The sequence below is a fragment of the Mucilaginibacter sp. GW821-FHT07G05 genome (assembly GCF_059418565.1).
Map to the genome: position 1 here is coordinate 1 of NZ_JBWKQC010000004.1, position 57,671 is coordinate 57,671.

At 44.7% G+C, this 57,671-nt stretch carries 50 protein-coding genes, 2 tRNA genes and 2 rRNA genes (1 of these 54 running past the window's edge); 29 read left to right on the forward strand and 25 right to left on the reverse strand.

Annotated elements, in window-relative coordinates; all coding sequences use genetic code 11:
- From AC07NA_RS11235 to AC07NA_RS11250, 4 genes are all read right to left on the reverse strand, one after another.
- Positions 1 to 1,965, reverse strand: a 23S ribosomal RNA gene (locus AC07NA_RS11235); the annotation flags it as partial.
- A 273-nt stretch (positions 1,966 to 2,238) separates the two neighbouring features.
- A tRNA-Ala gene (locus tag AC07NA_RS11240) sits at positions 2,239 to 2,312 on the reverse strand.
- Positions 2,313 to 2,402: 90 nt separating this feature from the next.
- A tRNA-Ile gene (locus tag AC07NA_RS11245) sits at positions 2,403 to 2,477 on the reverse strand.
- Positions 2,478 to 2,777: 300 nt separating this feature from the next.
- Positions 2,778 to 4,299 (reverse strand): 16S ribosomal RNA (locus AC07NA_RS11250).
- Positions 4,300 to 5,101: 802 nt separating this feature from the next.
- Here AC07NA_RS11250 and AC07NA_RS11255 point away from each other — a divergent pair.
- The 5 genes from AC07NA_RS11255 to arsB all read left to right on the forward strand — a co-directional run bounded on the left by AC07NA_RS11255 (position 5,102) and on the right by arsB (position 9,221).
- On the forward strand, positions 5,102 to 6,478 hold the full coding sequence (locus AC07NA_RS11255; RefSeq protein WP_494897664.1) for a methyltransferase RsmF C-terminal domain-like protein: 1,377 nt from the start codon (positions 5,102 to 5,104) through the stop codon (positions 6,476 to 6,478).
- Positions 6,479 to 6,805: 327 nt separating this feature from the next.
- The gene (locus tag AC07NA_RS11260; RefSeq protein ID WP_494897665.1) at positions 6,806 to 7,135 is read left to right on the forward strand and encodes an ArsR/SmtB family transcription factor; all 330 of its coding nucleotides are present in this window, start codon (positions 6,806 to 6,808) and stop codon (positions 7,133 to 7,135) included.
- Between the two features lie 37 nt (positions 7,136 to 7,172).
- Positions 7,173 to 7,733, forward strand: coding sequence for a DUF6428 family protein (locus AC07NA_RS11265; RefSeq protein ID WP_494897666.1), 561 nt, complete (start codon positions 7,173 to 7,175; stop codon positions 7,731 to 7,733).
- An 11-nt stretch (positions 7,734 to 7,744) separates the two neighbouring features.
- Positions 7,745 to 8,176 carry an arsenate reductase ArsC gene (locus AC07NA_RS11270; protein ID WP_494897667.1) on the forward strand — a complete coding sequence of 144 codons (432 nt, stop codon included), beginning with the start codon at positions 7,745 to 7,747 and terminating at the stop codon, positions 8,174 to 8,176.
- Positions 8,166 to 9,221 (forward strand): ACR3 family arsenite efflux transporter, encoded by a 1,056-nt coding sequence (gene arsB, locus AC07NA_RS11275; protein ID WP_494897669.1) that lies wholly within the window; start codon positions 8,166 to 8,168, stop codon positions 9,219 to 9,221. The genes AC07NA_RS11270 and arsB overlap by 11 nt, the downstream gene beginning before the upstream one ends.
- 19 nt (positions 9,222 to 9,240) lie before the next feature.
- On the opposite strand, the gene AC07NA_RS11280 is transcribed toward arsB, so the two are convergent.
- Complete coding sequence (locus AC07NA_RS11280; protein ID WP_494897670.1) at positions 9,241 to 9,606, reverse strand: CoA-binding protein; 366 nt, start codon at positions 9,604 to 9,606, stop codon at positions 9,241 to 9,243.
- 172 nt (positions 9,607 to 9,778) lie between these two features.
- On the opposite strand from AC07NA_RS11280, the gene AC07NA_RS11285 reads away from it, so the two are divergent.
- The 3 genes from AC07NA_RS11285 to AC07NA_RS11295 are packed head-to-tail and all read left to right on the forward strand — an operon-like array spanning position 9,779 to position 10,987.
- Positions 9,779 to 10,333 (forward strand): RNA polymerase sigma factor, encoded by a 555-nt coding sequence (locus AC07NA_RS11285; protein WP_494897671.1) that lies wholly within the window; start codon positions 9,779 to 9,781, stop codon positions 10,331 to 10,333.
- 16 nt (positions 10,334 to 10,349) lie between these two features.
- Complete coding sequence (locus AC07NA_RS11290) at positions 10,350 to 10,745, forward strand: hypothetical protein (RefSeq protein WP_345213712.1); 396 nt, start codon at positions 10,350 to 10,352, stop codon at positions 10,743 to 10,745.
- Positions 10,746 to 10,768: 23 nt separating this feature from the next.
- Entirely contained in the window at positions 10,769 to 10,987 is a 219-nt protein-coding gene (locus AC07NA_RS11295) for a hypothetical protein (protein WP_494897672.1), read from the forward strand.
- Between the two features lie 169 nt (positions 10,988 to 11,156).
- Here the strand turns inward: AC07NA_RS11295 and AC07NA_RS11300 are convergent, their stop codons facing one another.
- On the reverse strand, positions 11,157 to 11,639 hold the full coding sequence (locus AC07NA_RS11300; protein WP_494897673.1) for a DinB family protein: 483 nt from the start codon (positions 11,637 to 11,639) through the stop codon (positions 11,157 to 11,159).
- Positions 11,640 to 11,739: 100 nt separating this feature from the next.
- Here AC07NA_RS11300 and AC07NA_RS11305 point away from each other — a divergent pair, with 100 nt between their 5' ends.
- From AC07NA_RS11305 to AC07NA_RS11320, 4 genes are read left to right on the forward strand one after another with little or no spacing between them, the layout of a single operon-like run.
- Positions 11,740 to 12,984, forward strand: coding sequence for a putative porin (locus AC07NA_RS11305; protein ID WP_345213771.1), 1,245 nt, complete (start codon positions 11,740 to 11,742; stop codon positions 12,982 to 12,984).
- A gap of 14 nt (positions 12,985 to 12,998) precedes the next feature.
- Positions 12,999 to 13,427: a QcrA and Rieske domain-containing protein gene (locus AC07NA_RS11310; protein ID WP_494897674.1), complete on the forward strand. Its 429-nt coding sequence runs from the start codon at positions 12,999 to 13,001 to the stop codon at positions 13,425 to 13,427.
- 5 nt (positions 13,428 to 13,432) lie between these two features.
- Entirely contained in the window at positions 13,433 to 14,506 is a 1,074-nt protein-coding gene (locus AC07NA_RS11315; protein WP_494897675.1) for an imelysin family protein, read from the forward strand.
- Between the two features lie 19 nt (positions 14,507 to 14,525).
- Positions 14,526 to 15,920 carry a di-heme oxidoreductase family protein gene (locus AC07NA_RS11320; protein ID WP_494897676.1) on the forward strand — a complete coding sequence of 465 codons (1,395 nt, stop codon included), beginning with the start codon at positions 14,526 to 14,528 and terminating at the stop codon, positions 15,918 to 15,920.
- Positions 15,921 to 16,500: 580 nt separating this feature from the next.
- Here the strand turns inward: AC07NA_RS11320 and AC07NA_RS11325 are convergent.
- A complete protein-coding gene (locus tag AC07NA_RS11325; RefSeq protein WP_494898157.1) occupies positions 16,501 to 18,048 on the reverse strand; it encodes an NAD(P)/FAD-dependent oxidoreductase in 1,548 nt (515 codons plus the stop codon).
- Positions 18,049 to 18,240: 192 nt separating this feature from the next.
- Here AC07NA_RS11325 and AC07NA_RS11330 point away from each other — a divergent pair, with 192 nt between their 5' ends.
- Positions 18,241 to 18,810, forward strand: a complete 570-nt coding sequence (locus AC07NA_RS11330) for an RNA polymerase sigma factor (protein WP_345213767.1) — start codon at positions 18,241 to 18,243, stop codon at positions 18,808 to 18,810.
- Positions 18,811 to 18,902: 92 nt separating this feature from the next.
- Here the strand turns inward: AC07NA_RS11330 and AC07NA_RS11335 are convergent, their stop codons facing one another.
- Positions 18,903 to 21,194 (reverse strand): GH92 family glycosyl hydrolase, encoded by a 2,292-nt coding sequence (locus tag AC07NA_RS11335; RefSeq protein ID WP_494897678.1) that lies wholly within the window; start codon positions 21,192 to 21,194, stop codon positions 18,903 to 18,905.
- 184 nt (positions 21,195 to 21,378) lie between these two features.
- Here AC07NA_RS11335 and AC07NA_RS11340 point away from each other — a divergent pair, with 184 nt between their 5' ends.
- The 6 genes from AC07NA_RS11340 to AC07NA_RS11365 all read left to right on the forward strand — a co-directional run bounded on the left by AC07NA_RS11340 (position 21,379) and on the right by AC07NA_RS11365 (position 24,852).
- Positions 21,379 to 21,957 (forward strand): LemA family protein, encoded by a 579-nt coding sequence (locus tag AC07NA_RS11340; RefSeq protein WP_494897679.1) that lies wholly within the window; start codon positions 21,379 to 21,381, stop codon positions 21,955 to 21,957.
- 103 nt (positions 21,958 to 22,060) lie between these two features.
- Entirely contained in the window at positions 22,061 to 22,495 is a 435-nt protein-coding gene (locus tag AC07NA_RS11345) for a TPM domain-containing protein (protein WP_494897680.1), read from the forward strand.
- A 13-nt stretch (positions 22,496 to 22,508) separates the two neighbouring features.
- Positions 22,509 to 23,306 carry a TPM domain-containing protein gene (locus AC07NA_RS11350; RefSeq protein ID WP_494897681.1) on the forward strand — a complete coding sequence of 266 codons (798 nt, stop codon included), beginning with the start codon at positions 22,509 to 22,511 and terminating at the stop codon, positions 23,304 to 23,306.
- A gap of 20 nt (positions 23,307 to 23,326) precedes the next feature.
- Positions 23,327 to 23,740, forward strand: coding sequence for a hypothetical protein (locus tag AC07NA_RS11355; protein ID WP_494897682.1), 414 nt, complete (start codon positions 23,327 to 23,329; stop codon positions 23,738 to 23,740).
- Positions 23,727 to 24,275 (forward strand): NUDIX hydrolase, encoded by a 549-nt coding sequence (locus tag AC07NA_RS11360; RefSeq protein ID WP_494897683.1) that lies wholly within the window; start codon positions 23,727 to 23,729, stop codon positions 24,273 to 24,275. Before AC07NA_RS11355 ends, AC07NA_RS11360 begins: the two co-directional genes overlap by 14 nt.
- A 49-nt stretch (positions 24,276 to 24,324) precedes the next feature.
- Positions 24,325 to 24,852, forward strand: a complete 528-nt coding sequence (locus AC07NA_RS11365) for a Uma2 family endonuclease (RefSeq protein ID WP_494897684.1) — start codon at positions 24,325 to 24,327, stop codon at positions 24,850 to 24,852.
- Here AC07NA_RS11365 and AC07NA_RS11370 read toward each other — a convergent pair whose 3' ends face one another.
- The 7 genes from AC07NA_RS11370 to AC07NA_RS11400 all read right to left on the reverse strand — a co-directional run bounded on the left by AC07NA_RS11370 (position 24,853) and on the right by AC07NA_RS11400 (position 36,704).
- Positions 24,853 to 25,311: a nuclear transport factor 2 family protein gene (locus AC07NA_RS11370; RefSeq protein ID WP_494897685.1), complete on the reverse strand. Its 459-nt coding sequence runs from the start codon at positions 25,309 to 25,311 to the stop codon at positions 24,853 to 24,855.
- Positions 25,312 to 25,313: 2 nt separating this feature from the next.
- Positions 25,314 to 27,707: a DUF6263 family protein gene (locus tag AC07NA_RS11375; RefSeq protein ID WP_494897687.1), complete on the reverse strand. Its 2,394-nt coding sequence runs from the start codon at positions 27,705 to 27,707 to the stop codon at positions 25,314 to 25,316.
- A gap of 52 nt (positions 27,708 to 27,759) precedes the next feature.
- Positions 27,760 to 30,072: a TlpA family protein disulfide reductase gene (locus AC07NA_RS11380; RefSeq protein WP_494897688.1), complete on the reverse strand. Its 2,313-nt coding sequence runs from the start codon at positions 30,070 to 30,072 to the stop codon at positions 27,760 to 27,762.
- 65 nt (positions 30,073 to 30,137) lie between these two features.
- Positions 30,138 to 32,513 carry a TlpA family protein disulfide reductase gene (locus AC07NA_RS11385; protein ID WP_494897689.1) on the reverse strand — a complete coding sequence of 792 codons (2,376 nt, stop codon included), beginning with the start codon at positions 32,511 to 32,513 and terminating at the stop codon, positions 30,138 to 30,140.
- 256 nt (positions 32,514 to 32,769) lie between these two features.
- Entirely contained in the window at positions 32,770 to 34,197 is a 1,428-nt protein-coding gene (gene dnaA, locus AC07NA_RS11390) for a chromosomal replication initiator protein DnaA (protein ID WP_345213756.1), read from the reverse strand.
- 419 nt (positions 34,198 to 34,616) lie between these two features.
- Positions 34,617 to 36,164 (reverse strand): acyl-CoA mutase large subunit family protein, encoded by a 1,548-nt coding sequence (locus AC07NA_RS11395; RefSeq protein WP_494897690.1) that lies wholly within the window; start codon positions 36,162 to 36,164, stop codon positions 34,617 to 34,619.
- Positions 36,165 to 36,173: 9 nt separating this feature from the next.
- The gene (locus AC07NA_RS11400; RefSeq protein ID WP_494897691.1) at positions 36,174 to 36,704 is read right to left on the reverse strand and encodes a DUF7935 family protein; all 531 of its coding nucleotides are present in this window, start codon (positions 36,702 to 36,704) and stop codon (positions 36,174 to 36,176) included.
- Between the two features lie 91 nt (positions 36,705 to 36,795).
- On the opposite strand from AC07NA_RS11400, the gene AC07NA_RS11405 reads away from it, so the two are divergent.
- Positions 36,796 to 37,143: a HesB/IscA family protein gene (locus AC07NA_RS11405; RefSeq protein WP_345213753.1), complete on the forward strand. Its 348-nt coding sequence runs from the start codon at positions 36,796 to 36,798 to the stop codon at positions 37,141 to 37,143.
- Between the two features lie 66 nt (positions 37,144 to 37,209).
- On the opposite strand, the gene AC07NA_RS11410 is transcribed toward AC07NA_RS11405, so the two are convergent.
- Both AC07NA_RS11410 and AC07NA_RS11415 read right to left on the reverse strand, forming a co-directional pair.
- A complete protein-coding gene (locus AC07NA_RS11410) occupies positions 37,210 to 37,488 on the reverse strand; it encodes a peroxiredoxin family protein (RefSeq protein WP_494897692.1) in 279 nt (92 codons plus the stop codon).
- Positions 37,481 to 37,708, reverse strand: coding sequence for a hypothetical protein (locus AC07NA_RS11415; protein WP_494897693.1), 228 nt, complete (start codon positions 37,706 to 37,708; stop codon positions 37,481 to 37,483). The genes AC07NA_RS11410 and AC07NA_RS11415 overlap by 8 nt, the downstream gene beginning before the upstream one ends.
- 128 nt (positions 37,709 to 37,836) lie before the next feature.
- On the opposite strand from AC07NA_RS11415, the gene AC07NA_RS11420 reads away from it, so the two are divergent.
- On the forward strand, positions 37,837 to 39,078 hold the full coding sequence (locus tag AC07NA_RS11420; protein ID WP_494897694.1) for an ABC transporter permease: 1,242 nt from the start codon (positions 37,837 to 37,839) through the stop codon (positions 39,076 to 39,078).
- Between the two features lie 197 nt (positions 39,079 to 39,275).
- Here AC07NA_RS11420 and AC07NA_RS11425 read toward each other — a convergent pair whose 3' ends face one another.
- The 3 genes from AC07NA_RS11425 to dtd are packed head-to-tail and all read right to left on the reverse strand — an operon-like array spanning position 39,276 to position 40,883.
- Complete coding sequence (locus AC07NA_RS11425) at positions 39,276 to 40,073, reverse strand: DUF4349 domain-containing protein (RefSeq protein WP_494897695.1); 798 nt, start codon at positions 40,071 to 40,073, stop codon at positions 39,276 to 39,278.
- A gap of 3 nt (positions 40,074 to 40,076) precedes the next feature.
- The gene (locus tag AC07NA_RS11430) at positions 40,077 to 40,406 is read right to left on the reverse strand and encodes a nucleotide pyrophosphohydrolase (protein WP_494897696.1); all 330 of its coding nucleotides are present in this window, start codon (positions 40,404 to 40,406) and stop codon (positions 40,077 to 40,079) included.
- Between the two features lie 18 nt (positions 40,407 to 40,424).
- Positions 40,425 to 40,883, reverse strand: coding sequence for a D-aminoacyl-tRNA deacylase (gene dtd / locus AC07NA_RS11435; protein ID WP_494897697.1), 459 nt, complete (start codon positions 40,881 to 40,883; stop codon positions 40,425 to 40,427).
- 133 nt (positions 40,884 to 41,016) lie between these two features.
- On the opposite strand from dtd, the gene AC07NA_RS11440 reads away from it, so the two are divergent.
- The gene (locus AC07NA_RS11440; protein WP_494897698.1) at positions 41,017 to 42,039 is read left to right on the forward strand and encodes a hypothetical protein; all 1,023 of its coding nucleotides are present in this window, start codon (positions 41,017 to 41,019) and stop codon (positions 42,037 to 42,039) included.
- On the forward strand, positions 42,002 to 44,434 hold the full coding sequence (locus AC07NA_RS11445; RefSeq protein WP_494897699.1) for a hypothetical protein: 2,433 nt from the start codon (positions 42,002 to 42,004) through the stop codon (positions 44,432 to 44,434). The genes AC07NA_RS11440 and AC07NA_RS11445 overlap by 38 nt, the downstream gene beginning before the upstream one ends.
- Positions 44,435 to 44,477: 43 nt before the next feature.
- Here AC07NA_RS11445 and rsgA read toward each other — a convergent pair whose 3' ends face one another.
- Positions 44,478 to 45,398, reverse strand: a complete 921-nt coding sequence (gene rsgA, locus AC07NA_RS11450) for a ribosome small subunit-dependent GTPase A (protein WP_494897701.1) — start codon at positions 45,396 to 45,398, stop codon at positions 44,478 to 44,480.
- Between the two features lie 270 nt (positions 45,399 to 45,668).
- Between rsgA and thrA the strand changes: the two genes are divergently transcribed.
- The 3 genes from thrA (at position 45,669) to thrC (ending at position 50,878) form a co-directional block, all read left to right on the forward strand.
- Positions 45,669 to 48,119 (forward strand): bifunctional aspartate kinase/homoserine dehydrogenase I, encoded by a 2,451-nt coding sequence (gene thrA, locus AC07NA_RS11455; RefSeq protein WP_494897702.1) that lies wholly within the window; start codon positions 45,669 to 45,671, stop codon positions 48,117 to 48,119.
- Between the two features lie 133 nt (positions 48,120 to 48,252).
- Complete coding sequence (locus tag AC07NA_RS11460) at positions 48,253 to 49,251, forward strand: homoserine kinase (RefSeq protein ID WP_494897703.1); 999 nt, start codon at positions 48,253 to 48,255, stop codon at positions 49,249 to 49,251.
- A gap of 316 nt (positions 49,252 to 49,567) precedes the next feature.
- Positions 49,568 to 50,878, forward strand: coding sequence for a threonine synthase (gene thrC / locus AC07NA_RS11465; RefSeq protein WP_494897704.1), 1,311 nt, complete (start codon positions 49,568 to 49,570; stop codon positions 50,876 to 50,878).
- Positions 50,879 to 51,173: 295 nt separating this feature from the next.
- Here thrC and AC07NA_RS11470 read toward each other — a convergent pair whose 3' ends face one another.
- The 3 genes from AC07NA_RS11470 to AC07NA_RS11480 form a co-directional block, all read right to left on the reverse strand.
- A complete protein-coding gene (locus tag AC07NA_RS11470) occupies positions 51,174 to 51,905 on the reverse strand; it encodes a tyrosine-protein phosphatase (RefSeq protein WP_494897706.1) in 732 nt (243 codons plus the stop codon).
- An 84-nt stretch (positions 51,906 to 51,989) separates the two neighbouring features.
- Positions 51,990 to 53,012, reverse strand: a complete 1,023-nt coding sequence (galE, locus tag AC07NA_RS11475) for a UDP-glucose 4-epimerase GalE (protein ID WP_494897707.1) — start codon at positions 53,010 to 53,012, stop codon at positions 51,990 to 51,992.
- Between the two features lie 4 nt (positions 53,013 to 53,016).
- Complete coding sequence (locus AC07NA_RS11480) at positions 53,017 to 53,997, reverse strand: UDP-glucuronic acid decarboxylase family protein (RefSeq protein WP_494897708.1); 981 nt, start codon at positions 53,995 to 53,997, stop codon at positions 53,017 to 53,019.
- A 161-nt stretch (positions 53,998 to 54,158) separates the two neighbouring features.
- Here AC07NA_RS11480 and AC07NA_RS11485 point away from each other — a divergent pair, with 161 nt between their 5' ends.
- On the forward strand, positions 54,159 to 55,379 hold the full coding sequence (locus tag AC07NA_RS11485; RefSeq protein WP_494897709.1) for a 3-deoxy-D-manno-octulosonic acid transferase: 1,221 nt from the start codon (positions 54,159 to 54,161) through the stop codon (positions 55,377 to 55,379).
- Here AC07NA_RS11485 and AC07NA_RS11490 read toward each other — a convergent pair whose 3' ends face one another.
- Positions 55,380 to 55,883 carry a hypothetical protein gene (locus AC07NA_RS11490; RefSeq protein WP_494897710.1) on the reverse strand — a complete coding sequence of 168 codons (504 nt, stop codon included), beginning with the start codon at positions 55,881 to 55,883 and terminating at the stop codon, positions 55,380 to 55,382. It abuts the gene before it with no gap.
- A 127-nt stretch (positions 55,884 to 56,010) separates the two neighbouring features.
- Here AC07NA_RS11490 and AC07NA_RS11495 point away from each other — a divergent pair, with 127 nt between their 5' ends.
- Positions 56,011 to 56,631: a lysophospholipid acyltransferase family protein gene (locus tag AC07NA_RS11495; RefSeq protein WP_494897711.1), complete on the forward strand. Its 621-nt coding sequence runs from the start codon at positions 56,011 to 56,013 to the stop codon at positions 56,629 to 56,631.
- A gap of 1 nt (position 56,632) precedes the next feature.
- Positions 56,633 to 57,671 carry the 5' portion of a glycosyltransferase family 2 protein gene (locus tag AC07NA_RS11500; RefSeq protein WP_494897712.1) on the forward strand. It continues 50 nt past the right edge of the window, so only the first 1,039 of its 1,089 coding nucleotides appear in the window; it begins with the start codon at positions 56,633 to 56,635; its stop codon lies off the right edge, out of view.

Here is a 57,671-nt window from a genome sequence, read left to right on the forward strand (position 1 = left end):
GTCGGAACTTACCCGACAAGGAATTTCGCTACCTTAGGACCGTTATAGTTACGGCCGCCGTTTACCGGGGCTTCGATTCAATGCTTCGAATTGCTCCTAACATCCCCTCTTAACCTTCCGGCACCGGGCAGGTGTCAGGCCTTATACGTCATCTCTCGATTTTGCAAAGCCATGTGTTTTTGTTAAACAGTCGCCTGGGCCTTTTCACTGCGGCTGACATTGCTGCCAGCGCCCCTTCTCCCGAAGTTACAGGGCCATTTTGCCGAGTTCCTTAGCCATGATTCACTCGAGCACCTTAGGATCCTCTCCTCGACTACCTGTGTCGGTTTACGGTACGGGTTTTTATAACCTGAAGCTTAGCGGGTTTTCTTGGAAGTCTGATTACCTGAACTATCCCATCCCCCGAAGGTTCCGAGTACTATCTGCTTTCAGCAAGAGTCACGGACTTACCTGTGTCTCCTATACCTACGGCATTTAACGAACTATTCCGTCAGTTCGCGTCAGTTTCACTACTCCGTCACCGCATCGCAGTTATAAAAAGTACTGGAATATTAACCAGTTGTCCATCGGCTACGCCATTCGGCTTCACCTTAGGCCCCGACTAACCCTGATCCGATTAGCGTTGATCAGGAAACCTTAGTCTTTCGGTGGGCGGGTTTCTCTCCCGCCTTATCGTTACTTATGCCTACATTTGCTTTTCTACAATCTCCACAGTAGCTTACGCACCTGCTTCGCCGACAGTAGAATGCTCCCCTACCAGATCAATTTACATTGAAATCCATAGCTTCGGTATACTATTTAATGCCCGTTTATTATCCATGCCCGACCGCTCGACTAGTGAGCTGTTACGCACTCTTTAAATGAATGGCTGCTTCCAAGCCAACATCCTAGCTGTCTGTGCAGTCGGACCTCGTTAGTTCAACTTAATAGTAATTTGGGGACCTTAGCTGATGGTCTGGGTTCTTTCCCTCTCGGCCATGGACCTTAGCACCCATAGCCTCACTCCAGCGTATATTATTCAGCATTCGGAGTTTATCTGGATTTGGTAGGATTTGACTCCCCCGCACCCAATTAGTAGCTCTACCTCTGAATAACTCAACCGCCAGGCTGTTCCTAAAAACATTTCGGGGAGTACGAGCTATTTCCCAGTTTGATTAGCCTTTCACCCCTACCCACAGATCATCCGGAAACTTTTCAACGTTTATCGGTTCGGTCCTCCAGTACCTGTTACGGCACCTTCAACCTGTCCATGGGTAGATCACAAGGTTTCGCGTCTACCCCCTCTGACTGCACGCCCTATTCAGACTCGCTTTCGCTTCGGATCCGTGTCTTAAACACTTAACCTTGCCAGAGAGGAGTAACTCGTAGGCTCATTATGCAAAAGGCACGCCGTCACCCCATAAAGGGCTCCGACCGCTTGTAAGTACACGGTTTCAGGTTCTATTTCACTCCCCTGTTCGGGGTTCTTTTCACCTTTCCCTCACGGTACTGGTTCACTATCGGTCTCTCAGGAGTATTTAGCCTTACCGGATGGTGCCGGCAAATTCCCACAAGGCGTCTCCGACCTCGCGGTACTCAGGATACCACTATCCTATTATCAATTACCCGTACGCAGCTCTCATGCTCTATGGCCGGGTTTCCCACCCCGTTCCGGTTCTCTTTAATATTCATGTTGTGGTCCTATAACCCCGTATATGCCGTAACATATATGGTTTGGGCTTCTTCCCTTTCGCTCGCCACTACTCAGGAAATCACTGTTGTTTTCTCTTCCTCTGCTTACTTAGATGTTTCAGTTCAGCAGGTTAGCGCATTATTGCAACTATTCTTCAAATAGTTAGGTTTCCCCATTCGGAAATCTGCGGATTAATTCATATTTGCTAATACCCGCAGCTTATCGCAGCTTATCACGTCCTTCATCGCCTCTGAGAGCCTAGGCATCCCCCGTGTACCCTTTCTTACTTTCTTCTACTTATACGCCTTTTGCGCCGTATAGTATGCTTTTATTATGATTGTCCTTTACTTAGTATCAAGTAGCTAGTATCAAGTAGCAAGACCGAAGCCTTGTTTCTTTCTTCTTGTTTCCTGAATCTTTTCAAAAACAACCGTCTCTACTGTTGTCTTCTCTTTTTTCAATTACTTCTTCCAATATGTCAAAGAACGTTTTACCCTATCCTTATATATGCCTGCGCATATAACGGCTTTTCTTCATATCCTTACCTTTCGGTTTGGAGGGTATCGTGGAGAATAACGGATTCGAACCGTTGACCCCCTGCGTGCAAGGCAGGTGCTCTAGCCAGCTGAGCTAATCCCCCGTAAAGATTATTGTGTGATTTGATGAGTTAGTGAATTACTTAATCTATTCACTCAATCACTCATTCAATATATCACTCATTGCCTTATAGTAGTCCCGAGCAGATTTGAACTGCTGACCCCTACATTATCAGTGTAGTGCTCTAACCAAGCTGAGCTACAGGACTATTCTTTTGTTTGCAGTTACCAGTTTGTCAGTTATCAGTCTTAGCTTCGCTTTCGTGCTAACTGCTACTGCTTCCTGCCTACTGATGACCGCCAAATCGTCCCTGCTCTCCTTTTCAGTATTTTATATAAGTATTATATATATAGTATACCTTGTGGTTACAGACCCTGATGGCTTCATCTTCATGGGTGTTTCTTTCTTTTTGTTTTTATCTAAGGAAATAGAATCATGTGCGTAACAGTTGCTGTTACTATTAGTATTTTAAACCTCTTCTGTACTTTGGTATGGGATACTGCTCCAGAAAGGAGGTATTCCAGCCACACCTTCCGGTACGGCTACCTTGTTACGACTTAGCCCCAGTTACCGACTTTACCCTAGGACGCTCCTTGCGGTTACGCACTTCAGGCACTTCCAGCTTCCATGGCTTGACGGGCGGTGTGTACAAGGCCCGGGAACGTATTCACCGCGTCATTGCTGATACGCGATTACTAGCGAATCCAACTTCACGGGGTCGAGTTGCAGACCCCGATCCGAACTGTGAACAGCTTTGTGAGATTGGCATCCTGTTGCCAGGTAGCTGCCCTCTGTACTGTCCATTGTAGCACGTGTGTAGCCCCGGACGTAAGGGCCATGATGACTTGACGTCGTCCCCTCCTTCCTCTCTATTTGCATAGGCAGTCTGTTTAGAGTCCCCACCTTAACGTGCTGGCAACTAAACATAGGGGTTGCGCTCGTTGCGGGACTTAACCCAACACCTCACGGCACGAGCTGACGACAGCCATGCAGCACCTAGTTTCGTGTCCCGAAGGACTGAGACGTCTCTGTCTCATTCACTAACTTTCAAGCCCGGGTAAGGTTCCTCGCGTATCATCGAATTAAACCACATGCTCCTCCGCTTGTGCGGGCCCCCGTCAATTCCTTTGAGTTTCACCCTTGCGGGCGTACTCCCCAGGTGGAATACTTAACGCTTTCGCTTAGACGCTGACCGTATATCGCCAACATCGAGTATTCATCGTTTAGGGCGTGGACTACCAGGGTATCTAATCCTGTTTGATCCCCACGCTTTCGTGCCTCAGTGTCAATCAAACCATAGTAAGCTGCCTTCGCAATTGGTGTTCTGTGACATATCTATGCATTTCACCGCTACTTGTCACATTCCGCCTACCTCTAGTTCATTCAAGCCCATCAGTATCAAGGGCACTGCGATAGTTGAGCTACCGTCTTTCACCCCTGACTTAACAGGCCACCTACGCACCCTTTAAACCCAATAAATCCGGATAACGCTCGGATCCTCCGTATTACCGCGGCTGCTGGCACGGAGTTAGCCGATCCTTATTCTTACAGTACATTCAGCTACTTACACGTAAGTAGGTTTATTCCCGTACAAAAGCAGTTTACAACCCATAGGGCCGTCTTCCTGCACGCGGCATGGCTGGTTCAGGCTTCCGCCCATTGACCAATATTCCTTACTGCTGCCTCCCGTAGGAGTCTGGTCCGTGTCTCAGTACCAGTGTGGGGGGTCATCCTCTCAGATCCCCTAAACATCGTAGCCTTGGTAAGCCGTTACCTTACCAACTAGCTAATGTTCCGCATGCCCATCTTTACCCTATAAATATTTGATTATTAAATGATGCCACTCAATAATTTTATGCGGTCTTAATCTCTCTTTCGAGAGGCTATCCCCCTGGTAAAGGTAGGTTGCATACGTGTTACGCACCCGTGCGCCACTCTCATCAGGAGCAAGCTCCCGAATCCCGTCCGACTTGCATGTATTAGGCCTGCCGCTAGCGTTCATCCTGAGCCAGGATCAAACTCTCCATTGTATAATGTTTTGTTTGTCTCACTGACCCTATTAACTCTCTAATAGAATCTGTAATTAGTTGTAAGCAGTCAGTTGACCTTAGTCAGCTTTTACTCACTGTATCTTTTACAGTATCCCCAAAGTGTTACATGAAGTTATTGGTTTCTTTTTTCTCTTCGTATACATCACTAAAACATTCCTCTTCCGGTTCCTGTCTTAGCCCGTTACGCTACATGATTTTCTCTATTTCTCTTAAAGAACTTTATCGCCGCCCTGTCTCAGTTTGGCTTATCTTATCAGGCGTTGCGCCTTCTAAATCTCTTGTTTCATTTCAACCTTGAATTGCTCTCGGCCGTTTTGTTTTTGTTCCCTTTTCTCTTCGTTCCGGCTGCCTCACTTTCGCTTTGGATACCTTCCCTCGTTTTGGGACTGCAAAGGTAGAAAGCTTTTTCTTATTTCCAAACTTTATTTTTTATTATTTTTAAAGTTCGTTTTCTCTCTCCTTTTCTTCGTTTCCAGCCTAATCTCTCACTTTTCTCTCCCGCTGGAAGCGGCTGCAAAGGTGCGATTATTTTATTTACTCTGCAAGTATTATTTCAACTTTTTATCAGGTATTTTTTATTCGCACAATTTCAAAAAAACAACGCCCGATTTGATTTGGGCGGTCACAAATGTAACAAGAAAACCTATTACCGTAAAAACATTTTTTCAAATAATTAAAACAATGGCCTAACTCGTTGTAAATTAAGATCAAACACTATAGTCAATATGGCTAAAAACAGCCTTTTTATTCCGTATTGTTAAATTGTATCTTTGATGCAGATATGAAAAACGTCGAATTTCCTGCCCATTTCTTAGATTCTTTGAAAGGCGAACCCGGTTTTGAAGCGCAAAATTTTGTTGAGGCGCATCAAAATCCGCATGCTATTACCTCTATAAGGATCAATCCTTTTAAAAAATCGGCTTCAAAAACAGGCAAACAGGTGCCATGGTGTAAAGAAGGACTATATTTAGATACCCGCCCATCCTTTACTTTCGACCCGCTTTTTCATGCAGGGGCCTATTATGTACAGGAAGCATCGTCGATGTTTATTGATCATATTATTAAAAACATTAAACAAAACGACGAGCCCATACGCGTACTCGACCTTTGCGCGGCTCCAGGCGGCAAAAGCACATTGCTTAATTCCGCCTTAAATAGTACTGATCTGTTAGTGGCCAACGAAATTATTAAAACGCGTGTGCCTATCCTTACCGACAACCTTAACCGCTGGGGAACCGCCAATGTTATTGTTACCAATAACGACCCAAAGGATTTCAGTCGCCTGAAAGGTTTCTTTGATATTATATTGGTTGACGCGCCGTGCTCGGGTTCGGGCATGTTCCGTAAAGATCCGGCCGCTATGAACGAGTGGAGCGAAGCAAACGTTAACCTTTGCCATCAACGGCAGGAGCGCATACTTGCCGATATTTACCCGGCATTAAAAGAAGACGGATACCTTATATATAGTACATGCTCGTACTCGCACCAGGAAAACGAGGATATTTTGGATTGGCTATGCGATGAGTTTGAAATGGAGAGCATCCACATACCTATTAATAAGGAGTGGGGCATTGTAGAAAGCCGGTCTGTAAAGCAGCAGGCCTGGGGTTATCGTTTTTACCCGGGACAGGTAGAGGGTGAAGGTTTATTTGCGGCCTGCCTTAAAAAGACCAATAGCAGCGGCGAACTTCCGTTTTACAAAAACACCGCGCAGCAAAAGCTGGCCGTAAAAGAGATTGACCAAGTGAAGTCCTATATTAACGAGCCCGACGATTACTATTACTTTAAGGTGAACGATGATTGGCTGGCCATTGGCCGCGAACACAAGGAAAGCCTGAACACTTTACACCGGCACCTATATATAAAGAAGTCGGGCGTGAGGATAGGCAAGCTGGTAGGGAAGGACCTGATACCCGACCATGAGCTTGCCCTGAGTACCATTATTAATAAGGATGCGATATTGCAAACCGAATTGAATTACGAGCAGGCGATACAATACCTCCGCAGGGATAATATAGATATTAATATAAAGGAGAAAGGCTGGAGCCTGATGACTTTTGAAGGGTTGGCTTTGGGTTGGGCCAAATTGCTGCCTAACCGCATTAATAATTATTACCCTAAAGAGATCCGGATACTATCGAACGCCCCAATTGCTTAAGATGGCCGTTAACTTAAGTATTGATCGATAAAGTGTTTACTTGAGAGCGTAAATATTTATAGTGTTGTGTCGACTCACCCCGACTTCGCTTCGCTGGTCGACCCTCTCTCCGCAAGCGGAAAGAGAATTTTTGTTTTTTAGCCCTCTTTGCGCTTGCACAGAGAGGGCAAGTCCAACGAAGCGTAGACCGGGTGAGTTAACTATGCGCTTTGCTTTAACCCTTAAATTGACAATTGTTTGCGGCTCGGACTTACAGACCATTATTAAATAGTTGAATAAATATTTGGCAATTCGATATATTAATCGCAATATTGCGATATAAAGATCATGGGACTTACCAAAACAGAAATATTTACCGACGAGCAGAACCAGCTGGCACAACTGATGAAAGCATTGGCACACCCTGCCCGTATAGCGATACTTCAACGGATCCTCATTTCAAACACCTGTATCTGCGGCGACCTGGTGGGAGAGCTGGGTTTGGCGCAGGCTACCATTTCGCAACATTTAAAAGAATTAAAAACAGCAGGTATTATACAGGGTACTATTGAAGGGGTAAGCGTTTGCTATTGTATTAACCCCGTAACCTGGAAATTGCTCGAAAAACAATTAGGAACATTTTTAAGCTCGTACAAAGGTGAGGTAAGCTGTTGCTAACCTTTTTTTGAATACATCAATCGTAAAATTGCAATATATGGATACATTAACTTTAACTAACTGGCAAACCTTCAAAACAGCTCTTGAACAACACGCCGACCGAACTTTGCAGTTTCAGTACGGGGCGGATAAATGGGTGGACGCCTCTTATCATATTACTGAAATAAAACAGGCGCCGATAGTATCGGTTGATTGCGGTGGTGTAATGAATGCCTGGACGGAGATCATTATACAACTATGGGAGCCGCCTGTTAAGGATAGCGAACGTGCCATGCCTGTAAGTAAAGCGCTGTCAATTATTAAACTGGTTGAAAAATCGTTACCGCTTAATCCGTTAGGGATAGTGAAAATTGAGTTTGGCAATTCGGTGTACGATACCCGCCAAATGTATCCCGGCGAGTTACTGGTTGAAGGTGACGACCTGATAGTTAACCTTGTACCTGATGCCACACAATGTAAGGCCATTAACCGGGGAGGCAGCTGCGGCACAACCGATAGCGGTGAAGAATGCTGCGCACCTGTGGAAAAAACTAAAGTTGAATTGAAAAATCTGGCAGCGCCCGCAAACGCTTGTGCACCGGGTTTGGGCTGTTGTTAATTATTATATATATGAAAAACATATTAGTATTATGTACCGGCAACAGCTGCCGAAGCCAAATTGCAGAAGGCTATTTAAGGCATTTCGCGGGCGACCGTGCCCAAATTTATAGTGCCGGGATAGAAACACATGGTGTAAACCCGCGTGCTATTAAAATTATGCAGCAAGATGGTATAGATATATCCGCCCACACCTCTAACAATGTAAACGAGTATCTTGATATCGATTTCGATTACGTAATAACTGTTTGCGATAATGCCAGGGAGAGCTGCCCTTACTTTCCCACTCAAGCGGCTAAATTTCACTACAACTTTCCCGACTCGGCTAAAGCCACCGGTACCGAAGATGAGATTATGGAACAGTTTAGGCGCGTACGCGAAATGATTAAACGCTATGCTGAAACTTTTATAAACGAAAACATAAGCACACAGCATGTCGGTTAACAGAAATGCCCCCGCTGTAGAACGTAAAAAGCTGGACTTTATAGATCGCTACCTTACCCTGTGGATATTTATGGCGATGGCCCTGGGAATAGGCATCGGCAACTACATACCTTCTTCTGCCGGTTTTATCAATTCGTTTTCAAGCGGCGCTACCAATATTCCGCTTGCGGCAGGCTTAATATTAATGATGTACCCGCCGTTGGCAAAAGTAAATTACGGAAAGCTGGGCACTGTTTTTAAAGATATTAAGGTACTTGGCGTTTCATTAATCCTTAATTGGGTAGTAGGGCCAATACTTATGTTTATACTGGCAATGCTATTTTTGGCAGATAAGCCTGAATACATGACAGGCCTTATCCTGATAGGGCTTGCCCGGTGCATTGCCATGGTGGTAGTATGGAATGAGCTTGCCGACGGCGACCGCGAGTATGCCGCCGGACTTATCGCGCTCAACAGTATTTTCCAGGTATTATGCTATAGCATTTTCGCATACATCTTCATCACCGTATTACCGCCGATATTTGGGCTGAAAGGTTTATCTGTTAATATCACTATTAAAGAGATAGCAAAAAGCGCAGGCATTTATTTAGGGATACCTTTCGCGTTAGGACTTATAAGCAGGCTTGTTTTAATCTCGCTGAAAGGCGAGGCGTGGTTTACCAATAGGTTTATTCCTTTTATTTCGCCCCTAACACTTATGGCTTTGTTGTTTACCATTGTGCTGATGTTTAGCTTAAAAGGCAAATTAATCGTCCAAATCCCGATGGATGTGCTTAGAATAGCTGTGCCGCTGGTAATTTATTTCGGCATCATGTTTATGATGAGCTTTTTTGCAGGTAAATATTTGGGTGCCGGTTATACAAAAAGCACGGCTATCGCGTTCACCGCCACAGGCAATAATTTCGAACTGGCAATAGCTGTGGCGATAGGGGTGTTTGGCATTAATTCGGGCCAGGCTTTTGCAGGAGTTATCGGGCCACTGGTTGAAGTTCCGGCATTAATAATATTAGTGAACGTAGCCGGGAAACTACGCCATAGCTTTTGACCTGTTCAACAGCACTCGCTCAATATTGCCCTGTAGATAGCATCACCAGTGTACAGGCGTATTGGGTATCTATTCCTCTTTCGTTAGCCAACCGCTCCAGTTCGGGGTTTTCCGTCCCGGGATTAAAAATAATACGCTGCGGATGGGTATCCAATATATAATCATACAAAGGTGGCTGGTTGCGCGTACCTATATATAAGGTAATGGTATCAATATCGTTGTGAATGGCTTCGGGCTTTTCAATTTCCACTCCGGCCACTTCTCCTTTTTTTATCCCCACGTTTACAATACTATGCCCATAGCGCACCAGTTTATTTGCCGCCAGGTAAGCATACCTGCCGGCATCTGGCGTTGCACCTAATATCAATGTCTTTTTATCAGCCATATAGTTATAACGGCTATCCCGGTCATTTTGTTTATTGACGCTTTTATGTTACACCGCGTTAACAATTCGCCGTACTTTGCATCTAACCTAAAATAAATTTTAATATTTTAAAATGTTTTGTGAGAACGCTCGTCTTCCCTATTAAATAACAGTACAATTGGTAACAGCATTAATGCCCCAGGATAAAAACAGACGTATCATACAAGCTATTACTGAGTATGGTAAAAACCTGCTGGGTTTTATTCGCCGCAGGGTGAACAATGATGCCGATGCCGAAGATATACTGCAGGATGTTTGGTACCAACTGAGCGCGGTAGTAAACTCGGAACCTGTTGAGCAAACCGGTGCCTGGTTATATAAGGTGGCCCGCAACAAGATCATCGATAAGCACAAGAAAAAATCGGAAGTGCTGCTGGATGATATGGCCGCCGATGATGACGAGGAAGACCTGCCCGATTTTAAGGCCTTGCTGCTAACCACCAGCACAACGCCCGAAACCGAATACCTGCGTAACCTTTTTTGGGAGCAGCTGTTTTTGGCGCTTGATGAATTACCGCAGGAACAGCGGGATGTATTCATCTGGCAGGAACTGGAGGATATCCCCTTCAATGAAATAACCGAACGAACGGGCGAAAAAGTGCAAACGTTGGTATCGCGCAAGCGGTATGCCGTGCTGCACCTGCGCAAAAGGCTTGGCCAGTTGTACAAAGAGATTACACAATATTAAGATTATAAGAAAAAAAATGAAAAAGATATTTTACGAGGGCAAACTGAGGTTTGTACTGATACCTATAGGAGTAGCAGCCCTGCTATCGCTCATCAGTTTTGTGGTGATGCAATTATGGAACTGCCTGCTGCCCGATATTATGCACGTAACCACAATTACCTTTTGGCAAGCCATGGGCATATTTGTACTGTGCAAAATACTGTTTGGCTTTGGAAAGGGTGGAGGCCCGCGTGGCGGAGCACCATGGATGAGGCGCAAATGGGCTGAGAAAATGAAAAACATGACACCGGAAGAACGCGATAGGTTCCGTACCGAAATGGAGGACCGCATGTGTGGCTGGAAAAAAAGAACGCCGAACGATTACAGTTCATTCAATACACCTAAAGATCCAACGGGGACGCCTGTTTCTTAATATACACAATTTGTTTTTAGTTTATGGGAGTGCTTGTATTTACCACAACCGTTACCGAGGCTGAACAGGTTAGCGAGGTGAAAGCCTTGCTAACCGATGTTTCGGGTATTAAAGATTGGAATTTCGACCTCGAAGACTGCGACCGCATACTCCGCATTGTAGCCGCCGATGATGTGTGCCCCCGGTACATTGAGCAACTACTGCAAACCAATGGCTTTTGTTGCCATGAGTTGGATTGCTGATTTTTTTTTAACCGCTGAGTTCGCGGAGTTTTTTACGCGGAGTTTTTGAGTTCTTTTCCCCTATTAAGCATGCAAGCCTCTGCTTACTCCGCGAAAACCTCTGTGTCCTCCGCGGTTAAATACTCCCCAAACCACTCACAACACACAACTTGCAACTCACAACATACTACTACCCAACTATCCTGTTCAATAAACTTATTTGTGCCGAGTGGTATATATGGTGTTGTATCAACCCTCTAATTAAGTCCTCGTAGCTTACGCCGGTACCCAGTTCTCGGTTACGGGCATCGTTGATGGGCGTGTTCCATTTTTCTTCGGGGAAATTTTCTATTACGCCGATGAGTTCTACATTCATTAGCTTGAGGTCGTTCACCAGGGTTTTCCATTTATGCTCGTCGGGCGTACCGGCATCGGGCCAATCACCGCCCGGAGGTTCGGCAGCTGTGTGCCCCTGCATTCGGCGGATCACTTCCTCCGTCCACCCCAGCATGTGCAGTACAATTTCGGCAATGTTGTGCGCGTGGTTTGGCGGCCTTTCGTAAGCCGCTTCAAAACTTACCTGTGCAATAATATTGTATACAGGGCTGCCATACCAGGCATCGCCGGAGAGTACATTTTCTAATTCCTGCTGTAGTTTTTGGGCTGTTGACATGTCGCCAAAAACAATAAAAATGGTAAAAAGTTCTAATTTGTTTCTAATCTGTAATTGTAATTAGTCTAAATAGCTATCTTTATGGCCGAAAATCACCACTATGCAATTAAAGAGATTTACTTTTCTTATCATATTACTATCAGGCCTTTACGCTACCAAAGCATCCGCACAAGTGCTAACCCAGGAAGATTCACTTGCCGCCGGCCTTATTTACAAACAACAGGCAACTGTACTATCGGGCTACGGCGAAGCACGCTATAGTTTAGATACTAAACGCAAAAGCGCCGAAAGCAATTTGAAACGTGTGGTACTGTTTCTGGGCCATAAATTCAACAATAAAATATCCCTGTTCACCGAGCTGGAGGTGGAAGACGCGCTGTCGTCATCATCGGGCGGCGACGAAGGTGTAACCGGTCGCGGAAGTATTTCGATGGAGCAGGCGTTCTTAAAATTCAACCTTAATCCATCTACTTATATAGTAGCCGGTTTATTTATACCGCGAATAGGCTACATTAACGAAAACCACCTGCCTACAACGTTTAACGGTGTCGACAGGCCATTTCTGGAAGAGCAGATCATCCCTTCAACCTGGCGCGAGGTAGGCGTGGGTCTTTACGGACAAGTACTTAGCGTACCGGGGTTAAATTATAGCCTGGCATTAACGAACGGCTTAAACTCCGAAGGTTTCAGCGGAGCCAACGGTATCAGGGGTGGAAGGCAATTAGGGCAGGCCGCCAATGGTGTTAACCTGGGCGTAAGCGGTTCATTGCTTTATTATATCAGCAATTTCAGGTTGCAAGCCTCAGGTTATATCGGTGGTTCTACCGCTTTAGAGCAGCGTGTGGCCGATAGTCTTCAGCTTAACTCGGGTGTGTTTGGCAACGCCGTAACACTGGGCGAAGTAAACGCGCAGTATAACAATAACGGTATATCAATACGCACCATCGGTACTTTTGTACACATTAACAATGCCGATGCCATTAACAGGGCCTACGCTAATAACTCTCCCGAAACCATGTACGGCGGGTATGCCGAATTAGGTTACGATATTTTATACAGCCGTTACAAAGGCGAGCGGTCATTAACGCTTTTTGGCCGTTACGAATACATTGATCTGGGTGCAAAAATCCCGGCTAACGGTATCGAAAACGGGGCTAATAAAAAGAAATATATTGTTGCCGGTTTAACCTATAAGCCGATAAAAGGTATAGCCATTAAGGCCGATTATGTGGAACGCATGACCGGCGATTTTAACCAGGCGCTTATTGTAACGCCTTTTCCGCAGCAAATACCATACTTCAAAAACACAGGTTTTGTAAACCTCGGGATTGCCTATAACTTTTAACCAATATAACTCTCATGACCAGCAGGAGAAGCTTTATCAAATCGGGATGTGCGGCGTGTTTATTAGTAGCTTCCGGTGCATCATTGTTAGAATCGTGCGCTACGCCGCTCCCCTTATTAAAGGTAGCCGGATCAAAAGATCAGCAAGTAGAAGTAGGTACCGAAAACTTTATACCGGGTAAGGTTACCGCGCTGGTAATACGCACTAAGCAAATGGAGAACGACATTTTGCTGGTGAAAAACGGCGAAGAATACAAAGCCCTTTACCTCAAATGCACACACGAAGGTGTAAACCTTACCGCTACCGCCAACAAGATCTACTGCCCATCGCACGGCAGCTCATTCGATATGAATGGCAAGGTATTGAAAGAGCCGGCTTTGCGCCCGTTAAAAACTTTCAGAACAGAACTTATCAATAATCAAGTAATCATCCACTTAAGTTAAATCAAATGAATAGATCATTTATTAAAGCGCTTGTAATAGCCGTGCCGCTTACCCTGGCGGGAGTATCATGCTCAAAAGATAAAAACAATAACACCAATGTTACCGATATAGAGGCCCTGAAAAAGCAAATACTTGCCGATGCTGCCAGCGTTGTTTGCAAAGCATCGTATCAGGATATGTTTGATAAAGCGACAGCCTTGCAGGCATCAATCACCTTACTTAACACTACTACCAATGATGCCAATTTGGCCGACAGCCGTACCAAATGGAAAGCTATGCGTACTACCTGGGAGCAAACTGAAGCATGGTTGTTTGGTCCGGTTGCTGAAAACCAAATTGACCCACGTATTGATACCTGGCCGGTAGAGTTTAACGATCTGGAATCGATACTAAGCGGTAACCAGCAACTTACCGAAGCTTACGTTGATAATTTGGAAGAATCATTAAAAGGTTTTCACCCTATTGAGTACCTATTGTGGGGACAAAACGGCAATAAGACAGCGGCTCAATTTACTCCCCGCGAAAAAGAATTTTTAGTGAGCCTTACAGCTAACCTGGTTAAATTAACTACCGAGGTACGCGATTCATGGTCTGTAGATGGCTATGATAAGCAACTGGCTAATGCAGGTGCCGGTTCAACCGAGTTTACTACGCAACAGGCGGCTTTTCTGCAAATTGTTGACGGCATGTCGGGCATTTGTGATGAGGTTGCCAACGGTAAAATTAAAGAACCGTTTGACGCGCAAGATCCTAAATTAGAGGAAAGCCCTTTCGCTAAAAACTCAACTATCGATTTTACTAATAACATTAAAGGTATCCTTGATATTTACCAGGGCAAATTCAACAGTGATGGTAAAGGTTTGGAAGATCTTGTTCGTGAGAAAGATCTTTCGTTAGATGCCGACATCAAGAGCAAACATGCTGCTGCTATAGCTGCTTTAAATGATATTACTATTCCATTTGGTGAGGCTATCGTTACTCAGCAATCAAAAGTTCAAAACGCGATGACTAAAATTCAGGCCCTGTTTAATGTACTTGACGGCGACCTGAAAACTTTTGTGCAGAAGAACGTAAAATAATATTACAGTTTTAATAAGTATGAGGAAAACCACCAAAACCGTTCTGATCATTGCAGGCCTTACCGCCGGCTTTATAGCTGCCTGTCGTAAGGCCGATACCTCCGTTGCCGATAATAACCCGGACAGCGAGTGGTTAAGCGGCGGCTCGCAAACCGCCTTTGATGAGGGCAGCGGTGCTTTTTCTCATGCTTTTAACAATCTGTCCGAACACCTCGAACGCATTCACGAAATTGGCGACGGGCAGTTTGGCGCAACCTTTGTGTCCGCTCCCGCACCGGTTAACCCGGGTTTGGGGCCTATATTCAATAACGTGTCGTGCCAGTCGTGCCACGTTAGCGATGGCCGTGGCAAAGTTCCCGGCAAAGGCGAATCTGCCGCCAATATGCTGTTCAGGCTAAGCCTGCCCGGCGAAGGCGAGCATGGCAACCCGGTACCTGTACCCGGCTTTGGCGATCAGCTGCAAAATCGCGGCTTGTTAAACAAGCAAAAAGAAGGCGATGTACTGATCACCTATACCGATAATACTTTTGAGTTTGCCGATGGCAGTACCTATAATTTGCGTACGCCCTCATATACTATTATTGATCCTTACATTACCCTACCGGGCAATGTGCTGTTATCGCCACGTGTAGCCGCGCCTGTATTTGGCCTGGGTTTGCTGGAAGGTATCAGCGATGCCGATATTATGGCCAATGCCGACCCCGACGATAAGGATAACGACGGCATCAGTGGGAAAGCCAATTCGGTTTGGGATGTTGTTCAAAATAAAAAAGTATTGGGTCGTTTTGGCTGGAAAGCCAATCAGCCCTCGTTATTACAACAGGTAGCAGCTGCCTATAATGGCGATATCGGCATTACCAATTTCATTTTCCCTAAAGAAAGCAGCGACGGACAAACCCAGTTCGATAGCAATGTAGGCACCGGAAACTATGAGTTAACCGATAGTCTTTTACACAGTGTACAATTTTATGTGCGTACACTTGCTGTGCCTGCGCGTCGTAGTGTAACCAACCCTACGGTAGTTGAGGGCAAGGGGATATTCATCAGCGCGGGCTGCATCAAATGCCATAAGGCTGATGCCCGTACAGCGGTAAATGTAAGTTTGCCGCAGCTAAGCAACCAACTGATCCATCCTTATACCGACCTGTTACTGCATGATATGGGCCCCGGACTTGCCGATAACCGCCCCGACTTTTTAGCCAGCGGATCAGAATGGCGCACCCCGCCGCTATGGGGTATTGGCCTTACCAACAAGGTGAACGGCCATACCAATTTCCTGCACGACGGTCGCGCCCGTAACCTGCTCGAAGCCATCATGTGGCACGGCGGCGAAGCGCTTTCTGCCAAAAACAAAGTAGCCTCGTTATCTAAAACACAACGTGATGCTTTGGTTGCTTTTTTAGGATCGCTGTAAATTATAAACTCGCGTAATTGAAAATTTAATCCTTTTTGGACGTTGAAGGTAAATGACGATGGCTCACCCCCCTCTCCACTGTCATGCTGAGGAACGAAGCATCTATCGCAGATAAGCATAGCGAAGAAGATTCTTCAAACGTTCAGAATAACAGTTTTTTTATACGTCATGGGTGGGAAGGAAACAATCTCTACGTAGGTTAGGATTGTGCTATAATTAACGTTAGTCTGCTCTTGGCCGCAGTGGCCCATTACTTTTGAGGGCAAAAGTAACAAAACCCTTGTCCAGCAAAAGGCTTCTTTGCCGCACAAGGCCTTGCCCTGCAAACCGTGCAGAACTTTGGGCTGGAACTTTTGCCCCACCGCTCATTTCCACTCCACATGCAACAAGTTCACTATGCCCGCCTTTGCGCTCATGGCCTCCAACGTTCTGCCCGTTTTCGCCCGAAGCTGCTTGCTGACGGGGAAGCGAAACGGCTTTGATAACACATGATGATTAACAAAGTGGAGAATCACCTCTTTCATGCTTATGTATAACAGATGCTTCGTTCCTCAGCATGACAGTGGAGATGGGGTTCTCTCTAAACCACTTTCGCAGCCGCAATCGCGCAATTTATACCATCAATAGCGGCCGAAATAATACCGCCTGCATATCCTGCGCCTTCGCCGCAGGGAAATAAGCCTGTTATTTGCGGGTGCTGCAGGTTTTCTTTATCCCTTGGTATTTTTACGGGCGATGAGGTGCGCGATTCTACACCTACCAAAATAGCTTCGTTGGTGTAATAACCTTTCATCTTTTTGCCAAACACCGGCAAGGCTTTTTGCAGTCGTTGATTTATCCAGTTTGGCAATACTTCGTTTAGTTGAATGCTTTTTGTACCAGGCAGGTAAGAGTTTTCGGGCAGATCGATTGATAATCTACCCTCCACAAAATCGACCATCCGCTGCGCGGGAGCAACCAAATTACCGCCGCCTGCCCTGAAAGCCGCCTGCTCTACCTGCTGCTGAAAACGCAGCATCCGGAAAGGATCGTTAATATCGCCCTTCACATCTTCAAAGTTAATTTGCACCACCGTGCCCGAGTTAGCGTAAGGATTGTTCCGTTTAGATGGGCTCCAACCGTTCACCACAATCTCGTCGGCATCAGTTGCACAGGGGGCAATAATACCACCGGGGCACATACAAAAGGAAAACACACCACGACTATCTACCTGTTCTACCAAACTATAATAGGATGGAGGCAGATCGGGCCCACGGAATTCGCAATGGTATTGGGCGCGGTCAATTATGTCCTGCGGATGTTCAATGCGTACACCCAAAGCAAATGGCTTGGCTTCTATCAAAATATTCTGCCGGTGCAGCATCTCAAATACATCACGGGCCGAATGTCCTGTAGCCAGGATAACTACATTGGCCATCATTTTTTCGCCCGATGCCAGCTCAACACCGTTTATCTTATCAAAGCTAACCAGCAGGGATGTTACCTTTTTATCAAATAGTACTTCGCCTCCTGCATTCAAAATAGTTTCGCGCATGGCGGTGATGATCTGCGGCAGCTTATTGGTACCTATATGCGGACGGGCATCTACCAAAATATCGTCGGTAGCGCCATGCGCCACAAATACTTTCAGCACCTGGTTAACATCGCCCCGCTTGGTTGAGCGGGTGTACAGCTTACCATCAGAATAAGTACCAGCGCCGCCCTCACCAAAGCAATAGTTCGATTCAGGGTTTACTAAACCTTCCTTGTTGATATTGGCCAGATCGCGGCGGCGTTGCTTCACATCCTTACCGCGTTCTATAATTACAGGTTTTAATCCTAACTCGATGCACTGCAAAGCAGCAAACAACCCTGCCGGACCCGCGCCTACTATGATCACCTGTTTGGCATTACTAACATCAGGATATTTTATAGTGTAATGATCGGCCTGGTATGGCTCATCAATAAAAGCCCTTACCTGCATGCGGTAAACTACCTTGCGGCCCCGCGCGTCGATAGAGCGCTTGATAGTTGTAACACCAGATATTCTTTTGGCCGGAACTTTTAGCGCGGCTGCGGCTAAGTCTTTAACAATGGTTTCATCTTCCTGCTGCCCGGGCTGGCATACAATTTCTACGTCTTTTATCATTTTGCTGTGCCGGGTTTTTATCCCGGATGGTACAAAGTTAACTATTTCGGCGCACATAAACCGTCCGCCCGTGCACAATGAACGTTCGGTATCGAACAGTATTGGCACATCCCTTAAATTTATTTAACTGATTATCAATACCTTAAATTACGGGTATCAATTTTGGCATAGGGGTATCAAATCACAATCACAATGACAACTGTAGAAAATCGTTTAAATCAAGTTTGGGAAGGATGCCTTAACAACGAACGCAAACAACAAGAATTACTATACAAAATATTAGCGCCAAAAATGATGGCTGTGTGCATGCGCTACGCGAAAGATAAAGATGAAGCACAGGATATATTACAGGAAGGCTTTATCAAATTATTCAAAAACATGCAAAACTACCGTGGCGAAGGCAGCCTTGAAGGCTGGGTACGCCGCATAATGGTACACGCCGCCATATCAAGATACCGCAAATTAAAACCAATGGTTTTGGTAGAAGATTTTAGCGCTGATAACACTTACCAATTAAGCAGAAGCAGCAATGGCAACCGTTTAGAGGCTAATGAGCTGATGAATATGATACAAGAATTACCTGCTACCTACCGTTCAGTTTTTAGCATGTATGCTATTGAGGGTTACTCACACCAGGAAATAGGCAGCACTTTAGGTATGACAGAGTTGTTATCACGCACCACCTTACACCGTGCCCGTGGTATACTGAAAGATAAAATAATGAAAATGAACATCCGCGAGCAGCACTGCATGGCCGGGTAATAAAAAAGCCCCTCTTAAATCTTCATCCCCGAAAGGGTAAAAGACTTAAGAAAGGCCGTCAGGAGCGCGATGCTCCCGGTTAAAATTGAATATTATTTATGCTTGCTGCTCATATAAAAGGTGATATTGCCACCATTCATAATATCGGCATTAGCAATTGACAAACCGTTAAGCGGTTTACCATTAAGCTCTATTTTTTGAACATATACGTTTTTAGCGCTTTGGTTTTTAACAGTGATATTAAACTGTTTACCATTTTCCAGGTTGATAACCGCGCCGTTTACTGCCGGGCTGCCAATTGAAAACTGATCGCTACCCGGAGCTACAGGGTAAAAACCCAGCGAGGTAAATATATACCAGGCGCTCATTTGGCCGGTATCATCATTACCACCCAAACCATCAGGAGTTGGTTTGTACATCAGCGGTAAAATCATACGTACTCTTTCCTGTGTTTTCCATGGCTTGCTTGTCCAGTTGTACAGGTATGCAACGTGGTGCGATGGCTCGTTACCGTGTACATAGTTACCTATAATACCATCACGGGTAATGTCTTCTGTTTCGGCAAAATATTTATCAGCCAGGTGCATGGTAAATAACGAATCAAGGTAAGGCAAAAAGCGTTTTTCGCCGCCCATCAGCTCAATTAATCCTTTAGGATCTTGCGGAGCGAACAACGTATAATTCCATGAGTTACCTTCAATAAAGCCGGCATTGTGGGTAGACAGCGGATCGAACTCGCCACGGAAAGTACCATCAGCCTTGCGCGGGCGCATAAAGCCTATTTTGGCATCGTATACATTTTTGTAGTTCTGCGAACGTTTTATAAACTCCTCGTAAATATCGTTCTTGCCTAATTTTTTCGCCATTTGCGCTATCGCCCAGTCATCATAAGCATACTCCAGGGTTGATGATACCGATACGCCCGATCTTTCATCAGGGATATAGCTTCTGTCGATGTACTCGCCAATACCTTCGTAATCGCGTTTGCGGGCAGTGGTTACGCAAGCCTCTAACGCTTTGTTGGCATCAAACGGCGCGTTGCCTTTAACTACCGCGTCGGCAATTACCGCTACGCTGTGGTAACCGCTCATACACCAGTTTTCGTTAGCCGAGTTTGACCATACCGGCAGCATGTGCTCGGGGCTTTGGTCGAAATGCGCCATCATTGATTTTACCATGTCGGCATTGCGGGTTGGCTGTATAATGTTAAACAGCGGGTGCAGCGCACGGTAAGTATCCCATAACGAGAATGTGGTATAATTTACAAAGCCATCGGCCTTGTGTACGTTTTGGTCAAGCCCTTTGTACTGTCCGTCAACATCCATGTAAATGGTAGGGTTGATCATGGTGTGGTACATTGAGGTATAGAAGTTCAGCTTGGTTTCTTTGCTGCCTTCAATGGTAATTTTGCTTAGCTCTTTTTCCCATTGCTGCTGTCCGTCGTTCTTCACTTTTTCAAAATCCCAGCCCGGTGCTTCAGCTTTCATGTTATTTAAAGCGCCATCCATGCTTACAGGAGACAGCGCGAATTTGATCTTCACTTTTTCGCCTTCCTGGGTATCAAAATCAAAGTAAGCCCTTATTTGCTTGCCGGCAATTTCGGGGAAGTTTTTGGTTTGATTGAATTTACCCCAGAAACCACCGTACACTTGTCTTTTTTCGTACTTACGGAAACCGTGTTCTTTAAACGGTTTTGAAAACGCCATAGCGAAGTACAGCGTACGGGTACGCGCCCAGCCATTGGTTTGGCGGTAACCTACAATAAGGCTATCGTTAATTACTTTAATATATGTCCAAACCGGTTTGTCAGGATAGTTGTAGATCCCGGCCATTAGATCAAGTATGATGTGTGATTTATCGCTTTTAGGAAAAGTATACTGGTGGAAACCAACACGGGTGGTGGTGGTCATTTCGGCAGTGATATTGCTTTCGTCAAGTTTTACCTTGTAGTAGTTGGCCTGCGACACTTCGTTCTGATGCGAAAAGGCCGAACGGTAACCGCTGCCCGGTTTGTCTGCTGTACCGGGGTTCAGTTTTAACGCGCCCACGGTAGGCATAATTAAAAAGTCGCCCAGGTCAGAGTGACCTGTACCGCTGAAATGTGTATGGCTAAAACCTACAATGGTTTTATCATCGTACTGGTAACCTGCGCAATATTTATAAACATCAGGATTATATTTTCCGTTAAGCTCATAGCTGGCGGTATCAGTTTCAGGGCTTAGTTGTACCATACCAAATGGCACTGTGGCACCCGGGTAAGTATGCCCCATACGCTGGGTACCTATAATAGGATTAACATACTGCACTAAGTTTTCTTTTACCTTGTTTTGGGCTACAGCGCCTAAACTGAGCGAGATCAAGAAGGTGGTAAGCGTTTTTTTCATTAATTAAATGCTGTCAGTTTTAATAAGGAATAAATAACGGAAAAATTACGCGCTTAGGTGTAAATTATTTGCTAAATCGTGTAAAATACTTTGTCAATCTGTCATTAGTAAACTATAGTTGTAACAACGGTATGCGTTTTGATATCTAAATTGTAAATTCACGTAAATTAAACCTATACTACAAATGAAAAAGTTACTATCAGCCATATTAATAATCGTAGCGGCAGCATCATTAAGCTCATGCAGCTACAACAGCATGGTTAAACTTGACGAAAATGTAAAAGGCAAATGGGGTGCTGTACAAAGCCAGTACCAACGCCGTGCCGACCTCATAGGAAACTTGGTGAACACCGTTAAAGGTGCAGCAAACTTTGAAAAAGGCACATTAACTGCCGTTGTTGAGGCTCGCGCCAAAGCAACATCAGTGCAGGTTGACCCAACTAAGCTAACCCCTGAATCAATCAAACAATATCAGGAAGCACAAGGTCAGTTAGGCTCCGCATTAGGCAAATTACTAAGCATCACCGAAAACTATCCGGAATTGAAAGCCACCGAAAACTTCAAGGGGTTACAGACACAGTTGGAAGGTACCGAAAACCGTATCAATATAGCCCGTTTAGATTTTAACACTGCCGTGCAGGATTATAACAGCAAGATCCGTTCGTTCCCGGCTAACCTTACTGCCAAAATGTTCGGGTTTAGCGCCAAAGGCTATTTCACTGCCGAAGCAGGCGCGGATAAAGCCCCGGAAGTTAAATTCTAATTTCTTTGGATTTCACTGATTTTTGGAGCGATCGCACCGATTAGGTATTGATGAAGCTCAAGATCAGTGAAATCATCCCAAAATCGGTGCAATCACAACAACCATGAACATATTTAACGAAGACGAGCAGTCGCGCATAAGGCTGGCTATTGAGACCGCTGAGAAATTCACCTCGGGCGAGATCCGGATCTGCCTCGAAAAAAAATGCAGCGACGAAGTGCTCGACCGCGCCGCCAAATATTTTTACCAGTTAGGTATGGATAAAACCAAGCTGCGCAACGGGGTGCTTATTTACCTGGCTACGGTTGATCGTAAGTTTGCTATTATTGGCGATGCAGGCATTAATAAGGTAGTACCCGAAAACTTTTGGGATGAAACCAAAACACAAATGCTGGGTCAGTTTAAATATGGCAACCTGGCCGAGGGCATTATTACCGGTATCACCATGGCCGGGCAGCAACTGCAAAAATATTTTCCGTATCAAAATGGCGATACCAACGAGTTGCCTGATGATATAGCCGAAATGAACGGCAACTAACCCAACAGTAAAGATGTTTAAAAGATATATAGTATTACTTGGCCTCCTGTTAAGCGGATGCATCGCTTTTGCCCAGCAGTTTCCAGAAAAGCCGAACACGCTGGTAAGCGATTACACCAATACGCTATCGGGCGAAGAAAGGCAAAAGCTGGAAAGTAAGCTGGTTGCCTTTAACGATAGCAGCTCTACCCAGATAGCCATTGTACTGATGCGTTCGGTAGGTGATTATGATATTGGTGAATACGCCCTGCAACTTGGCCGTAAATGGGGTATAGGCCAAAAAGACAAAAACAATGGAGTGCTGATATTGGCCGCATTGGAAGACCGCAAGCTGACCATACAAACCGGCTACGGTGTTGAAGGTGCGTTACCGGACATTGTTACCCAACAGATCCGCGAGAATGATATGAACCCACGCTTTCGCGAAGGCGATTATTATGGGGGACTGAATGCGGCGGTTGATGATATTATAAAGTACACCAAAGGCGAATACAAAGCCGAGAAAAAGGTTAAGAAAAATAAAGGCAACGCTGCACCGATAGGCTTTATAGCCATCATTGTTGTAATAATACTGGTGGTAGTATTCAGCAAGCGTGGCGGCGGTGGTGGTGGCGGACAGATCATTGGTCGCCGTGGCGGTGCCAGTCCGTTCTGGTGGTTTTTGGCCGGCAACATGCTGGGCGGCGGTGGCCGTAGCAGTGGTGGCGACTGGGGAGGCTTCTCCGGTGGTGGCGGTAGCTCCGGCGGTGGTGGTTTCGGCGGATTTGGCGGCGGCAGTTTCGGCGGCGGCGGATCAAGCGGCAGCTGGTAACCCCTCATATTTATTACCTTATGTACCAGCGCGATTATCTGCTTAACGAAGCCCGCAAAATGGCCCTGCTTTTGGCTAAACTGTTGGGCTTAAAGGCCGATGGCGATAATGAAGCTTACGAACAGCAGTTCAACGAAATTTTACAGCAGGAGTACAACGCCGAATTAGAAAATTTGCTTAATTTAAACGAGGCAGATTTTACAGTTACCATGCAACAGGCAAGCTATAGCGCCGAAAAGTTGAACGCCCTGGCGCAAATGTTTTACATGTTTGCCCAGCCGCTTCAAATTAACGACGATACGCTGCTTTTGCTGAAAAAGGTGCTGATCATTTTTGATATACTGGAACAGCAGCACCATTACGATTCTTTTGAAAATATAACAACCCGGCAAACCATACAAAGGTTTATCACAAATAACTATGAACGATCTTAAGTGGAAAGTACTCCATTCCGAATACCTGCACAAAGGCCCCTGGGCTACCCTGCGAAGCGATAAATGCGAAATGCCCGACGGCCGCATTGTTGAACAATATTACGTACTCGAATATCCCGACTGGGTGAACGCCGTAGCCATTACCGAAGAAGGCAAGATACTGATGGTTACCCAATACCGCCACGCGGCGGCCATTGTATCGCAAGAGATACCGGGTGGCGTTATCGATGATGGTGAAGAACCATTACCCGCCATGCGCCGCGAACTGCTGGAAGAAACCGGCTATCAGTTTGACGACATCGAACTATTGGCTACCGTATACGCTAATCCATCTACAGCCAATAACAAAACTTATTGCTACCTGGCCAAAGGCGGCAAAAAGGTTCAGGACCAGGATTTGGATGAACACGAAGAACTGATTGTAACCGAACATACCATCGCCGAAGTGAAGCAACTCCTCGCCGAAAACAAGATAGCCCAGGCATTACATTGCACCGCGTTGTTTTATGCTTTGGGTAAATTGGGCGAGTTGTAAACGATAGACTATTGCTATTTTTTAAAGATTTAAGTATCTTAGCATTAAGATGAAACACATTTTAGACATACCTCGCACTGCAATGGAAGTATTCAATATGCTTCCCGAGGGAACTTTGTGTGAAGTAATTGATAATGTATTATACATGTCGCCGTCACCTACAACTGATCACCAAAGAATATTAGGAGATATTTTTGCGGAAATCCGCATGCTTAACAAAACGAATAAAACCGGGGAAGCTTTTATTGCCCCCTGTGATGTTTATTTGGATGATGAGCAGAATGTAGTACAGCCGGATATTGTATTTATCAGGACAGAAAATGCTTCGATAGTAAAAAGGAAAGGCATTTATGGTGCACCTGATATGGTACTTGAGATATTGTCATCTAACAAAAACTACGATAAACAGCAAAAATTCGAGCTGTATCAACGCAATGGTATCCCCGAATATATTATTGTTGATGCCGATACCAAAGAAACTTGGCATTACCTGTTAACTGATGGCAAATACCAGCAACAGCCGTCAATAGCCGGGCAGCTTCAGTTAAAGCAACCCGGCCTTACTATTAATTTCTAATTACTCCGGGCAATTATCCTTGCGGCGGGTATCTACAATGTAGATGATCTTCCAGCCGGTTTCGGTTTTCATCAGCTGGAAAAAGTTAACGCCGCAATGGCTGAATTTATCATCGACGTAAAACTTATACGGTGTCCAAACACTGGCGAGGGCGCCGTCAATCTTTATAGCGCCGTAGGTAATGCGCTCGTCCCAAACCTCTTTGTGCGGCGTACCTACAGCTTTGGCAAATTCTTCAGGCTTTTCGGTAATCAACGCTACTGTACCATCCTTTTTATTAGCCACACTTTGCAGCACCATACTTTTATGAAAGGTTTTGTTCAGCATAACGCTGTCGCCCTTGCGCATGGCATCAAACATGGTGTTGATGGTTGCCTTAACCGCGTCGGTTTCGGCCTGCTGGCAAAAAGCCTTTGCTGCCAGACAAATAATAAAGGTGGTAAACAATAGTTTTTTCATGATCAGTTTGCTGCTGTATATAGTTGGTTAAATTTAGTTACCACTGTATCCCATTCGGCACCGAAATTTACCGAGAGCATTTTACCATCGGGCGATACCAGTATTTTTGAAGGATACCCGCGTATTTTGTATTGCTTTTGTACTTCGGCATCTGACATTACTACCGGTATTTCAAATTTATTAAAATTAATATACGATTTTACCTTGTCTTCGCTATCATTACAAGCGATGCTTAAAAAGGCGATACCATTATGTTTGCCTGCGGCAATCTCCTTGTTAAACTCATTTAATCGCGGCATTTCGGCACGGCACGGGCCGCACCAGGTTCCCCAAAAATCGAGCACCAGCCATTTGTTTTTGTAATCGGCCAGGTTATGGTCTTTGCCATCCAGCCCCTTTAATATAAATGACGGGGCAACCTCCCAATTCGTTACAATCTTATCAGCAAAAAATTTCTTAAAGTTTTCCTTCGGGAAATAGGTGTGGTAGACCTTTTCCATCTCATCTATCTGCTCGGGGTTAACATTAATATGCTCGACAAAAATATTCAGCGCCTCAGTGGTATTATCATTTTTGAATAGTTTCTCCATAAATACTTCCCGGTAGGTTTCCTTTGCATCTGCCAGAAATACACGATCATAGAAACTGCTGTACGCTTTTTCCTTGTTGTTTTTAGGTGAATACTGCGCCGCTTTAGACAGGTATTGCAATGCCTTTACCGAGTCGGCAGGTTTGGCGGCCTGGTATTGCCTGTAATAAGCGTAGGCCAGCATGTTCTTATCGGCAAAGCGATTGGTGTTCAATGTATCAGCTGTGAATTTCTCCAGCGAAGCAATGGTTTTTGCCAGCAATGCTTCCGCATCTTTTGGCTTTTGGGCATCTATCAGCATATTATAAACAATGAGCGCGTAACGGTTGCCATTCCCTTGTTTAAGGTACAGGTCGCTCATTTTTTTAAATTCGTTGGCTGTTTTGATCAATACCGCCGGGTCTTTCTTTTGCTGTTTGGCATTCACCCAAAGGTACAGGGCTTCTGTTTTTTGGCGGATCTCCGGAATTTTGGAAGTATGAAACAGTTTGATCAGATCATTAGCGTTAGCCAGCTGACGGCTTAACTTATTCAGTAATTTGGTAATGTCCTCATTTTTCCAGCCACGTTCCAGCATGGCTTTGCGGTAACCTTCGTCATTTGCGATAGGCACATCGCGATCAATAAAATCCTGCGCGAAGGAATCCTGGATCCAATCGTGAAAAGATTGTTCCTTGTACATATACTTACTTACCTCGTACGATGAATCGGCACCCAGGTTAAGCACACTGCCAATTTTGTTATGCAGGTGGCTGCTGTTGCCCTTAAGGAAATGGTTGGGCGTTTCAACAAGCATGCTGTCATAAGCCTGATATGCCTTGTCGGACCGGAACTGCTGTATTAAACCAATTTTTGTAACCCTATAGTAGGGATCATTTTTATACAAGGCATCGTGCGCTTTAAAATATCCGTATACTTTGGCCGAATCATACTCCGCGCCTTTTTTGAGCCCGTTGCTCCAAAAACTGGTAACAATGGCCATATTAAGCCAGGCAGTATCCAGCTTATACTCGTTTACATTGTAACGTACGTTTTGGGTAAAAACGGCATCTATATTGATCGGCTTTGGAGCATCAGGGTTTACGGTATACTTGCTGATCACTTCGCCCTGCTCAATTAAGCCGGTTACATCATTGTAGGTGTAATTGCCGTTTATGCCTGCAATGGTTTTACCATCCTCTATTTCGTTTGATGATGATACGCTGAGCAAGGCTCCTTTAATACCGGTTACCTTATAATTCCAAACCGGGTCGGTAGTTTTCCACGCCACGCCGTAGCTTATCTTTTTATCAGGAAGCTGCAAAAACAGCGGCCTTATTTCATTAGCCGGATAGCCTCCTGCACTATTGTTCAGCAATTGCTGTTTCATCTCGTCACCTAAACCCCAGGCGGCAGCGGCTTTATTGATGGCTTCGGTAACACCTTCAATACTTACCAGCTTACCGTTGGCGGCAATAGTTACCTTTAAAGGCTGCTGCAAAATAGCCAATGGCATAAATATCCCCGAAGTGTTATAGGTCATCTTACGGATACTGTCGGTATTCAGGATAATGCTCGCGCCATACGATCCCTGGCCGTTCTCCCGCATCTTTACTTTAACCAGCTTACACTCGTATATACTGTTGCCGCCCTGTTTTGATAGCAGGCGAAACTGGTATATATTTTCATTGTCTACTTTGTTTTCGGCCCTGCTAACGGTGCGTGTGGTAATTTCAAACCGCTGGCCTTTAACTGTCGCCGGTTGCTGGGCGTATACGCCCGCTGAGCCGATGAAAAGTGATAATAATAAGGTTGTGATTTTTTTCATAGTATGTTTATGGTAATATATTCAGGGTTTTATATTTCATGCTCTTATCAAATTAGTTGGCTGCATACAACGCGCTAAACTTTTTAATGATGCCCAGCCAGTCGGCGCCAAACTTTACAGGCAGCATGCGGCCATCCGGCGATATCAATATTTTGGCAGGATACCCATCCGGTTTGTAAAGCTGCTCCACCTTATTGTCAGACATCAGCACGGGTATGCCATATTTATTATCAGCCAAAAATGTTTTCACCTTAATTTCGGTATCGTAGCAGGCGATGCTCATAAAATCAATACCCGGGTATTCGCCTTTTACAACCTGATCGTTAAACTCGTTCACATGGGGCATTTCTGCGCGGCATGGTCCGCACCAGGTTCCCCAAAAGTCAAGCACCAGCCATTTGTTCTTATAGTCGCTTAATGAGCGCTCTTTACCATCAATTCCTTTCAGTTTAAAAGCAGGAGCGGTTTGCCAGCCCGGCATAATACTGTTCACAAAAAAATCCTTAAACTTTTTATCGGGAAAATGCTCGGCATATACCTTTTGCATCTCATCAATATTCTGCGGTTCAGAACTGATGTGCGCCGCGAAGATCTCAAGCGCCTGCTGCTGGTTGCCACTGTTAAAAAGCTTTTCTATAAATTCCTGCCGGTAACTTTCTTTCGATTCGAGGAACACCCTGTCGTAAAAGCTTTCGTGCGCTTTTTCCCTGTTGTTTGCAGGCGAGTATTTAGCAGCAAGCGACAAATAACTCAACGCCTTTACCGAATCGGCCGTTTTTGCATCTTCATATTGCAAATAATAAGCATAAGCCAGCATGTTTTGTGCCTGGTAGCGGTCAACGTTCAGGGTATCGGCGGTGGCCTGCGCCAATTTATGGATGGTATTTTGTAACAGGCTATTGGCTTCGCGGCTTTGTTTTGCATCGTGCAGCATTTTATAAACCATTAAAGCATAACGCCCGCCGTAACTAAGGTTCATATCGGCTACGCTCATTTGCTTAAAGGCTGCCGATGTGTTTTTTAACGCCTTCAAATCATTTTGTTGTTGCCTGGCCGTAACCCACAGGTACAAGCCCTCTGTTTTTTTACGGATGAGCGGTTCCTTCGCGGTGTGGTACAGGTCTAATAACGCGGTAACATTGGCATTGCGGCCGTCATCTTTCAGCTCTTGCGCGTAACTGTTATTTACCCAATCGGTAAACGAATAAGAGTTATAGAAATACTTGCTTAAAGCATAAGCCGAATCGGCAGAGACATGCAACACCCGGCCAAGCTTGTTAAACATGTTAGAGGTAGAGTTGGCTATAAGGTGATTGGGGATGCGCAGCAGCAAACTATCGTTGCCGTTACCGCCTTTAATTTTCCCTACCAATCGTAGTTTGGCGAGTTCGTAGTAGGGATCGTCTTTGAACCGGGCATTATTTTGTTTGATGTAGGGGAGCAGCTTTTTGCCATCTACTTCGCCGGCGGTGTTAAACACATTGCTCGATTGACTCATCATAGCCGCCATGTTTATCCAGGCGGTATCTAAAACAGGCTTGGTGGCGCTGTATTCAATCTCCTGCCGGTATGTTTCGCCAATGAACGAGGTTTCATCACTTTTTAACACACGGATAGTTTTGGTCTGCTGCTTTTCAATCAGGCCGAAAACTTCGTTGTAGCTATAGCTGCCTTCGTGCGCGTTAAGCTCCCCGGCTTTAACAGGCACGGCAGTAATTTCAAGCAGGGCACCTTTTATACCTGTAACTTTATAACTGGCATTTAACTTTTGGTTTTCCCAACCCGAATCATAGCTGATGCGCTTGTCGGGTAGTTGCAAAAACAGGTGTTGTATGGTTTGTTTATAGTTCGCTACTTTACCCATATCCCATGCGGTAAGGTCGGGCTCTATCTGCCATTTCGTAAACTGTTCTTTAAGTGCCTCGACCGCGCCGCTTACTTTTGTAACCTCGTTTTTGCCGTTAATGGCAACAATTACGGGTTTGTTAAGCAATGCCATATAATACAAGGCATTACCACCGAGTGCCGATTTGCGCAAACGGCTGGTATTTAAATATTCAACAGGTACTTCTTTAGCCTTTCTTTTCTCTACATAATAAACCACGCCCGAATTAGCCGCTCCAATTAGTTTTACTTCAAATTCGGCCTCGCCGCTGCTGTTTTTCCCTAATGATTTGAAAAGATATGCCTCCGAGGCATCTTCCAGGCCGCCGCCATAAAGCCCCGTGGTTACTTTCATAGTAAACTGCTTGCCTTTGGGCACATTAACAGATTGGGCGAAAACGCCGGGCATAAAAATGCCGCACAGCAATAGCGCAATAAGGCATTTGTAACTCGCTTTAAGACCGGTAGAAGTATTGCTCATTCGGGTATGTTTTGTGAAGGTTTAACTTGTTTAAAATAAGACTAAAACGGGCTCATTTTGTTACATCAATTTGCGGCATATAACTGGCTGAATGTTTTAATAACCGCACGCCAGTCGGTACCGTGTTTTACAGGCAGCATCCGGCCATCCGGCGATATCAATATTTTGGATGGATAGCCTGTTATTTTATAATTACGCTGTACCACATTATCCGACACCAACACCGGGATGCTGTATTTATTTTCTGTTAAGAACGATTTGATCTTTTCCTCGGTATCGTAACAGGAAATGCTCATAAAGTTTACCCCGGCAAGTTCTCCGCCTACTACCTGGTTGTTGAACTCATTCACAAGCGGCATTTCTGCACGGCAGGGACTGCACCATGTTCCCCAAAAATCGAGCACCAGCCATTTGTCTTTATAGTCGCTTAAAGCACGTTCCTTACCGTCAATATCTTTCAGTTTAAAATTGGGGGCAGACTCCCAAATACCCACAACGCCTTTGGCGAAAAAGTCTTTAAAGCTTCTTTCGGGCACGTATTTCGTAAACAGCTCCTGCACGTCGGCAATATTTTGCGGGTTAGCATTCAGGTGTTCGGCAATTATAGCCAGCGCTTGTTCTTTATCGCCAATAACGAACAGCTTTTGAATAAACTCATCGCGATAGCTTTCCTTCGCGTTCAGGAAAAAACTTCTGTCGTAAAAGCTGGTGACATCTTCCTGGCTTTTTGTTTTGGGTGAGTACGCGGCAGCCTTAGCCAAATATTTAAGCGCCTTTACCGAATCGGCCGGTTTGGCAGCCAGGTATTGTAAGTAATAAGCGTATGCCAAAAGGTTTTGATCTGCATACCTGTTACCATTCATTTCGTCTGCTGTATTTGCCTCAAGTTTTTGCAGCGTAACCTGTAACAGGTTATTGGCTTCTTTTATTTTTTTGGCATCTACCAGTAGATTATAAACGAGCAAATTATATCGTCCGCCATTATTCAACAGCATATCCTTCTCTGTCATTTTGCCCAGCTTGTTGGCTATGTTGATAAGCGATTGTGGATTGTTTTTTTGCTCCTGCGCCAATACCCATAAATACAAAGCCTCCGTTTTTTTGCGAATTAACAAAGGCTCCTTAGCCGCCTGGTACATTTGCAAAAGCTGACGTGAGCGTTTATGATTTATCTTTATTTCGATCATCGATTTATTGATCTCCTCCTCCGATGAACCTCTTTTCCTTGAGAAATCGCGGTTGCTTGCTTCATCCCACGGTTTAAAATATTGCGAGAACACGATCTGCACCCAATCATTAAACCGATCACTTTCATAAAAAAATCGGGTTACCGCTAAAGCAGAATCTACCGAACCGGCAGGATTATACATTATTTTTAACAGCTTATTATATGAGTGATACGTAGAGATAGTTAGTAAGGTATTAGGCGTACTAAACAACAAGCTATCATAAGTATTACTTTTATTTTTGCCATCAAGACTTTGTATCATACTTAGCTTGTTGGAACGATAATAGGCATCGTTTTTAAAACGCCTGTCATTCTCCTTAAAATAAGCTAATAGTTCTGTTTGCTTCGGCTCGTCGTTAACACGTAGAGCTTTGCTCCACGAACTCATTTTTATAGCCATGTTTATCCAGGCCGTATCGGTTACTACCGGGGTGGCGTTGTAGTCAACTTCCTGCGTATAATCTTCTGCCAAGCCTCCTTGTTCTGTTTCAAAATAGGTGTTTACCTTTGCCCTTTCAATCAACCCGGTAACATCATTAAATAAATAAGTGCCCAAAATTGTATTGGTAGGTACAGAATCACGCCTTGATGTTATTTCCAATAAAGCCCCCTTTATACCTGTTACTTTAAAAGCAGCGTATTCCGTTTTCCACTCTGTATTGTAGCTTATCCTTTTATCAGGCAAATTCAAAAAAAAGCGTTGAAATTTGGCTTCCAGGATAGGTGCATTCTCCAAAAACATGGTAACTACCTCTTTTTCTAAATACCATTTAGCTGCTGCTCTCTTAACCACATCTTCATAACCTGTTAGCTTTACAAGCTTACCTTTAGGGTTAATAGTAATATACAGCGGCTGATACAAAAAGGTCATTGTTTCAATTACCGATGTTGAATTAAAAGCTGTATTTTTTATATCACCAGTATTAATAACCTCCTTTACGCCCCGCACTACTTCAGTATTATTGGCGGCAATAAGCTTCACCTCAAAATCCGAATCACCGTTGGCTTGCTTACCTAACGACCGAAAAAGGAATGTTTCGTTTACCCGTGTGCTGTCCCGTAGTTTTATTAGCTGGGTTGTTTTTATAGCGAATTGTTTTCCCTTGGCTATATTAACCGGCTGGGCAATGCTTTCTAAAGAGAAAAAACAGCAAAAAAGCATGGCTATTAAAAAGCTGTTACAAGCCGGGTTAAAGCGGGGGAGGATTTTCATAAGTTATTTTGTGAAAGGTAGATGATAGGCACCGCATGCAAAAGCAAATGTGACGAAACCGTTGATTTATGTGACAAAATGGTTAGTTTAAGCTAATATAGGTTTTCAGGGCAGTTTTGCAAAACTGCCCTGCCTTTGTATGACTACCGGCTTGATGCATGGTTTAAAATAACTAAACAAAAAAAGCCCCGCTTTTGGCGGGGCTCGTTATATTATTTAAGTATCGCGTTCATCAGCACTTCCGCGCCTCAAAAACTTAACTCATTTTTAGTTTCTTTTGAATATCGGCTACGTAGCCTTTAAACTTTTTGTCGGTATCTATTAAATCTTCTACCGTTTGGCAGGCGTAGATAACCGTTGAGTGATCGCGGCCGCCGAAGAAGGTGCCGATTGACTTTAGTGAACTTTTGGTATGTGCTTTGGCCAGGTACATTGATATTTGCCTTGCCTGTACAATTTCGCGCTTACGGGTTTGTGATTTAACCATCTCGATCGGCACTTCAAAATACTCGCAAACCAAGCTCTGGATGTATTCCATCGAAATTTCTTTTGAAGAGTTCTTTACAAAGTTCTTCAGCATTTGCTTAGCCAGGTTCAGGTCAATCTCCTTACGGTTAAGGGTTGATTGCGCCAGTAATGATACCATTGCGCCTTCCAGCTCACGTACGTTGTTATCAATATTATGGGCTACATATTCAACCACATCGTTTGATAGTTCGATACCATCCTGGTAGATCTTATTTTTAAGGATAGCCATACGGGTTTCGAGATCTGGGATCTGCAGATCTGCCGAAAGGCCCCATTTAAATCGCGATAACAGACGCTCCTCTAAACCCGAAAGATCTTTAGGCGCTTTATCTGATGTAATGATCAGTTGCTTGCCCGATTGATGCAGGTGGTTAAAGATGTGGAAGAAGAAATCCTGTGTTTTTTCTTTACCGGCAAAGTTGTGCACATCATCCATGATCAGTACATCAATGGCCTGGTAAAAATTCACAAAATCATTAATGTTATTATGTTTCAGCGCGTCAACAAACTGTTGGGTAAATTTCTCGCACGATACATACAGCACCAGTTTATCAGGCAGGGTATTCCTTATTTCGTTACCTATGGCATGTGCCAGGTGGGTTTTGCCTAAACCAACACCGCCGTATATCATCAGCGGGTTAAAAGAGGTGCCTCCGGGTTTTGCCGCTACAGCATAACCGGCCGAACGCGCTAAACGGTTACAATCGCCTTCTACAAAATTTTCGAAGGTATAGTTACGGTTAAGCTGAGGGTCAACGTTCAGTTTTTTCAGTCCCGGTATTACAAACGGGTTCTTAATATCCTTGTTAATTGAAATCGGTATCGGCATAGACTGATTTTTTGATTCAGCTCCATTCCCGTTCGAAGGCATATTAGTAGTATATGGCTTGCTTGAGGAAGATTGCTCTACAACAATGTTGTATTCTAAACGTCCTTCATCGCCTAATTGTTTTTTAATGGTTTTGCGTAACAAGCCAACATAATGCTCCTCCAGCCATTCATAGAAAAAAAGGCTGGGTACTTGTATCGTCAGAACGCTACCTTCCATGCGTAAAGCTTTAATTGGTTCGAACCAGGTTTTAAAGCTTTGTGCCGGGATGTTGTCTTTTATTATCTGAAGACAGCTATTCCAAACGTTCGTACAAGTTTTTTCCATATATAGATTTCAGTAAAATATTGATATTCAAAACCCCAGCAGAACTTCTTATGGGGTTGCTACGGAACATCGAATATTCAAAAAAAAAGCTGATTAAAAAATTAAATTTGAACTTTTTAAAAAATTAAATTTTTGAAAGCTTAACACTCTTTTTGCTGCAAATTCATCACAAAAACGTACTATTCGTAGCAAAAATCGCAATCGACTCCTTTTCAATTATAAGTCAATTTTTGTTATTATTATTCAACCTTTTTAGCCAGTTTTTATTCAAATATCTGCCATTCCGTAAGGCAGGCTCTCTCCACAATTCTTGCGCCATGGCAGCCCTGTCAGTGTTAACAAAATCGTAACATACTGGTTTTAGGCGGAATAAAATGTGAACAACTTTCCACATACTGACAGTGGCAGAAACCCGCCTGTCAGTATTCGCCAAAAACGGAACGCAGTGTGTCAGCAATTTCGCCAAGCGTGGCATATTGCTCTACCGCCACCATAATAAATGGCATCAGGTTGTTATTTCCCTGCGCTGCAATTTTCAATTTTTGCAGGCATTTTTCTACCCCGGCATTGTCGCGCTGCTGCCGTAAAAGCACCAGCTTATCCATCTGCTGCCTGCGTATGGCATCATCAACCCTAAACACATTTTGCTGCAATTCTTCGGCCTGCGTAAAGCGGTTAACGCCTACCAAAACACGCTCCCCGCTCTCTATGCCGTTTTGATATTCGTAGGCGGCCGCGGCTATTTCCTGCTGAATATAATCCTGCTCAATAGCCTTTACCGATCCGCCCATGGCATCTATCTTATCAATATATACCTGCGCGGCTTTCTCCATCTCGTCGGTTAGCGCCTCTACAAAATACGAGCCTGCCAGCGGGTCTACCGTATCGGTAACGCCGCTTTCAAAAGCGATGATCTGCTGTGTGCGTAATGCTATTTTAGCGGCGGCCTCGGTAGGCAGCGAAAGAGCTTCATCATACCCGTTGGTATGTAATGATTGTGTGCCCCCCAATACCGCTGCCAGCGCCTGGTTGCTTATACGCACTATGTTGTTCATTGGTTGCTGCGCCGTGAGGGTTGAACCGCCTGTTTGGGTATGAAAACGCAGTTTTTGGGCACTTTCATCAGTAGCTCCCAATTTTTGGGTGATGTGCGCCCACATGCGCCGGGCGGCGCGAAATTTGGCTATTTCTTCAAAGAAGTTATTATGGCAATTAAAGAAGAACGACAGGCGTTTAGCGAATACATTGATATCAAGCCCCTTATCAAGGGCGGCCTGTAAATAAGCTTTACCATTGGCCAGCGTAAAGGCCAGCTCCTGTACGGCAGTTGAGCCCGCCTCCCTTATATGGTAGCCCGAAATGGAGATGGTATTCCATTTAGGTACTTCTTTACTGCAATATTCAAAAATATCGGTAATGAGCCGCATAGATGGCGCGGGAGGGTAAATGTAGGTACCCCGCGCGGCGTACTCCTTTAATATATCGTTTTGTATAGTACCCGAGATCTGTGTAATATCGGCACCCTGTTTTTTGGCCAGCGCAATGTACATAGCCAGCAAAATGGCAGCCGTGGCATTAATTGTCATGGAGGTGGTGATGCTCTGTAGCTCTATGCCATTGAAGAGGATCTCCATATCCTTTAAGGAGTCGATGGCTACGCCTACCTTGCCTACTTCACCCTCGGCCAGTTCATGGTCGCTGTCATACCCTATCTGTGTTGGCAGATCGAACGCCACCGAAAGCCCCATAGTGCCCTGACTAAGTAGATAATGATAGCGCTTGTTTGATTCTTCGGCTGTTGAAAAGCCGGCGTACTGGCGCATGGTCCACGGTTTACCGCGGTACATGTTTTTTTGGATGCCGCGCGTATACGGAAACTCACCCGGCAGTTCGTTCATCTCTGAAGGCTTGGTGTAAACCTCTGCAATACGGATGCCCGAAGTGGTGGTGAATTTTTTATCGCTCATGGCTGGTGTTTAAAACAGGTCTTCCAGATCCTTGCGGATGAGGCTTAGCGCAATATCGTAAGGGTTATCCTCCAACCGGCTCAGGTGCCCCAATATGGTTTTGGCCAAATCAAGGCCGGTAGCATTTTCGGGTAGGGCCTTTATGGCATTATTCGCTATGCTCAAGGTATCATCCTTTACACGCTTTACCAAACTCCAGGCACGGCTGCTCACATATATTTGCTGGGTAATGTTATGCTGAAACTCGTTGCGCAGTTCGGTTACAATAAGGCCATGCAGTTCGGCTGCTGAATAAGCAGGGTTATTTAAGCGGACAAGCATATTGGCAGGGTTAACCCGCTCCACAAATAAAACAACGCGCTCATAAGCTTGCAGCTTTAGCGGAAGGGTTTGCGCGTTCAGGCTTTTCTTATAATCAAGCAGTTGTGTTTTCTCGGCACGATCAAGATAGGGCTTTGCCAGGTAAAAGGCCGCGTAAACTACGCCAAGGCCAGAAAGTGTGTATTTTAAGATATCTAACAAAAGCGGGTATACTGCCATAGATTGAAATGTTAAGCCCCGGTCATAAACAGGCCTGTGTTAACAAAAATCCGTATTTTACATTATATTTGTGTAGTTAATTAAAAATAAGATGAGTATAGCTGTTGAAATCGCTCCGGTTAGCTTCACCCCGGGTGCAGTAAAAGAACTTTTTAAATTAAAGGACCAGCAGGAAATAGGCGATGATTTCGGCTTACGCGTTGGTGTTGAAGGTGGGGGTTGCTCTGGCATGAACTATATTCTTGGTTTCGACCAAAAGAAAGATGGCGACCAGGAATATGAAATTGACGGCATAAGAGTATTTATGCATAAAGCCCACGGCCTGTACCTTGTTGGTATGCAAATTGATTTTCAGGACGGCTTAAACGCGCGTGGATTTACCTTTAACAACCCTAATGCTGCCAGCACCTGCGGTTGCGGTACTTCGTTCTCGGTATAAAAAGTATGCTAATAATATAAAGCCAAAGCGATGCGTTTTAAAACACATCGCTTTTTTTGTGGGCTATTACAATGTCTTCAGCACATCCTCTATCCTGCCCGGTACCGATGCTACACCATAGCCGTAACTGTTAAAAACGATGACACCCTCTTTATTGATCACCAAATTAAGCGGCTCGGTTACTATGCCATAACTATTAGCCAAAGGAAGGCCATTAGCTATTAAACGATAGGCAAAAGGATGTTTCTTTAAAAACTCTTTTAGCTCCGCCGGCTTATCTAAAGAAACGGCAATAAACACCTTGTTTTTATCATCCTTATAATCTTCGGCTATTTTGCTAAGCATTGGCAACTCGAATACAACCAATAAACCAAAAATTCATTATTACCGTTTTACCGGCAAGCTCGTTTGGTTTAATAAGGTTGCCGTTGATATCGCGCATATCAACAAAATGGAATATATTTCCGCTATCTGTTAGTGCCTTTTCGCGTTTTTCTTGTGCCGAAGCTGCTAATTGGAGCAGCAATATAAAGCTGCACAACAAGGTTGTTTTAATGATGTTCATGGTAATAATTGGTTTAGACAAGCAATTTAAAAACTTTCAATCTTATTTACACCTAAATTTACTTGAAACAGGCTTGTAACAAATAACATCATAACGTAGTCAAACACATACGAGTCACTCATTTTAATATGCCGGTAAAAACTACTCTTCGCGAAAATGTATCCATCGCCCTGCAATCTATCGGGGGCAACAAACTGCGTACTTCACTTACCGCGCTTATTATCGCCATAGGTATTATGGCATTGGTGGGTATACTTACCGCTATTGAGGGACTTAAACAATATACTAACGATACCTTTGCGGGCTTAGGGGCAAACTCCTTTACCATACGTAACCGTAACGATAATTTCAACTTTGGCCCGGGCGGACAAAAGAAGGTAAACCCTCCGCTGCGATACGACCAGGCCGAACGTTTTCAGAAATTGTTTAAACTACCGGTATCCACTTCTATCAATTTATCAGTTACCGGTAATGCCGTAGGTAAGCTCGGCAATAAAAAAACCAATCCCAATGTATCTGTATTGGGCACTAACGAAAACTACCTGATCACGAGCGGATACAAGCTATCCTTCGGCCGTAACTTTTCATCATCTGAACTGGAGCATGGCGATAATGTTGCCATTATTGGCGAAGAAATAAAGAAAACTCTTTTTAAGGATAGCGACGCGGTAAATAAATCCATCTTTTTAGGCAATAACAGGTTCAGGATCATTGGCGTTATCGCCTCTAAAGGTTCAGGATCACAATCGAGCGGCGACCGTACCGCGCTCATCCCGGTACTTAAAGCTAAACAGATCGCCACTACTGCTAATCCTTCCTTCGAACTTACTGTAATAGTTGGCGGTCCCGAAGCGCTGGATGCCAGCGTAGGGGAGGCGATCTCGCTGTTCCGTAACATCCGCGGGTTAAATATTAACCAGGATAACAATTTCGAAATATCACGAAGCGATTCTATCCAAAAAGAACTTGCCTCGCAAATGGGCGGCATCACCGCGGCAGGCTTTGCCATCAGTATCATCACGCTCATCGGCGCCGCAATCGGCCTCATGAATATTATGCTGGTATCCGTAACCGAACGTACACGCGAAATAGGCTTGCGTAAATCTATAGGTGCAACGCCATCGGTAATACGCAAACAATTCTTGATCGAAGCTATTGTAATATGCCTTATTGGCGGGGTTGCCGGTATTATTTTAGGTATGGGCATAGGCAACCTCGTAGCCGTAAACATCAGCGGCGTATTTGCCGTGCCATGGCTATGGTTGTTTGTAGCAATAATGCTGTGTACAATTATTGGCCTGCTCTCGGGTTATTACCCTGCCAAAAAAGCATCAAAGCTCGACCCGGTAGAGGCATTGAGGTACGAGTAAAATCCATATATATTACGATTACTCTACATTATAAGACTTACGAAGTTTTAAAAACTTCGTAAGTCTGAATATCTTCAGCAACTCTTTAACACTCCCCGAACTCCGCGCAAAACTCAGCTACCTCAGCGGTTGAAAACAAAGCAGCCGGGCACGCCAAGAAATTTTTACTGCGTTCAAGATGAAGGTTCAAATTACGGCTAACTATTGTTTCGTTTTGCTTTTCTGTGTCTCAGCCATTTTCTTGATAAGTATATAAAGATTATTGCTACAATCCATACAGGCCACAGTGCAACAATGGCAAAGAACATTGCGTTTAATGTATCCCACCCACTTGCAATAGCAGTTTTTAGCTTATTACTGAAACTGACCCTGTTTCTATCAACAGATTGTTTTGTATAAATAGTAATCTCAAGTGAGCTGTATTCAATTTGTTTTACAAGATATTTCAATTGACTTTCCGTTGATTCAATCTCGGTTCGGATATTAGATAACTTATCCTCTACCGCGAGTAAATCTGCCATTTTGGTGCTCTTTTTTAATAGATCAAGGTATCTCGCCTCTAAAAGTTTTTGGTTATTTAAACGGGTGGAAATGTCGATATAGTCAGCAGTAACATCCTTTATCTTAATATTTTTCGAATCGATACGATCTGCGCCTGAGGTTATACCTGATAAAAACTGTTCAAAGTTTTTGGCTGGTATCTGTGTTAATATAGTGTATTCTTTTATGCTACGATCGCTGTTAAATTCCTTTTCTTCGGCAATAAAGCCCCCAACCTTTTTTAAAGATTTATAGATCGTATTTCGTGTATGGTCAATGTTTTCTGTTTCAAACCGGATATCACCTTCTTTGATAACTTTTTTATCAGGAACGAGACGGCTTTGATCTGTAGGTGGAGGCATCAAAATCATGTCAGTTGTTTTAACACGCTCAGTATTCTCACAAGCGCTTAAAACAATCATTAGTGCCGCTGCTATCAATAATAACCTTTTCATGTTTTATGGTTTAAGTTTCTCATTATTTCTGTGCCTGTCGGCATCGCGGATACTTTTCTTCTCCAGGTTTTTCTCCAACGCTTCGGTAAGGTCAATACCGGTTTGGTTTGCCAGACAAATCAGTACGAAGAGTACGTCGGCCATTTCATCGGCCAGGTTAACTTCCGTGTCCGATTTTTTGTAGCTCTGCTCACCATACTGCCTTGCCATAATGCGGGCAACCTCACCAACCTCCTCCATTAAAATGGCGGTATTGGTCAATTCGTTAAAGTAACGTATCCCTGTTGTTTTTATCCAGTTATCTACAAGATGCTGAGCGGCCTTGATTTCCATAAAGTATTGTGAAGTTTTTTAGTGTGTATCTTTTTCTTTCGTGTCCATTATGATGGTTACCGGTCCGTCATTCACCAGGCTTATCTTCATATCTGCCCCGAAAATACCGGTGGCTATCTTTCTGCCTGTAAGCTTGCTTAGTTCGTTTATCATGTACTCGTACAGCGGAATGGCTTTGTCCGGCCGTGCAGCACGGATAAACGATGGACGGTTGCCTTTTTTGGTTTGGGCAAACAACGTAAACTGCGATATGAGCAGAACATTGCCGCCAACATCAGCCAGGGCTTTATTCATCAAACCATTCTCGTCGCCAAATACCCGCATGCCGGTTATTTTTTGTGCCAGCCATTGCGCGTCGGCTTCAGTATCGGCATCCTCAATTCCTAATAAAACCAAAAAACCGGTGGCTATTTCACCTGTAATATTGCCGTCGACCCGGCAAGCGGCCTCTGAAACCCGTTGTAGTACTGCACGCATAATTATGATAGAATAAAAATGCAAGATAGGTATTTAGTGAGAGGCAAGAATAAAGAAACAAGATTCAGGAAGTTTACAGAACATATTGCTTCTTGTATCTAAATTCTTGCTTCTACTTCCTATTTTTGAACAGATGAAATTTCGCTGCCTGTTGCTTTGTGCCCTCCTGTTTTCGGCCTGTAAACACGACCGGGTAGTGAATACTTCTTTTTACTACTGGAAAACCATTTATAAAAACAACCCTACCGAAAACGCGTACCTGAAAAACCTGCATGTGCATAAATTATATATGCGCATAATGGATGTAGATATGGATGATAGCGGAGTAAATCCTGTACCGGTATCGCCTATTTTGTTTCAGGATAAACCTGCCGACAGCATACAAATAATACCCGTAGTATTTATTGTTAACAACGTATTGAGAGACGCTCAGAAATCCGGGCTGGATGATCTGGCTAAAAAGATAGTATTGTTTGTAAACGGCAAATTACAGCAAGCAGGCAGAGGCACTTACAACGAACTGCAAATTGATTGCGATTGGACAGCCACTACCCGCGACAACTACTTTTACCTGCTGAAACAAATAGCGGTACAACCAGGGTTCAGGCACAAAAAACTATCGGCAACGTTACGTTTACATCAGCTTAAAAACCGGCAAAAAAGCGGAATTCCGCCGGTTAATAGGGCTATGCTGATGTGTTACAATATGGGCAACCTGCGTAAATATGGCGACCAAAATTCTATACTTGAAATTGCCGAACTGAAAAAATACGTAGGCGACAACATAGCTGATTACCCTATGCCGATTGACCTTGGTTTGCCATTGTTCAGCTGGGCTGTGGCCTTTCGCGACAAACAGTATACAGGCCTCTCAAAAAGAATAAAATATGCCGATCTGTTAAACAAAAATCAGTTTATATTTATAGGGGATAACCTGTACAAAGCAGTAACAGAATTACCGCAATACGGGCTGCAAAAAGGTGACGAAATACGGTGGGAAACCAGTTCGGCGAGCGATTTACAGGCTGCTGCCAAATATTTATCGCCATTGCTAAAACAGGATACCCTCAATTTGATTTACTTTCATTTAAACGACGCTACCATCAAACCCTATACCTATGAAACGCTGGAAAATATCAGCCATCTTTTGCATTAGTTTTATCACCTTTTTTGTTGCAGGGCCGGTAATCAATTTCGCCTGCGGCCCCGAGGCCGATCCGTATGATTATTATGTGTCGTTCTTTCATAATGATCTGGGGAAAACCAACGAATATCAACCCTTTTATTTTACAGGATTAGCCTACCTGTATGATGACAATGAACCGGAAAGCGAAGCCGATATAAATGCAGGCGCATGGGCCGCATATTTGGGCAGCAACACAAAAGCAAAAGATGTAAAGAAAGTAATGTACGAGCTTGATGGCCGATCAGATACCGTTTTGTATGATAGCTTTTTTGGGGGTAAAGGCAAAATGCCTGATAGCTTGATCATCAATTCTTTTGTAACCGCGCTATCACAACCAAAACACAAAAACGCGTTCAACTATTTTAAGTTTGCCAAGGGCGTTGAACCGCTTGCCACGGTAGAAAGTCAATGGAATCCACAACCGAGGGATACCGCGGCAATGGTAACCGAGGCCGAAAAAGCATTTAAGGCAGCATCTGCCGAAAGCGATGATTTTTTAAAGCTTCGGTACTTTTACCAGGCGCAACGGCTGTTCAGGTATGCAGGTAAGTTTAATGAAGCGGCCGATATATACAACAAGTACATTTATAAAATTAAATCAACCGACCACGTAAAAGGGCGGTCGCTTGCTTTGCAGGCCGGTATTGAGAACGCCCTTGGCGATAGCGTTAAAGCAGCCTACTTGTTTTCGAAAGTATTTGAACAATTCCCCGAAAAGCGAGTAATGGCCTATCGCGATTATTATTACACCGGGGCTAAAACAGCGCAGGTACGTGCTTTAGCCCAAAACGATAAAGAGCGCAGTACCCTTTATGCAATGGAGGGTTTTCATACGCCCGGCTTTAATATACAGCCGCTTAAAGAAGTTTACGGCTGCGATGCCGCCTCGCCGGTTATCAATACTTTAATCTCCCGCGAGATCAACAAAATTGAAGAGGCTTACCTCACAAAGGTTATTGAAAAAACCAATGGGCCAATACAAAGTCCTGTATTTTCATACAAATGGAACGATTCGGTTAGCAGCAACGCATTGCAGTATATTAAAACGTTAACAAAGTTTTGTGATCAGTTATGGAGCGAAAAGAAAAATCCGGAATACGGTATGGGTGCTATCGCTTCGGCTTACCTGGCCTGGATACAGAAAGATACACGTGCCGGCATGCAATACATCAACCGCTTGCAGGGCACAAAATTGAGCGCAAAACTTAACGACCAAAAACAGATAGTAAACCTGCTACTCCAGGCGCAAGGGATTCAGCAGTATGATAGCTTGAGCGAAAACTCACTTTTGCCGTCACTAAAATGGCTTGATAGCAGGGTTAAATCGGAGCAGGTTGCTACGCATACATCAGACAATATTTACAGTTGGAGTTATTATGCCCACAGGCCATTTGCCTCAACGGCCCGCAATTTTTATCAAACCATACTTGCACCAGCATATTTAAAACGGGGCTTTATAAGTAAAGCTGCTGCCGCAATGATAAAGGGTGATGCCCCTATGAATGAGCAACTCGCATGGCCCGGGCAAACGTTCAGCTTTGTACAAAACTATCTGCATTCATCATCTGTAGCACAGTTGATTAGCTGGAAGAAGAACCCACCACAAAATGCTTATTTAGATTTGTTAACAGAAAACATTAAGAGCCATAGTGATGAGGAGTTATATGAATTATTGGGGACTACCTATTTACGCGAACACAAATACGATAATGCTGTAATCAATCTGAAAAGGGTAAGTAAAAAAAGGCTGGATACAGCATTAACTGATATTTGGTTTGGCGACAATTTGGGCGCAGATCCATTTATAAGTAACATGGCCGATTTCCCGAAGCTCAGGCTTGTCGCCGGGTCGCATCCTTACAACAAGTTGGAATTTGCACAGGCGATGAATAGCCTGCAACAGAAAATGAAGCAAAATCCCGGCAATGCGGCAAACTACTATAAATATGCTACCGGCTTATACAATACTGCTACCCATGGCACGGTGTGGTATTTTATTAGCTATAACTGGGCAGGCAGCGATTACGGCCGAAAGAAAATGTATTATTATGATGATGACTACGTGCAATCTGCCAATGCCGAAAAATACTATTTGAAAGCACGGCAGTTAAGTAAAGATGCTGAGTTTAAAGCAAAGTGTACTTTCATGGCCGCCAAATGTCAGCAAAAGCAAATTGTATTTCCCGATTACGATTATTCACTCGATAGTAAAATACGGGACCGCATATCCGCACGGTACGACTATAACGTTCGCCATAACCCCTACTTCACCGAGCTTAAAGCAAATTATGCAAAAACCGCTTACTATAAACACGCGGTAAATGAGTGCAGCTATCTGAGGGATTTTTTAAGAACAAGTAAATAACAGGGAGGCCTCTTGTCTCCTGATTCTCAACTCCTGTATCTAATCACGCTCTCGTATCGTTACCGTTGTAAATGCTGAGGTAGCTTTCGTAGCGCGATAGTTCAATTTCGCCGTTTTCCAGGGCTTCGAGCACGGCGCAGCCGGGCTCGTTGATGTGGCGGCAGTTGTTAAAGCGGCAATCGTGCATGCGTGAGCGCATTTCGGGGAAGAAGTGACCAAGCTCCTGTTTCTCAATGTCGATAACCCCCAGTTCGCGGATGCCGGGCGTATCGATAATAAATCCGCCTTGCGGCAGCTCAAACATTTCGGCAAAGGTGGTGGTGTGCATGCCCTTATCACTCCAGTCGGAGATTTGGTTGGTACGCAGTTCCAAGTCGGGCAGCAGGCGGTTGATCAGGCTTGATTTACCTACGCCCGAATGCCCCGAAAACAAGGTCACTTTATCTTTAAGCAAAGCCTGCACTTCGTCAATATTGGTACCCTCCAATGCCGAAACCTCAAAGCAAGGGTAGCCTATGTTTTCGTAAACGGCTTTGTATTCCTGCAAAATTTCCAGGCCTTCGTCGCTAAACAAGTCAAGCTTATTAAAGATAAGCCGTGCCGGAATATCATAAGCTTCGGCAGTAACCAAAAAACGGTCGATAAAACCCAGCGAGGTACGCGGCGAAGCCAAAGTAACTACCAGCAAGGCCTGATCGAGATTGGCGGCGATAATCTGCGCTTGTTTTGACAGGTTGATGGATTTACGGATGATATAGTTTTTGCGCTGTTGCAGGTTGGTAATAACGGCGGTATCCTGGTCGGGCTCCATCTCAAAATCAACCACATCGCCTACCGCTAATGGATTAGTGGTAGTGATGCCTTTTATCCTGAATTTTCCTTTTATCCGGCAATCGTAGCGTTCCCCGTTGGGCGTTTGCACCTGGTACCAGCTTCCGGTTGATTTTGTTATTAGTCCCTGCATTTTGAAGCGGTAAAGGTATGAAAGATAACAGCCGCTAAAAAATAAATAACAATTACCCTTGCTAATTCAAAAATTAACCGCTTTATTTGCGACGTCTGAAAAACAGACATATAACAACAATGTTTAACTGCACCACCATTATTATTAGCATTATTACCACCGGGATAACCCGCGGAGGAAGATAAGCGTATGGTGTAAAAAATACAAAGAACCAAATGAGCGCCTTCCTCCGAAAAGAGGAAGGCGCTTTTTTTTTAATTTAACCTGAAGATGAAAGTTTTAAAATTTGGCGGTACTTCCGTAGGCTCTGTTAACAGTATAAAAACCTTATTGAGCATTGTAAAAAATGAGGTTGATAAGGGCGAAAAGCCGGTGGTAGTATTATCGGCCATGAGCGGGGTTACCAACCTGCTGATCAATATGGCCGAAGAGGCTGCCAAAGGCAACGAGTTTACCGCCCAACTGGCCGAACTGGAAAAACGCCACTTTGATGCCGTAAAAAGCCTGCTGGACATACAAAACCAAAACCCGGCCTTCACCCGCTTAAAAATTCATTTTAACCAACTGGAAGAGCTGCTGCAAGGGGTGCTTACTCTACGTGAGCTTACCCTAAAAACCCGCGACCTGATACTAAGCTACGGCGAGCGCTGCTCAACCCTCATGATCAGCAAAATTGCCGCGCAGCATTTTGCCAACGCCTTTTTTGTAGATGCCGCCGATGTTATAAAAACCGACAATACCTTTGGCAACGCCAAAGTGAACACCGGCCTTACCGAAATGCTGATACGCGATTTGCAGCAGGCCAATACCGATAAAGTACTTTTTGTTACCGGTTTTATAGCCAGTAACGATGCCGGGCAAATCACTACCCTTGGCCGTGGCGGCAGCGATTATACAGCGGCTATATTCGGCGCGGCATTAAACGCGCAGGAAATACAGATATGGACAGACGTTAACGGCATGATGACCGCCGACCCGCGCATGGTAAAAAAAGCCTTCCCGCTGGATGAGCTTACCTATACCGAGGCGATGGAGCTGTCATATTTTGGCGCTAAGGTGATCTATCCGCCAACCATGATCCCGGCCTTTCTGAAAAAGATCCCTATCGTTATCAAAAACACCTTCGAGCCGGAGTTTGCCGGTACCGTGATCAAACACGATTGCAAACCATCAAAGCTGGCTATCAAAGGCATCTCGTCTATCAACAACATCAGCATACTTAACCTGCAAGGCAGTGGCATGGTGGGCAAATCGGGCTTTAGCGGCCGTTTGTTCTCCTTACTGGCCCGTGAGCAGATCAACGTTATCCTCATCACCCAATCATCATCGGAGCATAGCATCACCTTCGCGGTAAACCCCGATGATGCCAACAAAGCCAAGCTATTAATAGAGCAGGAATTTGAACTGGAACTGCTGGCTAATAAATTAGACCAGGTAGTGATAGAGCAAAATTTGGCCATACTGGCTGTAGTAGGCGAAAACATGAAACAAACCCCGGGTGTATCCGGCAAGTTGTTCCATGCGTTGGGCCGTAACGGGGTTAACGTAAGGGCAATTGCGCAGGGTTCGTCAGAGTATAATATTTCGGTGATCATCAGCGAGTATGATTTGGCCAAAGCGCTTAACGCGGTGCACGATGCTTTCTTTGTTGATCTGTATAAAACTCTGCACGCGTTTTGCCTGGGTACAGGCAACATCGGCAAAACATTATTTAAACAACTAAATGCCCACGCCGAATTTTTACGTAAGGAGAACGGCATACAGGTTAAAATTGCCGGTATAAGCAATACCCGCCAAATGGTGTTTAGTGCCGATGGCATATCGCTGGATGATTGGGAAGAAACCCTGCAAAACAACGGTGAACAAGCCGACCTGCGCGGATTTATCGACAGGATGAAAAGCATGAACCTGCCTAACTGCGTATTCATCGATAATACAGCCAGTCCTACGCCTATCGCTTTTTACGAAGAAGTATTTAAATCAACCATATCTGTGGTTACCTGTAATAAAATAGGTAATTCGGGCAGCTTTAATCAGTACAAAACTTTCAGGGATACCGCGAGGCAGCACGGTGTCGATTTCTTTTACGAAACCAATGTTGGTGCAGGCCTGCCAATCATCCGTACCCTTAAGGACCTAATGAACAGCGGCGACCGCGTGCAGCGTATCGAAGCCATCTTGTCGGGCACTATATCGTTCATCTTTAATCACTTTAAGGGGGATGCCAATTTCCACGATGTGGTAAAGCTGGCACAGGAGAAAGGCTATACCGAACCCGACCCACGTGATGATTTACGTGGTACCGACTTTATGCGCAAGATATTGATACTGGCACGCGATGCGGGCCACGCTTTCGAAGCCCCTGATGTGAACATAGAAAGCATACTGCCTCAAGCCTGCCTTGATGCTACCACGGTTGAAGATTTTTATGCCGCCCTAAAAAGCGAAGATGCCTACTTCACCAACCTGAAAGAGCAAGCCGAAGCCGGTAAAAAGGTATTGCGTTATATAGGTATGCTGGAGAACGGCAAAGCATCTATAAAACTGCAAATGGTTGATGAAAACCATCCGTTCTACATGCTGTCGGGCAGTGATAACATTATTTCGTTTACTACTGACAGATACAAGGAGCGTCCGCTGGTGGTTAAAGGTCCGGGTGCAGGTGCCGAAGTAACAGCAGCAGGTGTGTTTGCTGATTTGATAAATGTGGGGGCTAATTAAGAGAGTGGCAGAGTTAAGATTCAGGAGACAAGAAAAAGGCCAGTAGTGCGCCGGATTCCCCTCTTGAGAGGGGCAGGGGTGTGTTAATGATGACGCAAAGCACGCATGTGTTAAAGCTAAAAGAGATATTATTATGAGCAACGATATACAAGAAATAAAACAAAGCGATGCTGCTGCCTTTAACGGTACCAGTGTTGCTGTAGGTACAGAGGTGAAGGTTTTTGCGCCGGCCACTGTGGCCAACGTGGTGTGCGGGTTTGATGTGCTGGGTTTCGCGGTAAACGAACCCGGCGACGAAGTGGTAATGCGTGTTACCGGAACACCGGGCATTACCATCAGCAAAATTACGGGCGATGACGGTCGTCTGCCATTAGACCCGGCCAAAAATACGGTAAGCGTAAGCGTACAGCATTACCTCAACAGTATCGGCCGTGCTGATATTGGGTTGGATATCGAGCTACACAAAAAAATGCCGATAGGCAGTGGATTAGGTTCAAGCTCGGCAAGTACCGTGGCTGGTTTATACGCCATCAAAACTTTATTAGGTGACGACCGCGACCCGATCAACCTGCTTCCGTTCGCCATGAAAGGTGAAGAAATGGCCTGCGGACATGGTCATGCCGATAACGTAGCGCCTGCCTTATTGGGCGGCTTTGTGCTGATTCGTAGTTATGAGCCTTTAGATGTAGTGCGTTTGCCGCACCCTGCCGGTTTATACTGCGCCATTGTATTCCCCGATGTAGATGTGCCAACCCGCGAGGCCAGGCAGATCATCCGCACCAAAATATTAATGCGCGACGCGGTTACGCAATGGGGTAACATCGCCGGATTGGTAAGCGGTTTGTTCATGCAGGATATCGACCTGATCGGGCGTAGTATGCAGGATGTATTGGTAGAGCCGGTACGCTCCATGCTTATCCCCGACTTTTACAAAATGCGCGAAATAGCTATGGAAAACGGCGCGGTAAGCTTCGGCATATCCGGGTCGGGCCCATCAGTGTTCGCCTTCACCAAAGATGAAGCTACCGCCACACTCATCACCCAGAAGTTACAACAGCACCTAACCGGCATCAAAATAGGATCGAATACTTATGTATCTACTATTAACGATGCAGGACCGAGAGTTCTTTAAGAGGGAAAAGGTGAAAGCCGAAAGGTAAAAGCTGAAAGCTGTGGAACCTTGAAGGAGAGATGGCTTGTCGAAGGGTGGGTGAAGGCATCTGCTCACGATCCTTCGACAAGCTCAGGATGACCCACTTATAAATTAAAAGTTAAAATTCAAAAAGTAAAAAGGCATTCTCGTTATGTTAAATTCGAAATTGAACATTCGAAATCCGAAATAAAAACCTTGTCATTGCGAGGGACGAAGCAATCCCGTCGCTGTGCCGACACTTGACAATACAACAATAAACCAAATTCGAAATTTAACATTCGAAATCCGAAATAAAATGAAATTATACAGCACCAATAACACCGCAGCCAGCGTATCATTTAAAGAAGCGGTTTTTAACAGCATGCCGCAGGATAAAGGCTTGTATATGCCGGTAAACATTCCGCAGCTCGATCCGGAATTTATCAGCAACCTGGATAAATACACCCTGCCCGAGATCGCTTTTCGTGTAGCTAAGAACCTGCTGGGCGATGCCGTTCCGGAAGCCGACCTGAAAGCTTTGATAGAAGACGCCATCAACTTTGATGCGCCTGTAGTGGAGCTGGAAGAAGATGTTTACGTGCTCGAATTATTCCACGGGCCATCGCTGGCATTTAAGGATTTTGGCGCGAGGTTCATGAGCCGTATTATGAGTTACTTTTTGGAGGCAGGCGAAAAGCAGCTCGACGTACTGGTTGCCACATCGGGCGATACCGGCGGTGCTGTGGCGCTGGGCTTTTTAGGTGTGCCCAACACAAGGGTGACTATCCTGTACCCTAAAGGCAAGGTGAGTGGCATACAAGAGCAGCAACTAACCACCAACGGCCAAAACATCCGCGCGCTGGAAGTACAAGGCACCTTTGACGATTGCCAGGCCCTGGTGAAACAGGCCTTTACCGATGCAGAACTGAACGCGGAGTTCCGCCTTACATCGGCTAACTCCATCAACATAGCACGGTTGGTTCCGCAAACGTTTTATTACTTTAACGCCTACTCGCAATTATTAAGGCAGGGCAAAAGCAAGGTGGTATTCGCTGTGCCAAGCGGCAACTTTGGTAATATCGGAGCGGGCTTACTGGCCTGGAAAATGGGCTTGCCTATAGAGCAGTTCATCGCCGCTACCAATGCTAACGATACTGTTCCGGCTTTCCTGAAAACGGGTGTGTATGAGCCAAAGCCATCTGTACAAACCATATCAAACGCCATGGATGTGGGCAACCCAAGCAACTGGGTACGTATTGCCGACTTGTTTAAAGAAGATACCGAAGCACTCAAAAAACTGATCATAGGTTACAGCTACGATGATGCCGAAACGGTAACCGCTATTGAGCAGGTATATGACGATTACCAATACGTGGTTTGCCCGCATACCGCTATCGCATGGCAGGCCCTGAAAGACTGGCAGATCCGTAACCCGGAAAATGACGCCGCAGGCGTATTTCTTTCAACCGCCCATCCATGTAAATTCCCGGATGTAATTCCTGCCAAAGTCGCCGCAAAAATTGTAGTGCCTGAAGTAGTAAAAGAACTGGAAGGCAAAGCCAAACAGGCTGTTGAACTATCAACTGATTTCGCTGATTTTAAAGCTTATTTGCTGGCGAATAAGTAACAGGTAGACTTCTAAAGGTTTGACAACTTTTAAAAAGTTGTCAAGGCTTGTACTCATGCAATAAAACTATTTTCATACTTGCGAAGTTTTTAAAACTTCGCAAGTTTACTCTCTCATCTATACTTAAAAAACGTGTCAATTGCGAGGGCTCTCTTGTTCCGCCGTGAAAATCTCTGCGTGCTCAGCGGTTAAAAACTCAGCTACCTCAGCGGTTGAAAAAAGCAACCAAGCATAACGAAGAAGATCTTTCACTACGTTCAAGATGACAGGGTGAATGGATGTCACTAAGCCTCGCTTACAGCAACAACTTATTCTTCAGCGGATAATCGAACAATACCTTTTCAAGATACGGCATGCGTAGCGCTTCTTCAAAGGCGGCGGCGTGGCGCGGGTGGTGCATGTCGCTGGATATAAAATCAACCATTTGGCGGTCTATCAATTCTTCGGCTATTTTTTTTGAGGCTTTACCGAAGTATCCGGTGAGCGATATGGTGTTGAGTTGCAGGTCGCAGCCTTCGTCGTGGATGCGCTTGAGCTGATCAACGCTCATGTACAGGTAACGTTCGGGGTGAGCCAGTATTGGCCTGTACCCTACTTCGCGCATGCGGCGGATCATTTCTAAAATATTACCGGGCATACTTAAAAACGACAGTTCGAACAGCACGTATTTGTCGCCCATTGTCATTGCGCGGCCTTCATTTATGGCTTGTTCAAAATTCTCGTCGAAGTAATGTTCGGCAGCGGCAGATATGGGGATGTTGATCTGCTCTTTTACAAGGGCCGCCTTTAGTAGCTGTAAAGCGTTATTGATGGTTTCGGGCGTGTTGCGGTAATAATCGGCCATGATGTGCGGCGTAGCGATTATTTTGCTGATACCGAGACTCATCATCTTACGAATCAGTATTATCGAATCTTCAGGGGTTGGGGCACCATCATCAATACCCGGCAAAACATGCGAGTGCATATCAACCGCCACCGTTTCATAATTAAACGCGGCAACCTTCGGTTTCCTGAAAAAATCAAACATAGTGGTATGGCGCGCGGCAATTTTGTAGGCGCCTTATATTATTTATTAGCCGGTAATATAACCAATATTACCGGCTAATAGTTTTTATAGCGGATTTTGAGAAATGTATTTTTCCCATGCCCATGCCGATGACATCATGGCATCCAGTTCAAGCTCGGTTTTCCAGCCCAACTTTTCGGTTGATTTGGTAACGTTGCCCCAAACTTTCTCCACATCGCCTTCGCGCGGCGAACCAATTTCGTAGTTCAGTTTTACACCGGTAGCCTGCTCAAAAGCAGCGATCACCTGTAAAACGGTACTGCCTGTGCCTGTGCCCAGGTTAAACACATCGTAACCTTTAAAGCTTTCCTGCTCCATCAGCTTAAGTGCCGATACGTGCGCTTTGGCCAAATCAACCACGTGAATGTAATCGCGTACGCAGCTGCCGTCAGGGGTATCATATTTATCACCGAAAACGGTCAGTTTTTCGCGTTTGCCTATAGCTGTTTGCGTGATGAAAGGCACCAGGTTTTGCGGTACGCCAATTGGCAATTCGCCTATCAGGGCGCTTTCGTGCGCGCCAACCGGGTTAAAGTAACGCAGGGAGATCACTTTGTAATCGGTACCTGAAGCTACCATGTCGGTCAGTATTTCTTCGGCTACCTGTTTGGTGTTGCCGTAAGGTGATTGTGCCGGTTGTACCGGAGCATCTTCAGTAACAGGCAATATTTCCGGCTGACCGTATACGGTGCAGCTTGAAGAAAATACGAAGTTTAAAGGTTTGCCATAATAACCGTTAAGCAGGTTAATAAGCGAGTAAAAGTTGTTGCGGTAGTATTTTAATGGCAGTTTAACCGATTCGCCCACAGCTTTAAAAGCCGCGAAGTGGATAATGCCGGCAATGTCGTTTTCGGTAGCTACCAGGTTTGCTACGGCTTTCTCGTCGCAAAGGTCAACCTGGTGAAAAACCGGTTTGTAACCGATGATCTTGGTTAGCTGATCTAAAATTTTAGGGTTAGAGTTTGAAAGGTCGTCAACAATTACGGGTTCATAGCCCGAGTTTACCAGTTCAACCACCGTGTGCGAGCCTATGAAACCTAAGCCGCCGGTTACTAATATTTTTGCCATTAAATTATTTATTATAGTAAGTGAAATCCTTGTGTCGTATTTCTTTCTCGGGTAAGGATTTAAAATAATCCAATGTGATCTTTAAACCTTCGCTACGCGACACCTTCGGCTCCCAGCCCAGTATGGCTTTTGCTTTGGTAATATCCGGACGGCGCTGTTTTGGATCATCAACCGGGAGCGGCAAACTTACTAATTTTTGGTCAGTACCGGTCAATTTTATAATTTCTTCTCCAAATTGTCTTATCGTTATCTCATCGGGGTTACCAATGTTCACCGGCTGTGCATAATCGCTGAATAATAAGCGGTAAATACCTTCAACCAAATCATCTACATAACAAAATGAACGGGTTTGTGAACCGTCACCAAACATAGTCAGCGATTCGCCCCTTAAAGCCTGACCGATGAATGCAGGCAATACCCGGCCGTCATTCAACCGCATCCTTGGGCCGTAAGTGTTGAAGATCCGGATGATGCGGGTTTCTAAACCATGGAAGGTGTGGTAAGCCATGGTGATAGCTTCCTGGAAACGTTTGGCTTCATCATATACACCACGCGGACCAACAGGATTTACGTTACCCCAGTATTCTTCGGGTTGCGGGTTAATGTTCGGGTCACCATATACTTCTGAGGTAGAAGCGATCAGCATTCTCGCGCCTTTTACTTTGGCTAAACCAAGCAGGTTGTGTGTACCTAATGAACCTACCTTCAAAGTCTGGATCGGGATCTTCAGGTAATCTATCGGGCTGGCCGGTGATGCGAAATGCAGGATATAGTGCAGATCGCCGGGAACGTGTACAAAGCTGGATACATCGTGGTTATAAAACTCGAAATTCTCCAGTTTAAACAGGTGTTCTATGTTACGCAGGTCGCCTGTTATCAGGTTGTCCATACCAATTACATGGTAATCTTCTTTGATAAACCTGTCGCACAGGTGCGACCCTAAGAAGCCCGCGGCCCCGGTGATCAGTATACGCTTTCTTGACATATTGGTATTTTTATTTTAGATGTTATACACTAATACCTGTTAATATCACCCTCTCGTATCCCTGTAAAGCCCACCGTTTAACAGCTATTATTTTCGCAGATGTTTTATAAAATTAATGTTCTTACTTTTATCCCCTACGAATATAATAATTCGTTTATTAAATGATGTTACTATATAATTTAGGGGTCAGGTTATATTATCTCGCTGTTTATATCGCTTCGTTTTTCAATAAAAAAGCAAAGCTATGGATAACAGGCCGCAAGAACCAAACCGTTATACGTTGCCAGGATAGTATATGGTTTCACTTCGCTTCGCTGGGCGAATTTGAGCAGGGCCGCCCTGTGCTGGAGAAGATGCGCGAGCAGCACCCGGGCCGTAAAATAGTAGTCACGTTCTTTTCACCCTCAGGCTACGAAATAAGAAAGAATACGCCTCTTGCCGATGCCGTTTATTATTTGCCCTTAGATACCCCCTCCAACGCCCGTAATTTTATTGAGACTATTCAACCTACACTGGCAGTATTCACCAAGTACGAATACTGGTATCATTATTTTAAAGCGCTGCATCAGCGGAACATTCCATTGTATATTGTATCGGGCATATTCAGGCCGAAGCAGGTATTTTTTAAATGGTATGGCGGGTTGCACCGTAAGATGTTAACTTTTGTGAGCCACTTTTTTTTGCAGGATGAACGCTCAACACAATTATTGCAAGGCATCAACATAACCAATACTACCGTAAGCGGCGATACCCGGTTCGACAGGGTGTGGGCCAACGCCCAAACTCCACGCGACCTGCCGGTGATCAAAAACTTTATTAACGGTAAAAAGGCCTTTGTTTGCGGTAGCACCTGGCCCGAGGATGAAAAGTTACTGGCCGGACTGGTAGCCGCCTACCCCGACTGGAAATTTGTAATAGCCCCGCATGAAATTGGCGAAGAAAAGATAAGCCGTTTATTGAGCGTACTGCCACAAGGCGCGGCCATCAGGCATTCGGAACTGGTAAAACAGGTGGAGGCCTACAACCAGCAACACGCCATTCTTATTATCGACAATATCGGGATGCTGTCGTCGCTCTATCAGTACGGGCGCATTGCTTACATTGGTGGGGGCTTTGGCGCGGGGATACACAACACGCTGGAAGCCGCGGCTTTTGGCCTGCCGGTAATATTCGGTACTAATTATCAAAATTTTAAAGAGGCCTGCGATTTGATAGCCCTGAAAGGCGGGTTCAGCATCAGTAACGAAACAGAATTAATAGCTACTGCGAAAAAGCTTACAGGCGATGCCGCGTTTTATGAACAAAGCAGCGCTACCGCAAGCCGGTATGTAGATGAGCAAAAGGGCGCTACCGAAAAAATATTAAAACTAATAACGGTTTAACTAACGGGGGCAAATGACGTTACGGTGCAGGTTGGCTGCGTTCCAGTATTGTAGCATGGTTTCGTGTATTACGGTGGCCTTGTTGTTTAACATGCGTGTACCAATCACCAGAGGGCTATGGTACATTAGTTTTGACAAGCTATACGGTAAATAACCCAGCATGGTAACTGGTCTTAAAGCTTCAGCATCGTGCAATTCAATAGAGATCACGCCCGAGTCAAACAAATGGATCTTCTTAATTTCAGTCCAATCTAAAGTGCGGTTATCGGTATTATTGATCAACTGATGTTCATTCATCTCTAATGCTACCGCATTTTTAAAAGCAGGCACTACGTTACGGTAAATGATGGTTAACAATATGCCCGCCATTATAAAACCGGCTACGTATGGTGTCCAGGTATGCGCGGTAAGGTCTTTCCGATAACTATAACTGTATGCTGCCAGTAAGCCTATTTCTGCTACCGCTAACGCACAGGCCATAAATTTACTATAGGTTACTTTCATTACGCTGCAATCCTTTTTTATAAAGTTAAGCTAAAGTTGGCATCCTGCAAATAAATACCGGCGATTATTTATCGCTTTAGCCTGTAATTGTTAATATTGCCCTTATGGCCTCACCAACCGGCACTGCATGATACCCGCAAAGAACAACTCCCTCATCCACTGGTTTTTCCACCGCTATATTAACAGGCTGGTGGTTAAAAGCTTTGCTGCCGTAAATTATAATACGGTTGAGGTGGCCAATGATAAGGCCGTACTGCTGATAGCCAATCATTTTAGCTGGTGGGATGGCTTTGTTATGTATTACATTAATACCCGGCTGTTCAAAAAACGTTTCCATGTAATGATACTGGAAGAAACCTCGCGCAAGGTATCCTTCTTTAAATATATGGGCGGCTTTTCGGTATCCAAAAACTCAAAGGATATAGTGGCTTCGCTGGATTATGCCGCCGGTTTACTGAACGATCCGCAAAATTTGGTGCTCATATTTCCGCAGGGTAAACTGTACTCTAACTTTTTGGATAATATTATTTTTGAGAAAGGGGTGTTCCGTATTATGCAGCGGGCTGGTAAAAACTTCAGCCTAGTATTTGCCGCAACTTTTATAGAGCACCTGCAACATAAAAAACCAACAGCAAACGTTTACATTAGTAACAGCGATAGCCAATTTGCAACTATCGGTAATTTACAGCAGGCCTACCGGCAGCATTACGATGCGGCACGGCAGCAGCAAACACAAATAGTTTTATAACGTGATCATAGCCATATACGTAACGCTTTTTTTTGTCATTTTGCGCTTTGCTGTAACCCTGTTCAATTTCCTGTCGAACCCAAAACTCCCGCATATAGCGCACCAATACAACGCGCTGGTATCAATACTCATACCCGCGCGTAACGAGCAGGGCAATATTTTAACGCTCCTTCAATCCATCGCCGGGCAAGATTATCCGAATTACGAAGTGCTCATCCTCGACGATAACTCTACCGATGATACATACCGGGTATGCAGCGATTTCGCGGCAAACAACTCCCGGTTCAGGGTAATAAAAGGCAAAAAATTAAGCGACGATTGGCTGGGCAAAAACTTCGCCTGCCATCAATTGGCCAAACAGGCCCGTGGCGAATACTTTTTATTTTTAGATGCCGACGAACAGGTTAACCGGCAGCTCATCAACAGCGCGCTGCACCGCATGAAACTAAACAAGCTGGCATTGTTAAGCCTGTTCACCAACCAAACCATGCTTAACCCCGGCGAAAAAGCGGTAGTGCCGCTGATGCATTACATTTTGTTAAACCTGCTGCCTTTGCGCCTGGTGTATTTGTTAAAAACACCATCTGTAGCGGCAGCCAGCGGGCAGTTTATGTTGTTTGATGCCGAAGTTTACCGCAGGCACGAATGGCACAAAACAGTGCGTAACAAGGTAGTGGAAGATGTGGAGATAATGCGTTGTGTAAAAGCACAGAAATATAATGGCGAAGCTTTGTTAGCCAACGGGATGGTCAGTTGCCGCATGTATAAAAGCAGGCAAGAGGCGATCAATGGTTTCGGGAAGAATTTTTTGGCAGCTTTCAACTATAGTATACCGGGCTTTTTGCTGTACATAACGCTTTTGGTGGGCGGTCCGCTTATTGTTATTATGGCCTTAAATTTTCAGCTAATGTTTATGATGATAGGCCTCATTGTACTTACCCGCATTATGATCTCGCTGCTGGCCGGGCAAAATGCCTTAATGAATGTATTGTTGCACCCTGTGCAGATGCTTAACCTTGCCGTCATCGCATTTACCTCCA

Coding starts and splice junctions, on each gene's coding strand:
- AC07NA_RS11255 (WP_494897664.1), top strand. CDS start 5,102: ATGAAAAACGTCGAATTTCCTGCCCATTTCTTAGATTCTTTGAAAGGC.
- AC07NA_RS11260 (WP_494897665.1), top strand. CDS start 6,806: ATGGGACTTACCAAAACAGAAATATTTACCGACGAGCAGAACCAGCTG.
- AC07NA_RS11265 (WP_494897666.1), top strand. CDS start 7,173: ATGGATACATTAACTTTAACTAACTGGCAAACCTTCAAAACAGCTCTT.
- AC07NA_RS11270 (WP_494897667.1), top strand. CDS start 7,745: ATGAAAAACATATTAGTATTATGTACCGGCAACAGCTGCCGAAGCCAA.
- arsB (WP_494897669.1), top strand. CDS start 8,166: ATGTCGGTTAACAGAAATGCCCCCGCTGTAGAACGTAAAAAGCTGGAC.
- AC07NA_RS11280 (WP_494897670.1), bottom strand. CDS start 9,606: ATGGCTGATAAAAAGACATTGATATTAGGTGCAACGCCAGATGCCGGC.
- AC07NA_RS11285 (WP_494897671.1), top strand. CDS start 9,779: ATGCCCCAGGATAAAAACAGACGTATCATACAAGCTATTACTGAGTAT.
- AC07NA_RS11290 (WP_345213712.1), top strand. CDS start 10,350: ATGAAAAAGATATTTTACGAGGGCAAACTGAGGTTTGTACTGATACCT.
- AC07NA_RS11295 (WP_494897672.1), top strand. CDS start 10,769: ATGGGAGTGCTTGTATTTACCACAACCGTTACCGAGGCTGAACAGGTT.
- AC07NA_RS11300 (WP_494897673.1), bottom strand. CDS start 11,639: ATGTCAACAGCCCAAAAACTACAGCAGGAATTAGAAAATGTACTCTCC.
- AC07NA_RS11305 (WP_345213771.1), top strand. CDS start 11,740: ATGCAATTAAAGAGATTTACTTTTCTTATCATATTACTATCAGGCCTT.
- AC07NA_RS11310 (WP_494897674.1), top strand. CDS start 12,999: ATGACCAGCAGGAGAAGCTTTATCAAATCGGGATGTGCGGCGTGTTTA.
- AC07NA_RS11315 (WP_494897675.1), top strand. CDS start 13,433: ATGAATAGATCATTTATTAAAGCGCTTGTAATAGCCGTGCCGCTTACC.
- AC07NA_RS11320 (WP_494897676.1), top strand. CDS start 14,526: ATGAGGAAAACCACCAAAACCGTTCTGATCATTGCAGGCCTTACCGCC.
- AC07NA_RS11325 (WP_494898157.1), bottom strand. CDS start 18,048: ATGATAAAAGACGTAGAAATTGTATGCCAGCCCGGGCAGCAGGAAGAT.
- AC07NA_RS11330 (WP_345213767.1), top strand. CDS start 18,241: ATGACAACTGTAGAAAATCGTTTAAATCAAGTTTGGGAAGGATGCCTT.
- AC07NA_RS11335 (WP_494897678.1), bottom strand. CDS start 21,194: ATGAAAAAAACGCTTACCACCTTCTTGATCTCGCTCAGTTTAGGCGCT.
- AC07NA_RS11340 (WP_494897679.1), top strand. CDS start 21,379: ATGAAAAAGTTACTATCAGCCATATTAATAATCGTAGCGGCAGCATCA.
- AC07NA_RS11345 (WP_494897680.1), top strand. CDS start 22,061: ATGAACATATTTAACGAAGACGAGCAGTCGCGCATAAGGCTGGCTATT.
- AC07NA_RS11350 (WP_494897681.1), top strand. CDS start 22,509: ATGTTTAAAAGATATATAGTATTACTTGGCCTCCTGTTAAGCGGATGC.
- AC07NA_RS11355 (WP_494897682.1), top strand. CDS start 23,327: ATGTACCAGCGCGATTATCTGCTTAACGAAGCCCGCAAAATGGCCCTG.
- AC07NA_RS11360 (WP_494897683.1), top strand. CDS start 23,727: ATGAACGATCTTAAGTGGAAAGTACTCCATTCCGAATACCTGCACAAA.
- AC07NA_RS11365 (WP_494897684.1), top strand. CDS start 24,325: ATGAAACACATTTTAGACATACCTCGCACTGCAATGGAAGTATTCAAT.
- AC07NA_RS11370 (WP_494897685.1), bottom strand. CDS start 25,311: ATGAAAAAACTATTGTTTACCACCTTTATTATTTGTCTGGCAGCAAAG.
- AC07NA_RS11375 (WP_494897687.1), bottom strand. CDS start 27,707: ATGAAAAAAATCACAACCTTATTATTATCACTTTTCATCGGCTCAGCG.
- AC07NA_RS11380 (WP_494897688.1), bottom strand. CDS start 30,072: ATGAGCAATACTTCTACCGGTCTTAAAGCGAGTTACAAATGCCTTATT.
- AC07NA_RS11385 (WP_494897689.1), bottom strand. CDS start 32,513: ATGAAAATCCTCCCCCGCTTTAACCCGGCTTGTAACAGCTTTTTAATA.
- dnaA (WP_345213756.1), bottom strand. CDS start 34,197: ATGGAAAAAACTTGTACGAACGTTTGGAATAGCTGTCTTCAGATAATA.
- AC07NA_RS11395 (WP_494897690.1), bottom strand. CDS start 36,164: ATGAGCGATAAAAAATTCACCACCACTTCGGGCATCCGTATTGCAGAG.
- AC07NA_RS11400 (WP_494897691.1), bottom strand. CDS start 36,704: ATGGCAGTATACCCGCTTTTGTTAGATATCTTAAAATACACACTTTCT.
- AC07NA_RS11405 (WP_345213753.1), top strand. CDS start 36,796: ATGAGTATAGCTGTTGAAATCGCTCCGGTTAGCTTCACCCCGGGTGCA.
- AC07NA_RS11410 (WP_494897692.1), bottom strand. CDS start 37,488: ATGCTTAGCAAAATAGCCGAAGATTATAAGGATGATAAAAACAAGGTG.
- AC07NA_RS11415 (WP_494897693.1), bottom strand. CDS start 37,708: ATGAACATCATTAAAACAACCTTGTTGTGCAGCTTTATATTGCTGCTC.
- AC07NA_RS11420 (WP_494897694.1), top strand. CDS start 37,837: ATGCCGGTAAAAACTACTCTTCGCGAAAATGTATCCATCGCCCTGCAA.
- AC07NA_RS11425 (WP_494897695.1), bottom strand. CDS start 40,073: ATGAAAAGGTTATTATTGATAGCAGCGGCACTAATGATTGTTTTAAGC.
- AC07NA_RS11430 (WP_494897696.1), bottom strand. CDS start 40,406: ATGGAAATCAAGGCCGCTCAGCATCTTGTAGATAACTGGATAAAAACA.
- dtd (WP_494897697.1), bottom strand. CDS start 40,883: ATGCGTGCAGTACTACAACGGGTTTCAGAGGCCGCTTGCCGGGTCGAC.
- AC07NA_RS11440 (WP_494897698.1), top strand. CDS start 41,017: ATGAAATTTCGCTGCCTGTTGCTTTGTGCCCTCCTGTTTTCGGCCTGT.
- AC07NA_RS11445 (WP_494897699.1), top strand. CDS start 42,002: ATGAAACGCTGGAAAATATCAGCCATCTTTTGCATTAGTTTTATCACC.
- rsgA (WP_494897701.1), bottom strand. CDS start 45,398: ATGCAGGGACTAATAACAAAATCAACCGGAAGCTGGTACCAGGTGCAA.
- thrA (WP_494897702.1), top strand. CDS start 45,669: ATGAAAGTTTTAAAATTTGGCGGTACTTCCGTAGGCTCTGTTAACAGT.
- AC07NA_RS11460 (WP_494897703.1), top strand. CDS start 48,253: ATGAGCAACGATATACAAGAAATAAAACAAAGCGATGCTGCTGCCTTT.
- thrC (WP_494897704.1), top strand. CDS start 49,568: ATGAAATTATACAGCACCAATAACACCGCAGCCAGCGTATCATTTAAA.
- AC07NA_RS11470 (WP_494897706.1), bottom strand. CDS start 51,905: ATGTTTGATTTTTTCAGGAAACCGAAGGTTGCCGCGTTTAATTATGAA.
- galE (WP_494897707.1), bottom strand. CDS start 53,012: ATGGCAAAAATATTAGTAACCGGCGGCTTAGGTTTCATAGGCTCGCAC.
- AC07NA_RS11480 (WP_494897708.1), bottom strand. CDS start 53,997: ATGTCAAGAAAGCGTATACTGATCACCGGGGCCGCGGGCTTCTTAGGG.
- AC07NA_RS11485 (WP_494897709.1), top strand. CDS start 54,159: ATGATGTTACTATATAATTTAGGGGTCAGGTTATATTATCTCGCTGTT.
- AC07NA_RS11490 (WP_494897710.1), bottom strand. CDS start 55,883: ATGAAAGTAACCTATAGTAAATTTATGGCCTGTGCGTTAGCGGTAGCA.
- AC07NA_RS11495 (WP_494897711.1), top strand. CDS start 56,011: ATGATACCCGCAAAGAACAACTCCCTCATCCACTGGTTTTTCCACCGC.